Source organism: Flavobacterium sp. CLA17, assembly GCF_013112255.2.
Lineage (GTDB): Bacteria > Bacteroidota > Bacteroidia > Flavobacteriales > Flavobacteriaceae > Flavobacterium > Flavobacterium circumlabens.
Window position 1 is genome coordinate 3,683,230 of sequence record NZ_CP068294.1, and the last position, 57,671, is coordinate 3,740,900.

Annotated in this window: 49 protein-coding genes and 1 pseudogene (1 of these 50 running past the window's edge); 20 read left to right on the forward strand and 30 right to left on the reverse strand. The window is 35.5% G+C overall.

Features of this window, described 5'->3' with window-relative positions:
- The 3 genes from HAV12_RS15050 to HAV12_RS15060 all read left to right on the forward strand — a co-directional run.
- On the forward strand, positions 1-332 hold a 332-nt coding region (locus tag HAV12_RS15050; protein WP_205423322.1), incomplete at its 5' end, for a hypothetical protein.
- Positions 333-949: 617 nt separating this feature from the next.
- On the forward strand, positions 950-2,380 hold the full coding sequence (locus HAV12_RS15055) for a TolC family protein (protein WP_171570381.1): 1,431 nt from the start codon (positions 950-952) through the stop codon (positions 2,378-2,380).
- Position 2,381: 1 nt separating this feature from the next.
- Entirely contained in the window at positions 2,382-2,831 is a 450-nt protein-coding gene (locus tag HAV12_RS15060; RefSeq protein WP_205423323.1) for a GNAT family N-acetyltransferase, read from the forward strand.
- Between the two features lie 62 nt (positions 2,832-2,893).
- On the opposite strand, the gene HAV12_RS15065 is transcribed toward HAV12_RS15060, so the two are convergent.
- From HAV12_RS15065 to HAV12_RS15075, 3 genes are all read right to left on the reverse strand, one after another.
- A complete protein-coding gene (locus HAV12_RS15065; protein ID WP_171570383.1) occupies positions 2,894-3,541 on the reverse strand; it encodes a DUF5661 family protein in 648 nt (215 codons plus the stop codon).
- 144 nt (positions 3,542-3,685) lie between these two features.
- Positions 3,686-4,783, reverse strand: a complete 1,098-nt coding sequence (locus HAV12_RS15070) for a DNA topoisomerase IB (RefSeq protein WP_171570384.1) — start codon at positions 4,781-4,783, stop codon at positions 3,686-3,688.
- A 28-nt stretch (positions 4,784-4,811) separates the two neighbouring features.
- The gene (locus HAV12_RS15075) at positions 4,812-5,051 is read right to left on the reverse strand and encodes a Rho termination factor (protein WP_132033748.1); all 240 of its coding nucleotides are present in this window, start codon (positions 5,049-5,051) and stop codon (positions 4,812-4,814) included.
- A 288-nt stretch (positions 5,052-5,339) separates the two neighbouring features.
- On the opposite strand from HAV12_RS15075, the gene HAV12_RS15080 reads away from it, so the two are divergent.
- Positions 5,340-5,927, forward strand: coding sequence for a DUF4142 domain-containing protein (locus HAV12_RS15080; RefSeq protein WP_171570385.1), 588 nt, complete (start codon positions 5,340-5,342; stop codon positions 5,925-5,927).
- A gap of 253 nt (positions 5,928-6,180) precedes the next feature.
- Here HAV12_RS15080 and HAV12_RS15085 read toward each other — a convergent pair whose 3' ends face one another.
- Both HAV12_RS15085 and HAV12_RS15090 read right to left on the reverse strand, forming a co-directional pair.
- Positions 6,181-6,591, reverse strand: a complete 411-nt coding sequence (locus tag HAV12_RS15085; protein WP_132033744.1) for a cupin domain-containing protein — start codon at positions 6,589-6,591, stop codon at positions 6,181-6,183.
- Between the two features lie 260 nt (positions 6,592-6,851).
- Positions 6,852-7,724, reverse strand: a complete 873-nt coding sequence (locus HAV12_RS15090; protein ID WP_171570386.1) for an AraC family transcriptional regulator — start codon at positions 7,722-7,724, stop codon at positions 6,852-6,854.
- Between the two features lie 100 nt (positions 7,725-7,824).
- On the opposite strand from HAV12_RS15090, the gene HAV12_RS15095 reads away from it, so the two are divergent.
- From HAV12_RS15095 to HAV12_RS15105, 3 genes are all read left to right on the forward strand, one after another.
- Positions 7,825-8,412 carry a Crp/Fnr family transcriptional regulator gene (locus HAV12_RS15095; RefSeq protein ID WP_171570387.1) on the forward strand — a complete coding sequence of 196 codons (588 nt, stop codon included), beginning with the start codon at positions 7,825-7,827 and terminating at the stop codon, positions 8,410-8,412.
- Between the two features lie 101 nt (positions 8,413-8,513).
- Positions 8,514-8,684, forward strand: coding sequence for a hypothetical protein (locus HAV12_RS15100; RefSeq protein ID WP_171570388.1), 171 nt, complete (start codon positions 8,514-8,516; stop codon positions 8,682-8,684).
- 13 nt (positions 8,685-8,697) lie between these two features.
- A complete protein-coding gene (locus HAV12_RS15105; protein ID WP_171570389.1) occupies positions 8,698-9,696 on the forward strand; it encodes an MBL fold metallo-hydrolase in 999 nt (332 codons plus the stop codon).
- A gap of 103 nt (positions 9,697-9,799) precedes the next feature.
- Here HAV12_RS15105 and galA read toward each other — a convergent pair whose 3' ends face one another.
- The gene (galA, locus tag HAV12_RS15110; RefSeq protein WP_171570390.1) at positions 9,800-12,634 is read right to left on the reverse strand and encodes a beta-galactosidase GalA; all 2,835 of its coding nucleotides are present in this window, start codon (positions 12,632-12,634) and stop codon (positions 9,800-9,802) included.
- A gap of 218 nt (positions 12,635-12,852) precedes the next feature.
- On the opposite strand from galA, the gene HAV12_RS15115 reads away from it, so the two are divergent.
- On the forward strand, positions 12,853-13,230 hold the full coding sequence (locus tag HAV12_RS15115; protein WP_132033734.1) for a hypothetical protein: 378 nt from the start codon (positions 12,853-12,855) through the stop codon (positions 13,228-13,230).
- Positions 13,231-13,315: 85 nt separating this feature from the next.
- Here HAV12_RS15115 and HAV12_RS15120 read toward each other — a convergent pair whose 3' ends face one another.
- The gene (locus tag HAV12_RS15120) at positions 13,316-13,810 is read right to left on the reverse strand and encodes a TlpA disulfide reductase family protein (protein WP_171570391.1); all 495 of its coding nucleotides are present in this window, start codon (positions 13,808-13,810) and stop codon (positions 13,316-13,318) included.
- Between the two features lie 303 nt (positions 13,811-14,113).
- Between HAV12_RS15120 and HAV12_RS15125 the strand changes: the two genes are divergently transcribed.
- The gene (locus tag HAV12_RS15125) at positions 14,114-14,416 is read left to right on the forward strand and encodes a helix-turn-helix transcriptional regulator (protein ID WP_041518777.1); all 303 of its coding nucleotides are present in this window, start codon (positions 14,114-14,116) and stop codon (positions 14,414-14,416) included.
- A gap of 6 nt (positions 14,417-14,422) precedes the next feature.
- On the forward strand, positions 14,423-15,529 hold the full coding sequence (locus tag HAV12_RS15130) for an NADH:flavin oxidoreductase (RefSeq protein ID WP_171570392.1): 1,107 nt from the start codon (positions 14,423-14,425) through the stop codon (positions 15,527-15,529).
- A gap of 166 nt (positions 15,530-15,695) precedes the next feature.
- On the opposite strand, the gene HAV12_RS15135 is transcribed toward HAV12_RS15130, so the two are convergent.
- The 4 genes and pseudogenes from HAV12_RS15135 to HAV12_RS15150 form a co-directional block, all read right to left on the reverse strand.
- The gene (locus HAV12_RS15135) at positions 15,696-16,826 is read right to left on the reverse strand and encodes an acyltransferase (RefSeq protein ID WP_171570393.1); all 1,131 of its coding nucleotides are present in this window, start codon (positions 16,824-16,826) and stop codon (positions 15,696-15,698) included.
- Positions 16,827-17,083: 257 nt separating this feature from the next.
- Positions 17,084-17,731: pseudogene (locus HAV12_RS15140) on the reverse strand (DUF1349 domain-containing protein).
- A gap of 156 nt (positions 17,732-17,887) precedes the next feature.
- Positions 17,888-20,104 (reverse strand): glycoside hydrolase family 3 C-terminal domain-containing protein, encoded by a 2,217-nt coding sequence (locus HAV12_RS15145; protein ID WP_171570394.1) that lies wholly within the window; start codon positions 20,102-20,104, stop codon positions 17,888-17,890.
- Positions 20,105-20,311: 207 nt separating this feature from the next.
- A complete protein-coding gene (locus tag HAV12_RS15150) occupies positions 20,312-21,877 on the reverse strand; it encodes a DUF6377 domain-containing protein (RefSeq protein WP_240345172.1) in 1,566 nt (521 codons plus the stop codon).
- Between the two features lie 220 nt (positions 21,878-22,097).
- Here HAV12_RS15150 and HAV12_RS15155 point away from each other — a divergent pair, with 220 nt between their 5' ends.
- The gene (locus HAV12_RS15155; RefSeq protein ID WP_171570396.1) at positions 22,098-22,442 is read left to right on the forward strand and encodes a 5-carboxymethyl-2-hydroxymuconate Delta-isomerase; all 345 of its coding nucleotides are present in this window, start codon (positions 22,098-22,100) and stop codon (positions 22,440-22,442) included.
- A 77-nt stretch (positions 22,443-22,519) separates the two neighbouring features.
- Here HAV12_RS15155 and HAV12_RS15160 read toward each other — a convergent pair whose 3' ends face one another.
- Positions 22,520-24,970 carry a glycoside hydrolase family 3 N-terminal domain-containing protein gene (locus HAV12_RS15160; protein ID WP_171570397.1) on the reverse strand — a complete coding sequence of 817 codons (2,451 nt, stop codon included), beginning with the start codon at positions 24,968-24,970 and terminating at the stop codon, positions 22,520-22,522.
- 430 nt (positions 24,971-25,400) lie between these two features.
- Between HAV12_RS15160 and HAV12_RS15165 the strand changes: the two genes are divergently transcribed.
- The gene (locus HAV12_RS15165) at positions 25,401-26,147 is read left to right on the forward strand and encodes an NUDIX domain-containing protein (protein ID WP_171570398.1); all 747 of its coding nucleotides are present in this window, start codon (positions 25,401-25,403) and stop codon (positions 26,145-26,147) included.
- Positions 26,148-26,438: 291 nt separating this feature from the next.
- On the opposite strand, the gene HAV12_RS15170 is transcribed toward HAV12_RS15165, so the two are convergent.
- Positions 26,439-28,700, reverse strand: coding sequence for an acyl-CoA dehydrogenase (locus HAV12_RS15170; RefSeq protein WP_171570399.1), 2,262 nt, complete (start codon positions 28,698-28,700; stop codon positions 26,439-26,441).
- Positions 28,701-28,831: 131 nt separating this feature from the next.
- Entirely contained in the window at positions 28,832-29,746 is a 915-nt protein-coding gene (locus tag HAV12_RS15175; RefSeq protein WP_171570400.1) for an EamA family transporter, read from the reverse strand.
- 102 nt (positions 29,747-29,848) lie between these two features.
- Between HAV12_RS15175 and HAV12_RS15180 the strand changes: the two genes are divergently transcribed.
- Positions 29,849-31,267 carry a PLP-dependent aminotransferase family protein gene (locus HAV12_RS15180; RefSeq protein ID WP_171570401.1) on the forward strand — a complete coding sequence of 473 codons (1,419 nt, stop codon included), beginning with the start codon at positions 29,849-29,851 and terminating at the stop codon, positions 31,265-31,267.
- Positions 31,268-31,345: 78 nt separating this feature from the next.
- Here HAV12_RS15180 and HAV12_RS15185 read toward each other — a convergent pair whose 3' ends face one another.
- From HAV12_RS15185 to HAV12_RS15200, 4 genes are all read right to left on the reverse strand, one after another.
- Entirely contained in the window at positions 31,346-32,293 is a 948-nt protein-coding gene (locus HAV12_RS15185; RefSeq protein WP_171570402.1) for a bestrophin family protein, read from the reverse strand.
- Between the two features lie 46 nt (positions 32,294-32,339).
- Entirely contained in the window at positions 32,340-33,059 is a 720-nt protein-coding gene (locus HAV12_RS15190) for a hypothetical protein (RefSeq protein WP_171570403.1), read from the reverse strand.
- Positions 33,060-33,136: 77 nt separating this feature from the next.
- The gene (locus HAV12_RS15195) at positions 33,137-34,540 is read right to left on the reverse strand and encodes a HAMP domain-containing sensor histidine kinase (protein WP_171570404.1); all 1,404 of its coding nucleotides are present in this window, start codon (positions 34,538-34,540) and stop codon (positions 33,137-33,139) included.
- Between the two features lie 2 nt (positions 34,541-34,542).
- Positions 34,543-35,217 carry a response regulator transcription factor gene (locus HAV12_RS15200; RefSeq protein ID WP_171570405.1) on the reverse strand — a complete coding sequence of 225 codons (675 nt, stop codon included), beginning with the start codon at positions 35,215-35,217 and terminating at the stop codon, positions 34,543-34,545.
- Between the two features lie 238 nt (positions 35,218-35,455).
- Here HAV12_RS15200 and HAV12_RS15205 point away from each other — a divergent pair, with 238 nt between their 5' ends.
- Together HAV12_RS15205 and HAV12_RS15210 are read left to right on the forward strand one after the other, a co-directional pair.
- Positions 35,456-36,034 (forward strand): pentapeptide repeat-containing protein, encoded by a 579-nt coding sequence (locus tag HAV12_RS15205; RefSeq protein WP_171570406.1) that lies wholly within the window; start codon positions 35,456-35,458, stop codon positions 36,032-36,034.
- A gap of 52 nt (positions 36,035-36,086) precedes the next feature.
- Positions 36,087-36,314, forward strand: a complete 228-nt coding sequence (locus HAV12_RS15210; protein ID WP_205423324.1) for a hypothetical protein — start codon at positions 36,087-36,089, stop codon at positions 36,312-36,314.
- A 92-nt stretch (positions 36,315-36,406) separates the two neighbouring features.
- Here the strand turns inward: HAV12_RS15210 and HAV12_RS15215 are convergent, their stop codons facing one another.
- The 4 genes from HAV12_RS15215 to glyA all read right to left on the reverse strand — a co-directional run bounded on the left by HAV12_RS15215 (position 36,407) and on the right by glyA (position 40,206).
- Positions 36,407-36,904, reverse strand: a complete 498-nt coding sequence (locus HAV12_RS15215) for a GNAT family N-acetyltransferase (protein WP_171570407.1) — start codon at positions 36,902-36,904, stop codon at positions 36,407-36,409.
- 20 nt (positions 36,905-36,924) lie between these two features.
- On the reverse strand, positions 36,925-37,965 hold the full coding sequence (locus HAV12_RS15220) for a GMP reductase (protein ID WP_171570408.1): 1,041 nt from the start codon (positions 37,963-37,965) through the stop codon (positions 36,925-36,927).
- Positions 37,966-38,194: 229 nt separating this feature from the next.
- The gene (locus HAV12_RS15225; protein WP_171570409.1) at positions 38,195-38,788 is read right to left on the reverse strand and encodes a tRNA-(ms[2]io[6]A)-hydroxylase; all 594 of its coding nucleotides are present in this window, start codon (positions 38,786-38,788) and stop codon (positions 38,195-38,197) included.
- Between the two features lie 143 nt (positions 38,789-38,931).
- Positions 38,932-40,206, reverse strand: a complete 1,275-nt coding sequence (gene glyA / locus HAV12_RS15230) for a serine hydroxymethyltransferase (protein ID WP_171570410.1) — start codon at positions 40,204-40,206, stop codon at positions 38,932-38,934.
- A gap of 108 nt (positions 40,207-40,314) precedes the next feature.
- Here glyA and fahA point away from each other — a divergent pair, with 108 nt between their 5' ends.
- The gene (fahA, locus tag HAV12_RS15235; RefSeq protein ID WP_132033688.1) at positions 40,315-41,598 is read left to right on the forward strand and encodes a fumarylacetoacetase; all 1,284 of its coding nucleotides are present in this window, start codon (positions 40,315-40,317) and stop codon (positions 41,596-41,598) included.
- Positions 41,599-41,916: 318 nt separating this feature from the next.
- Here fahA and HAV12_RS15240 read toward each other — a convergent pair whose 3' ends face one another.
- The gene (locus tag HAV12_RS15240; RefSeq protein ID WP_171570411.1) at positions 41,917-42,957 is read right to left on the reverse strand and encodes an agmatine/peptidylarginine deiminase; all 1,041 of its coding nucleotides are present in this window, start codon (positions 42,955-42,957) and stop codon (positions 41,917-41,919) included.
- A gap of 186 nt (positions 42,958-43,143) precedes the next feature.
- Here HAV12_RS15240 and HAV12_RS22935 point away from each other — a divergent pair, with 186 nt between their 5' ends.
- The 3 genes from HAV12_RS22935 (at position 43,144) to HAV12_RS15250 (ending at position 46,159) form a co-directional block, all read left to right on the forward strand.
- Positions 43,144-43,602 (forward strand): hypothetical protein, encoded by a 459-nt coding sequence (locus HAV12_RS22935; RefSeq protein ID WP_240345173.1) that lies wholly within the window; start codon positions 43,144-43,146, stop codon positions 43,600-43,602.
- Positions 43,596-44,669, forward strand: coding sequence for a choice-of-anchor I family protein (locus HAV12_RS15245; RefSeq protein ID WP_240345174.1), 1,074 nt, complete (start codon positions 43,596-43,598; stop codon positions 44,667-44,669). The genes HAV12_RS22935 and HAV12_RS15245 overlap by 7 nt, the downstream gene beginning before the upstream one ends.
- Positions 44,670-44,893: 224 nt before the next feature.
- Complete coding sequence (locus HAV12_RS15250) at positions 44,894-46,159, forward strand: OmpA family protein (protein ID WP_171570412.1); 1,266 nt, start codon at positions 44,894-44,896, stop codon at positions 46,157-46,159.
- A gap of 73 nt (positions 46,160-46,232) precedes the next feature.
- Here the strand turns inward: HAV12_RS15250 and HAV12_RS15255 are convergent, their stop codons facing one another.
- The 5 genes from HAV12_RS15255 to clpB all read right to left on the reverse strand — a co-directional run bounded on the left by HAV12_RS15255 (position 46,233) and on the right by clpB (position 55,241).
- On the reverse strand, positions 46,233-47,120 hold the full coding sequence (locus HAV12_RS15255) for a carbon-nitrogen hydrolase (protein ID WP_171570413.1): 888 nt from the start codon (positions 47,118-47,120) through the stop codon (positions 46,233-46,235).
- Between the two features lie 82 nt (positions 47,121-47,202).
- Positions 47,203-50,472, reverse strand: a complete 3,270-nt coding sequence (locus HAV12_RS15260; protein WP_171570414.1) for a YCF48-related protein — start codon at positions 50,470-50,472, stop codon at positions 47,203-47,205.
- A 284-nt stretch (positions 50,473-50,756) separates the two neighbouring features.
- Complete coding sequence (locus HAV12_RS15265) at positions 50,757-51,170, reverse strand: hypothetical protein (protein ID WP_171570415.1); 414 nt, start codon at positions 51,168-51,170, stop codon at positions 50,757-50,759.
- A 188-nt stretch (positions 51,171-51,358) separates the two neighbouring features.
- A complete protein-coding gene (locus tag HAV12_RS15270) occupies positions 51,359-52,234 on the reverse strand; it encodes a DUF808 domain-containing protein (protein WP_171570416.1) in 876 nt (291 codons plus the stop codon).
- 406 nt (positions 52,235-52,640) lie between these two features.
- Positions 52,641-55,241 (reverse strand): ATP-dependent chaperone ClpB, encoded by a 2,601-nt coding sequence (gene clpB, locus HAV12_RS15275; RefSeq protein ID WP_171570417.1) that lies wholly within the window; start codon positions 55,239-55,241, stop codon positions 52,641-52,643.
- A gap of 210 nt (positions 55,242-55,451) precedes the next feature.
- On the opposite strand from clpB, the gene ytxJ reads away from it, so the two are divergent.
- Positions 55,452-55,841: a bacillithiol system redox-active protein YtxJ gene (ytxJ, locus tag HAV12_RS15280; RefSeq protein WP_171571703.1), complete on the forward strand. Its 390-nt coding sequence runs from the start codon at positions 55,452-55,454 to the stop codon at positions 55,839-55,841.
- Positions 55,842-56,035: 194 nt separating this feature from the next.
- Here ytxJ and HAV12_RS15285 read toward each other — a convergent pair whose 3' ends face one another.
- On the reverse strand, positions 56,036-57,181 hold the full coding sequence (locus HAV12_RS15285; protein ID WP_240345175.1) for a hypothetical protein: 1,146 nt from the start codon (positions 57,179-57,181) through the stop codon (positions 56,036-56,038).
- A 20-nt stretch (positions 57,182-57,201) separates the two neighbouring features.
- Positions 57,202-57,671 carry the 3' portion of a DUF2157 domain-containing protein gene (locus HAV12_RS15290; RefSeq protein ID WP_171570419.1) on the reverse strand. It continues 526 nt past the right edge of the window, so 470 of the gene's 996 nt are visible here — the last part of the coding sequence; its start codon lies off the right edge, out of view; the stop codon is at positions 57,202-57,204.

Sequence of the window (57,671 nt, forward strand, 5' to 3'; positions counted from 1 at the left end):
CAAAAAGATATGCCTATTCAGCAGTACGAAATTTTATAGGAGCTGTAATTTACATGTCCTCAGTAGTAATCTTTTCAGTTATTACCTGCATTTTTAAGTTGAAAATAGAATTCTTAAACAGACCAGTACTTTATGTTATCAGTGGTGTTTTTATATATTATTATCTGTTGCTCGCTAAGAAGTTTTTAAAACCGATATTTGATAACCTAGAACTTAAAGAAGAAAAGCCTCCAAAAGATCATTTTTTTGTAATTACACTTATTTTGGCTGGTTTATATGGTGGAGGAATGTATGTATTAGGAAGGGTGTTAACTATTTATTTGTGTGGGTAATATAAGAAGAAAAAACAATCTCATCATCGGATTGATTTATTATATAGACACAGACTATGAAATCAAAATTGCTTTTGTTTTACGAAAAATTACTTAACGATTATTTTTACAATCAGAATTATGATGAAGAAACAGCTAAAAGGTATGCATACATAGCGATTAGAAACATTATAGGAGCTAGTATTTTTATGTTCTGTATAGTTGTCTCTGTCATTTTTAAATGTATTTTGAACTTACATACTGATATAAAAGGAAATAGACCTGTGGCATATGTATTTATGGCAACATTCATATTCGCCTATCTTTCATTTACTAAGAAATTTTTAAAACCCATGTTTTCTACAATAGAACTAAAAAAAGACAAACCTGTCAGAAATTACTTTTTTTTGATTTGTATTATTTTATTTAGTCTGTTTTGCGGCGGAATGTTTGTTATTGCAAGATTACTAAATTTTTATTTGTGCAGATAAACAATCAAAAATATATGATTATCAATGATTTTGTATAAGGGGTTAAGTGATTTTTTAATCTGAAGCTACACTAATATTTACTAACTATTTTTAATGTTTGAAATTAAAAACAGGATAGCAATATCCTGTTTTTTTTAATGTCTGATTATGTTTAGAACAATTTTTACAAGTTCATTACTTTTAGTGAGTTTAAATGTATTTTCCCAAAAGACATTTCATGTTGATGATTTTATAAATAACTCAGAAAACTCACTAGAAAATTCAAAAAATGTCAAGAATATCAAAATTAATAAAAATGAGAATGACCTATTTAATAAAGGTTTTTTACCTGAAGTAAGCTTAAATTTTTCATTTCCCAGTTATAATCGTTCAATCACTGAGATTACACAGCCAGATGGTACTTATGCTTTTAAGGAATCTAATTCTGCTAATTCAAAAGTTAGTTTGTCGGTATCGCAAAAAATCCCGTTTACAGGAGGAAAACTAACCATTTCTAACTCGCTAAATCGATTGGATTTATTTGGAGACACCCAAAACTCAACCTCATACTCGGCATCTTGGCTGGGCTTTAACCTGTCTCAGCCATTGACATTTTTTAATGCCATGAAATGGGATAAAAAAATACAGGATGCAAAATTTGAATACAATACTATTATTGACATCAGAAATCGTATTGGCATTAAGAAAAAAGCAATCAAACATTATTTTGAATTACTCAGGATTAAAAATGAAGAAAGCCTGCTGGTAAAAAGAATTGAGGCAACCAATAAGTATAAAAAATATATCTTTAGACTTATCAAGGCAGGAAAAGCTATAGCATCCGATTCCATAGACGTTGAATTGAAATTACTCAATGAACAAAAAAATTTAAGGTTTCTGGATAAGTCAGAAATCTTAAAAATACAGAGTGTCAATACTTTTTTCAAAGAGGAGCTTTTTAATAAAACCGATTCAATGGCAATTCCAACCACCAATATTGCTCTAAAAGAACTGAATTTTTATATAAACAATTACCTTGATGTTTACAATATCGTTGAGAAAAACAATTTATTGAGTTATGAGAAAAATATAAAACAACTAGAAAGAAACAGGTTTTACGCCGCAACCTTATCTATAGGGGCTGGCTTTAATAATACATCAGATAAGTATACAACTGTTTTTCAGAATCCAAATGAGAGCCAAAACTTTTCCATCGCATTAAATTTTCCGGTTTTAGATTTTGGAAAAAAACGCATGGAGCTAGAGTTGACAAGAACTCAATATGATGTTGAGATATTGAATTTAGAACAAGAAAAAACTTTAAATATAGAGCGTATTTCACTTTTACATGAAGAAATAAATGATCTGCAATACAGTCTGGGACTTGAGAATTTAAGAACTAATCTTTTAAGAATAAAACTAAACAGAATGGAAATGTTACTGTATGCTCAAAAAATTTTGTTTCAGGATTATGCCGAAACAGAAGATTTATTTTTTAAATCTTTAAATGAAAAAACAAATCTTACCCAGAATATTTACAATAAATGCCTTGAGCTCGAAGAAACAACTTTAACCGAAATTATAAAAAATGAAAATTAGATTGGCCAAAACAAAAGATATTAGTCAAATCCTGCCTCTTTTTGCTGAACTGGATGCTAAGCATAGTCAAAAAAATAAAGATTTAAGAACTTCTATTCCTGAAGAACGTTATAAAAAAATATTCGGGGAAGTTTTCAAAACGGGCAGTACTTTACTTTTAATAGTTGCAGAAATAGAGGGGAAAATTATTGCATTTGCTTTAGGAAAATTACTAATTATCAAAGCCAATTTACTTTTAAAAGATCAGACGGTAGGAGAAATTCTTTATTTTACAGTAGACATTAATTTTAGGAGAAAAGGTATTGCGAGAGTTCTTATGGCTGATATCGAAGAAAGGCTTATAAATAAAGGTGCTGACAAACTGGAACTTCGTATATTCAGTTTTAATGATGAGCCGTTGCCCGAAAAAATTAACTACAAACCCAAATATACTGTTTATGAGAAATACTAAAATAATTTACGCAAAGACATTACCTAAATGGTCGCATTAAAACTGCGACCATTTATAAAAACCTAATCCCCGATTTTTTCCAAAGGAGGAATATCGTCCATTCTTTCTAAACGTTCTGCAAGACCTGATCTGGCTTCGTTTAGTTCCTGTTCGGCTTTGCCTAATTCTTTATACCATTCCTCTTTTCCTGTAGTGGAACTTTCGATTTTACGCATGATTTCATAAATTTCACCCTGTGCTTCCATTACGGCTAATCTTTTGTAATAGGTCAGGCTTTCGGTCATATGGGCAAGTGCGATCATGGCAGTCAGAAACGGATGATTGCTGGTTACATTGACATCCTTTATCCTTCCGTGTTCTAATTCCACTTTTAAGGCAAAAGCGAATTCTTCCATATTAAATCTTTCGTGTTTGCTATTCGGATTTAAATAGGCTTTAATGGCTTCGACATTGTTCATCGTTGACAGATCAACATCGGTTTCTATGTTTTTATTTAAATCGTTATAAACAACAGCTGCAATCGCTCTTGCTTCGTCAATTGTAGGATCGTTATCCGGATTTTCGAAATCCCGTACCGACCAGTCCCAATTATCGGGATGAACAGGTTTGATGTACTTTTCACAAAAATCGGTTACATCGTTTTTCAAACTTACCATTTCATCCTCTCTTTTGATATATACATCCTGATAAGCACCACTTTTAGTTCCCATAACTTTATAATTTTGTTTTAAATTAAAACGACACATTTACCAAAAAGATATATGTGCCGCTTTTTTTCTCCAATCTGAACTCCTTGTCATAGTATCAAAATTGCTGTTTTTTACACGTATTCTTTAACTCAATCCAATCAATTTTTAGCTCAATCCGTTTGAAAATTCGGGTTGAAAGCTTCCGATTAATTCAGAAAAAACAACTTCCGAACGTGAAAAATATTTTTGATTGCTTCTGTTTTTACGGACTTTATCAAAATATTCTTTGATCGAACCATCTTCATAACCGGCTACAATTAAAGGATGCACATAATAATTTCTACAGACGCTTCTTGTATTTCCCAGTGCTTCGGCGGTACTGTCAATAGCCGTCAGAATATTTTTTTTAATTTCTTTTTCTTCCTCAGTAATTCCGATATTCAGTAAATTTTCAAAAAATATCAGGGATGCTGCCCATGTTCTGAAATCTTTCGCACTAAAATGTTTACCCGATATTTCATGAAGATATTCATTTACCATATGACTGTCCAGGACTTTTCGTTCGCCATTTTCATCGTAGTATTTAAAAACTTCCCAACCTGGAATTTCTTCACATCGGCTGACCAATTTTATCAGTTGTTTATTTCTGGTGGTGATGGTATGCTGTTTTCCTTTTTTGCCGACAAACTCAAACCGAAGCGAATTACGATCAATATTGATATGTCGTTTTCTTAAAGTCGAAAGCCCATACGATTTGTTGTCTTTTGCGTATTTTTCGTTTCCAATTCTAATATGTGTTTCTTCCATCAGCCGAATAACAAGCGCAATGACTTTGTTCTTGTTCCATTCTTTTTGTTCCAAATCCAAATCGACCTGTCTTCTGATTTTAGGAAGGAACTTTCCGAATTCGGCTATTTTATAGAATTTCGTCTGATTCCGAACCAGGTTCCATTTGGAATGATATCTGTATTGTTTTCTGTTTTTATCATCTGTACCTACAGCCTGAAGATGCCCGTTGGATAAATCTGTAATCCTAACATTCTCCCAGGCAGGCGGAAGCACTAAGCTGTTAAAGCGTTTTAATTCACTTTTCCTTTTAACGCTTCTGCCATTCTTTTTATATACGAAACCCTCGCCTTCCCTACAACGTTGTATCGTAAGCGTGTGATCATTTACGTAAACTAAATCTAATTTTTCTAAAACTAATTGCGGTGCTTTTATTAATTGCTCCATTAGTTCTCCCCGGGCGATTTTAGCATTCATATGATTTCCTGAAATTTAATTTTGTATTCTAATTGTTGCGTAAGGATTTGATAAGGTTCTTTTTAGACATATAAGAACGACCCGGAATACCGACTTTTTTGGCTTGTTGGTACAATTCATCTTTTGTCCATTCTTCGTAAATTTTAGTTCTGCCGCCTCTTACTTCCGAATCAGGAGTATTGTCAATGCTGACTGATTTTTCCTCACTATTTCCTTTTTTTAAATGTGCTTGGTCTTGCTCCTCGTTTTTAATTACTGGATCTGGCATGATGATAAGTTTTAATGAATAATGATAATACGTATGGTAATTCAAAATTGATCATAAATCAAAACAATTGCGTTATACAATTTTTGAATAAATTTTCATAATTAACTATAAGTCAAACAGTTTATTAACAAGGTAGCTGTTTTGTGATTTTTCCGACTCCTTCATTATTAGATAAAAAAGCCAGAAAATGCTCCATATTTAAATCCTGTAACATTTTTCTAAAATGCTGTAAAATATTCCCTGGCCTTTCTGAATAATTTTACACTATAACATTTAAACCATAAAATCATGAAAAAGTTATTACTAGCAGGAAAAGTTATTTTAGGCGCCGGACTAATCATTATATTCCTAAATTCCTGCAAAAATGAAACTAAGCAAGAAGATCCAAAAGAGGTTGCTGAAGATATCAATGAAGCCAAATTTGACTCTATAGATGATAAAAAGGACGATTCTGAATTTTTGGTAGATATCGCTGAAGTGAATTTAGCCGAAATCGAAATCGGAAAACTGGCTCAGACAAAAAGCACTAATATAGAAGTGAAAAAATTTGGTAAAATGCTTGTTGATGAGCACACTAAATCTGCTTCAGAAGTGAGTGCTTTGGCTAAAGCAAAAAATTTCACCCTTCCAACTTCTCTAACTGAAGAAGGACAGGAAGAATACAATAAACTAAACGAAAAATCAGGTGTTGATTTTGACAAAAAATTTGCTGATATGATGATCGATGGTCACGAGAAAGCAATTGATAAGCTAAGAAAAGCCTCTGAAGATGCTAAAGATGAAGATGTAAAAGTTTGGGCCTCTAATAGTATTGCAGGTTTAACAGCACATTTAGAACATGCTAAATTGCTTAAGCAAAACTTAGATAAAAAATAGAATTGGTATTGGTATTTTTTTTTTGGGGAACCCCTAAGCAGTAAAATGTTTAGGGGTTTATTTTTTTTTTTAGAGGTTCTAAGTTGCTGAGGCGCTAAGGTTCTGAGGTTTTTTTCTCTTAGAGTCTTAGTGACTTAGAGCCTCGGTGCCTTACTAAATTGGTATTTGTTGTTTTTTAGATGCTAATGTTATGAGTTTTTTTCTCTTAGATTCTTAGTGACTTAGAACCTAAGTACCTTACTAAGCTAGCAACTTAGTACCTCTTCCCAAAACTATTGTACTCCTCTTCGGTTACGCTTTCCAGCCACGTGCCTTTACCTTTGTCTATTTCTGTGATGATGGCTATATGGGAAAATCGACTGAACGGTGTTGCCCCATACCAGTGTTCTACACCGGGCAATACGGTAAGTACCTGCCCTTTATGGATGAGTTTCATCCCTTTTCCTCTTTCCTGATAATAACCGATTCCGTCTGTCGCGATAAACAGCTGTAAACTGGAATTGATATGCCAGTTGCATCTCGAGCCCGGTTCAAAAACAACATCTTTGATCAGCGTATTTTCGGGATGAATATCGCTGGTCTGTTTTTTATAAGAAACATCGCCCGTCATAAACGAATTCGAAACTTTCCCTTCTTCAGTAACTGTGGTGTATTTTGTTGACATAAAGTTAGTTATTAATTGAATTTAGTTTTCTATTTAAAAATTTATTGAGTATTGCCGATTCGCTTTAAAATATGGTAAAGCTTTTATTTTTTTATTATCAGTACTGCAACTAAATCAGGCAAGAGTGTGCTTATGGAAGTATATATTTTTAGCCAGTAATAAATCTGATCAATAATTCTGTATTCTGAGTGCAAATTTACTACGGTAAATCCGATCAGAAATAATGAAAATCAAACAAAAAATTAAGAATTTGAAACAATTTACATTCGTAACGACTTCGGAATCGTTCCTGTAAGTCTTTTGAAGTAATTATTGAAATAACTCGGATATTCAAATCCAAGGGAATATCCAATGTCTGCGATACTCCAGTCTGTATGCTGCAACAGTGCTTTTGCTTCGCTGATAATTCTTTCCGTAATATGGGCTGTAGTAGATTTTCCGGTAATTTCTTTTACCGAACGATTCAGGTGATTGACGTGAACCGCCAGATTTTGCGCATAATCCTGCGGCGTTTTTAAGACAAGGGGCTGATTTTTAGTTTCAATTGGAAATTGTCTTTCTAAAAGCTCCAGAAATAAGGATGTAATTCTTGCAGAAGCATTTTTATGTTTAAAGAAATTTTCCGAAGGCTGCATTTTCATGGATTCATGAATAATCAGATTGATATAATTTCGGATTAAATCGTCCTTAAAAACATAATCGGTATCCTGCTCTACAATCATTTTCTGAAAAAGAGAAGTCAGAAACGTTTTTTGTTCCGCTGATAAATAAAAGATTGGCGTTCCGCTGATTTTAAACAACGGACATTCATGAAGGCTCTCCGAACGGTCATTGACTTTCAGAAATTCTTCGGTAAAAACACAGGCAAAACCATGATAAGACTCCGATATTACTTCCCAGGAATACGGAATGTGCGGATTTCCGAAAAACAAAATAGTTCCGTCAGTTTCAATACCTCTGTCTGCATACTGAATAATATTCTGACCTGTATTGATACAGATTTTATAAAAATCCCTGCGATTATAAGTCGGTATGGCGTTGCAGTCGTTTCCGGCTTCGTATACTTTAAAACCTTTTAGTTTTAAGTCAGAAGTATTAAAATCAATTGGTTCTGAAATAGTGTTCTCCTTCATGAAGCAAAGTTATGAAATTCAAACAAAAATTTACTCTCAAAATGTTAAAGAATAAAAACAGATCCTTCCTGTTGCATCAATAATCTTTTATCTTTGTGAAATGAAGGATTTACTACCCGTTATAGATTATATTTCCAGATATGTTGATCTGACTGATGATGAAAAAAATCATCTGGCTAGCTTTTTGAAAATTACAAAGGTCAAAAAAAGACAGTTTATCGTACAGCCGGGCTTTGTGTGCCAGCATAAAAGTTATGTCGTAAAAGGCGCTTTCAGAGGCTATCTGGTAGACAATGAAGGAAAAGAACATACGTTATCATTTGCCATAGAAGACTGGTGGATTTCCGATTACAGCAGCCTGATTTATCAGGAGCCTGCCACTTTATTTGTAGAAGCGCTGGAAGATTCCATCCTCATTCAGATTGCCTATGAAGACGAGCAAAGATTTCTGGAAGAAATTCCAAAACTGGAAAAATTTGAGCGCATCATTACCCAGCGTTCGTTAGCCTTTCAGCAAAAAAGGCTCTTGTCTAATTTTACAAAAACCGCCGAAGAGCGTTACGATGAGTTTATGAGCAAATATGCAGCCATTGCCAAGCGCGTTCCACAATACGCCCTGGCTTCGTATCTGGGTTTCAGTACAGAATACCTCAGCAAAATCCGAAACGGAAAAACATCAAAAAGTTAAACCAGTTCAACCTTATTTCCTAAACCAGTTCATTTTTATTTTTCTTATTCTGTCCCAGATTTGCATTGTCAATAAGGACAACTAATTTTAATATTATAAAAATGAAAAAGTCAATTTATGCCAACAATACAGAACGCTTTTCTTTATTGTTTTTCTTTCTACTGATTGCCGCAACTTTTACTGTGGTTGCACAGCACAAAAACGACAACCAGAAAGTCCAGGTATATCATATTCAAAATTATTTTTCAGAAGCTTATCTTATTAAAAGGTAATTCCGGGAAGTTAGTGCTAATTGAAACTGGTGTTCCAGTCGCAGGTTATCAGGATAGTCTGGTACATTCAATTCAAAAACTGGGCTTTAAACCGGAGAACATTTCTTTGGCCATTGTGACACACGGACACGGGGATCATGCCGGAAATGCCCGATTTTTACAACAGACCTTCAAAATTAAGATTGCAGGAAGCAAAGGCGATTTAGAAAAATTTACTTCCGGTAAAACGGAATTGCAAAAATCGGAAGATGTCAGCATCTGGGGAAACCGACTTCGCCCCTATTCTGATTTAAGTTATCTGCCATTTACTCCGGACATTGTTGTTGAAAATACGATTGATCTTAGCCAATATGGCGTAAATGGTAAAATCATTCCGATTAAAGGCGGACATACACCGGGTGATTTACTGGTTCTGATTGGTGAAAATCTTTTTGTCGGAGATGCCTTTTTAGGGACCTTCAAATCCCAGGGAGGGGGATTAGCTCCTGACGGTCATCATGTAAGAGAACACTTTTTTCACGAAAACAAACAATTGGCGGATGAGAATTTAAAAGTGATTGAAAAAATTGCTTTGGAAAATAAGGTAAAAACTATTTATCCTACACATAACGGACCGATTTCTACTTATGAATTAACGAAATACATTAAGGAGGAACCTTTATTAAAACTTTTATCCAAACAGGAAAACGATTTATTAAGTGCTGTTGTAAAAGGAAATTCTGATGTGACCAATCAATTTTTAGGAGCCAATTTCATATTACAAACCGCTGATCTTAAAGAATTAAACAAAAATGAATTTATCGAAAGTTATAGTACGCATCCGAAAACTAAAATAGAATCCTGGACTGCTGAAGATTTCAGGATTGTTTTTTCCAATGAAAATACAGCGGTACTTACTTACATTGAAGTCCTTAAATTGGAAGGTAAAGACGCCCAAAATGTTGCAGTAACCGAAACGTTTTTTAAAGAAAAAAACGGATGGAAACTGGGGTATAAGAAAGAGGTTAATTAGTCTCATTCCCAGGTCTCAGTCTTTGTCTAAGCTTAAAAAAATGGCTGTAAAAGTTTAAATTTTACAGCCATTTTTTGTTATTCAAATTGATGATAGCCTGTTATTATTTTTTGCTAAAGCTAATATTCAAAACTCCGGGCTTTAAATTCTTAGCGGAAGCTGAAATCACTACATCATTTCCACTGCCGTCGGTCTGGACAATGACCTGCGCATATCCGTTAAAAAGTTTTCGTTTCCACGGTTCGGATGGCGTTATGATCTGGATCAGTCCGGGATCGGTATTCATAACATCCCAGTCTTTTAATTTTTGAAGGGGTTTGGCAACAATGTGAATTGTATTTTTTCCCTGTCTTAAGATACCCGAATTTAAAATGTATTTATCAGGATCTTCCGCACTTGCGGCAACTCTGTTTCCGTTGACAAAAATGGTCGTCTCGAGTCCGATTTTTTTATAAAAGAAACTAACTGTATTTGTTATTGCATTATTTTTCAGCTCAAACTGACCGCGGTACGCATACGATGGAGCCTGATTTTTATAATCCCTGTCTTTAAAAGCTTCTTTCCAGCCTTCTTCCGTATTGGCTGATAATTGTTGCGAAGCGTCAGCTGTTGTTGCTTTTCTTTCCTGAAAATTAGTGATAGGAACCAACGTAATTTCATCCAGAAATTTATCTTTCTCTAATGATGTCGGATTACCATTCCCTACTCCAATGATCTTTCCTCCTTTTACTTCAAACTTAATTTCATCATTTACATTAGGCACATGCAGCCCCTTTTTGTCTGTCAGTTCTACTGTTACCACAGCGATATCGGCATTAGAAAGAATTTGTTTATCGGCAGTCAGCTTTATGTTTTCTTCTATTTCAGTTGTTTTCTGAACCTCAGTAAGTATTTTTTTTCCGTTTTTATAACCCACGGCTTCCAGAGTTCCCCGTTCGTATTTTACTTTCCATTCTAAATGTCCCAAACGTTCCATTTTCTTTTTTCCGAGGCTTTTTTTGTTTAGAAAAAGTTCGACTTCATCGCAATTAGAATAGGCCCAGACATCGATTTCCTTCCCTTCTCTCCCAGCCCAGTTCCAATGCGGTAAAAGATGCAAAACGGGTTCTTTTCCCCACCATGATTTCAGGTAATACACATTGTCTTTCGGAAAGCCGCAAACATCCATCATTCCGAAATAAGAAGTAACCGACGGCCATCCGTACGGAGTTGGTTCTCCACGGTAATCGAAACCAGTCCAGATAAACATTCCGGCAAGATAAGGGCGTTCTGCATAAAACTTCCAGCCTTCTTCGATACTGTAAAAAGACGGGCGCGGTTTTTTATCGTAAGCACTCTGATAATGTTTTGCATCATCTGTAACGTAAATGCCGCGCGTCGCAAAAGTAGAACCTTCCTCTGTTCCCATTCCGGGCTGTTTTCTGAATTCATTTCGGTGTGCATCAATATCTCCGTTTCCAATATAGTTGTAGCCCATGATTTCAACAACCGATGAAATTCCGCTTTTAAAACCACTGCTGATTCCAACCGTTACAGGTCTTGTAGGATCTATACTTTTTGCAAAACCCTGCATGACATTTGTAATACGTTCGCCTGTGCTGTTTCCTTCAATATTCCATTCTTCATTTCCAACCGACCAGCAAAAAATACTCGGATGATTGCGATCTCTTTCGATCATTCTTTTTAAATCATTTAGATGATACTCATTAATTCCCATCAGTCGCGTTTCATCAATGACCAGCATTCCCAGTTTGTCGCAGGCTTCCAGTAATTCCGGAGTGGGCGGATTATGAGAGCAGCGATAGGCGTTTGAACCCATTTCCCTGAGTTTCTGAATTCGAAAATACTGCAATTCATCCGGCAGAGCCGTTCCTACGCCTGCATGATCCTGATGATTATTGGTACCCTGAAGTTTAATATTTTTACCATTCAGAAAGAACCCTTTTTCAGCATCAAATTTTATCGTTCTTATTCCGAAAGAAGTTTCATAATGGTCCAGAATCTTATCGTCTAGCCTGATCTGAGTTACCAGACGATATAAATGGGGTGAATCAATATCCCATAATAACGGATTCTTCACTGTTAATTTTGAAGTATATTTTGCTGTTTTATAAAAATCAGGTGCGATCGGATTTTCAGAAACAGTTGCGATTTGATTTCCTGAAGCATCCAGGATATTTTGGACGATTTCAAGCTGCCCCTTATAATTTCCTTTGTTTTCAATGGTAACTTCTGCCTTGACTTCCGCTGTATCATTTTTAATTTCAGAGGTGACATACGTTCCATTTTGGATGACATGCAGCGGATTTGTTTTTTGAAGATACACATGTCTGTAAATTCCCCCACCTTCATAAAACCATCCTTCTTCCATCGAAGCATCGGCACGGACGACAATTGTGTTTTCACCTCCATACTTAATATATGCCGTAACATCATATTCAAAACCATTGTATCCGCTTTCTTCTGTTCCCAGGAAATGCCCATTAAACCAAACTTTGGAATTCCTGAAAACACCATCAAATCTTAAGGAAATAATACGTCCGAGATCTGATTGTGGAATCTCTATTTTTTTTCGGTACCAGCCGATGCTCTTTTCAGGGAAACCTTTTCCGGCTGCTTTAAATCCGTGGCTGAAACTTGCTTTTTCACTAAAAGACTGTTCCACCACCCAATCATGCGGAAGGTCTAGTTTCCTCCAGGCGCGGTCATCAAAGCCCGGTGCAGCTGGTCCGTCGCCAAATCCTGTTTTTGCTAAATAGGAAAAATAACCTGTCGCGTGTCCGAAATCCTTTTCTGTATCAGACAAATGACCAAAAGAAAAACTCCAGCCTTTATCAATCAAAATCAAGTCCCTTTCTGATTTATTTTGCCCGAAAGAATTAAACGAGAATAAAAAAACAAGGTAAAGAAGAATTCCGTGAGGAGAAATAGTTTTCATAAATATAAAAATTAACAGAATTGTTTTGCAAACAGCGATAAAAATATTCTTTTTAAACCGATTAAAATAATAGTATTTAATCAAAAGGTAATCTTTTATATTATTTGCCTCTGTAAATTAGGCCTTAAAAATTTAGAATCATTCTATCAGCGCTTCTTTACCAAATCTTGTTCTTTTAACTTAATTTTACTTATTAAATTAAAAAAACCATACGTATCATGAGTGTTATAAAAGATGAAAACACACTTCATAGCACCCTTAAAAGCATTGACGAGAAGATTAACAGTCTTAACGATCAGAAAATAGTTGCTTTTTTTGAGTCGCTTGGCTTAACCGAGAGAGAAGATATTCCTAAAGATTTCCTGAAATGGGAAACCATACTTATTATAGTTCCGAATCGTCATGTTTCTAATGAAATAAAACCTTATAAGTACTCTATTTCAAGACTTTTTTTTGTTACTAATCCCTATGCACATGAAATTCATCTGTTTGATTTTCTGGAATGGAAAAATATTACCCGCAGCAAAACGCAATTTCAAATTAGGGAAATGCTGAAAACGAGTTTTGGGGGAGTCAGGAAAAATTCAACTGAATAAAAAGTAAAAATCCAAAAATCAAATTCCAAATTCCAATCTGACAGTAAGGTTGGAATTTGGAATTTTTTTATTGAAATTTCCAAAATTATTGTGGCGTGAGCAAACTTTTGACCATTTCATTCAATGCATTTCCGTGAATGTTTTTCGCTACAATAATTCCGTTTTTATCGATAAGGAAATTTAAAGGTACCGATTGCAGCATATAATCCCCAACAACGGGAGATTTCCAATATTTTAAATCGCTAACTTGTGTCCACGGCAATTTTTGTTTCGCAATTGCAGCTAACCAAAGTGGTTTTTTGGTATCCATTGAAATACTGTAAATCGTAAATTTATCCGGATAAGTATTGTACAGTTTTATCAATTTCGGTTGTTCCTTAATACTCGGTCCGCACCACGATGCCCAAAAATCTACCAGTACCAATTCTCCTCTTAAAGAAGAAAGCAGAACGTTATTTCCTTTCGTATCCGGAAGATCGATTTCCGGAGCAATATCTCCTACTTCAGTGCCTACAACCTGAGCGTTGCTGGTCAGTAAATTAAAAAATGCAAAAGCTAAAACAAAGTAGATTTTTTTCATAAGTAATTGAGTTTATTTATTGGGGCTTTTTGATCTCGCAAAGTCGCAGAGTTTTATAGTATAGCCACAGATTAAAGAATTAAAGGATTTTAAATCTTCTTAAATCCCTGTAATCTGCGTGAAACAATGGAAAAACAACTTTGTCCCTTTGCATCTTTGCATCTTTGTCCCTTTGCATGATTAATCCGGAAACAAATATAAATACTTCTTTCAATATTTCCTTAATCAATTCCCCTATCTTAAAATTTTGCCAAATATTTTTCTTTAAATTGGTATATCGGGAAAAGTCGATATATTTGCGGCATGGAAAATATAGAAATCTTTAAAGCATTATCTAATAAGTCCAGATTACAAATGCTGGAATGGCTGAAAGAACCTGAAATCAACTTTCCGGATCAGCTCCAGCACGCAGGATTTGAACACGGAGTTTGTGTTGGGCAAATACAGGCCAAAGCCGGCTTAACGCAATCAACAGTATCTGAATACCTGTCTATTTTACAACGCGCCGGATTTATAGAATCTAAACGCGTCGGACAATGGACTTACTATAAACGCAACGAAGGTGCCTTTGAAGCACTCAGTAAATTAATTCAATCTAATTTGTAAATTACTATGAGTACAAACAACCTGTTTTCGCCATTTAACTTAAAAACGTTAAATCTTAAAAATAGAATCGTAATGGCGCCAATGACGCGCTCTTTTTCTCCAAACGGAATTCCAACGGATGAAGTAGCTGCTTACTACCAAAAAAGAGCAGAAGGTGAAGTTGGTTTAATATTATCCGAAGGAACTGTTATCGACAGACCTTCCTCTTCAAACGATGCTAATGTCCCTCATTTTCATGGAGATTTAGCCTTAAACGGATGGAAAAAAGTGATTGATGAAGTTCATGTTGCCGGTGGACAAATGGGTCCTCAAATCTGGCATATGGGAATTATGGATAACCACCATTCCGGATGGGTACCGCCTGTTCCTTTTGAAGGTCCTTCCGGATTAAACCGACCTGATTTCAGAAACGGTATTGCCATGTCTGAAAAAGATATTGAAGATACAATTCTTGCTTTTGGTAAAGCTGCCGCTGATGCTAAAAGATTAGGTTTTGATACCATCGAAATTCACGGGGCACACGGGTATTTGATTGACCAGTTCTTTAGAGCTGAAACGAATTTACGTACGGATATTTATGGTGGAAAAACATTGCCGGAACGTAACCGTTTTGCGATTGAAGTAGTTAAGGAAGTCAGAAAACAAGTAGGTCCTGATTTTGCCGTTATTATGCGCTTTTCTCAATTCAAACCTTCTGATTATAATTATAAGCTGGCCAAGAATCCACAGGAATTAGAAGCCTGGCTTACTCCGCTTGTGGATGCGGGTGTCGATATTTTACACTGTTCTCAACGTCGTTTCTGGGAACCGGAATTCGAAAATTCTGATCTGAACTTTGCAGGCTGGGCTAAAAAAGTAACCGGAGCACCAACCATTACGGTAGGTTCTGTTGGTCTTTCCGGAGATTTCTTCGGTGCTTTTGCAGGTGAAAGTTCTGAACCAACTTCTCTTGAAGAATTAAACAGACGTTTCAACAGAGGTGATTTTGATTTGGTTGCCGTTGGAAGACCTCTTTTATCGGATCCGAACTGGGTTGCCAAAATCAAAGCCGGTAAAACAGATGAACTAAAAGGATTTAGTAAAGAAGCTTTAGGGGCATTGGTTTTAGAGTAAATCTTTTAAAAAGGTTCTAAGTTACAGAGGTTCAGAGGGGCTAAGGTTTTCTCTGATTGACTAAATAGAAAAGGGATGAAATTTTTAAAGTTTCATCCCTTTTTTTGTTTGTTAGGTTGGTTCAGAGGTCCAAAGGATCAAAGGTTTTCCCTCTGCGCCTCTGAACCTATGCCTCTTTGAGCCTTTTCTGAAACCTTTTCTGAAGCCAGTTACGAACTGGTTCATCATATAATTTCAAGCATAAATAAGCTATTATTACACTGGCAATCAAAACCCCGATTCCTGGCAGATATCCGTCCTGTATCGAAACTTTATTGTCTACCACCCAGGCGGTGTACCAGTAAATAAGAGGATAATGCGTAATGTAAATCGGATATGAAATAGCACCTAAAACTTTACAGATTTTTAAGGAGAATGGATTCTTTATTTCTCCTCCTGCCCCAATAGCAACGATTAAGGGAAACAATACAATAATACAAAGCGATTCGTAGATCCCATTCATCCATAAACTGCTTTCATCTCCAAATCTTGGCAGGGCCAGAATTACCGTGATCATCAAGCTGCAGATCCAAAAAGCGCCTTTTATATGAATAAGTTTTCCAAGACGGGAAAGCAATATTCCGGCAAAAAACGGATATAACAAACGGATAAAACCAACATTCAGCTGCTCCAGGTTTAAGGACCAGCCGCCGATTACATCCCCTTTTGGTCCAAAAACGGTATAATTAATTACCATTCCTGCAAATAGTAAAACAAAAACAGCAAGTACTTTATTTGAAAATTTACGAAAAATCAGCGCGTACAGGATATTAGCGATATATTCAAAAAAAAGCGACCACGCCGGACCATTTAAAGGATGCATTTCTCCCCAGCCCCTAATTTCCATTGAAGGTGGAATTGGAAGTAAAGTAAACCCGATAATCATGGTTAGGATTACTTTCCAAACTTCCATTCCGGCAATCATCGGAAATAAAATATCCGAAGCCTGAAAATAATAGAGTAAGGCTCCAATGATCATTCCCATAATCACCATGGGCTGCAAACGGATTAATCGTCTCTTGTAAAATTCCCATTGGGTCATTTTTCCCCAGCGGTCATCATACGCGTAAGCGACTACAAATCCGGACAAAAGAAAAAAGAAATCAACAGCCAGATAGCCGTGATTGATAATTTGTACAAAACGGTTTCCTCCTGAAAAGGCTTCAAAAATGTGAAAAGCAACTACTAAAATCGCTGCTACTCCACGTAAACCGTCCAGAATTTCATAATGCTTTTTTGGTTTTATATCAATATTCATTGGTTAGAAGTTATGGGTTATGAGTTATGAGTTATGAGTTGTGAGTTGTGAGTTAAAACACTTTACAACTTATAATTCATAAAATATATTTTGGTAGTTTAATGTTTTTTTCACCGCAAAGTCCGCTAGGTTTTACGCAAAGCACACAAAGTTTGTTGCGTTTTAAACACGGTTATCTTATTGTCTAATTATCTAGTTACATTTACTCTCAATTTACTGAAAACTGCCACTGAGAACTGAGAACTGCAGACCTGACTTTACTGGTGATTTTTAAGCCATTCTGCTCTGCGCTGATCCGGTAAATGCGTTACTTTGAAATTTTCAAATTTAGCTTCAAAACCTTTTCCATCCGGGGATGCGGCCATTAAACCTACCATAACAGGCGTATTATCCTGCAATGGTGCATTTCTGGCCAGGATATAATTTTTATCATCATAAGAAAAGAAAACTTCAACAGCATCTAATCGTCACACTACTTTTATCCATACAAAAGGCGGTGCTTTGTCTAAAGTTGTAACACTCCAATCGCTTTTGTCATGCGTTACAACGGTGCTGATATTGAATTTTCCATCTACAAATTCAACTCCGGTTTTGATGTAATTTTTTTCATCCACACGAATCATCAGTCCCATTTGGTCAAAACGGGCTTTATAATCTGCTGTTAATTTTACTTTTGCCTCGAATTCTCCACCGTAACTGGCATAATAAAACGGAGCATCATCAACGGTGAAGCCGTAGTGCGAAATACGCCAGTAATCGCTGTTTGCCGTAACATTCATAAGCAATGCATTGTTTTTAATTTCCCATTTTTCAGGTTCATTAAACCATTGCATTTTATTCAGGCTTTGTGCGCAAACATTCTGAAATAAAAAGAACGCGGCTGTAAATATTAGTATTCGTTTCATTTATGTTTTTATTAAAATTTATTTGAGATGCAAAACTTTTCATAGCTACTTTTTCGCAGCTACTTTTTACATTTAATTTCTGTTTTATAAAAATTAAAGCTGCAAGTTTTACCATTGCAGCTTTACAAACCAACCAAGTTTAGAAATTTAATGAAATTATTGAAGTGAGAAACCCACTTTAGATTTTATGTCAACAGCCGAAGCACCAATTAAAGCTTCGAAAGCTCCCGGTTCTGCAACCCAGTCGTGTTTTTTATCATCGAAAAAGCTTAAAGCTGTTTTGTCTACTGTAAAAGTAATTGTCTTTTCTTCTCCCGCTTTAAGCGAAACTTTCTCAAAACCTTTTAATTCTTTTATTGGACGAGGCAAAGAAGATTTTAAATCACTGATATAAAGCTGAACTACTTCCGCTCCTTCTCTGTTTCCTGTATTTTTTACTTTTACAGAAAACGTAATTTGATCTCCGGCAGCCATTTGCTTTTTATCCGCCGTTACTTTTCCGTACTCAAAAGTGGTGTAGCTTAAACCATGTCCAAAAGCGAATAATGGTTTTGCTTTTTGTTTGTCAGCCCAACGGTATCCGACAAAAATGCTTTCTTTATACGTTACTTCTTCTCCACCGGGGAATTCTCCCAAGGCATGCGCTCCGTTATCCGTTAATTTTACAGGAAAAGTAAAGGTCAGTTTTCCGGATGGATTCACATCTCCAACCAAAACAGCAGCCAAAGCATTTCCTGCCTCAGTACCTAAAAACCATCCCTGAACAATTCCGGGAACTTCTTTTACCCACGGCATTGCCACGGCATTTCCTGAAATGTTTACAAAAACTACATTTTTATTGACTTTAACTAACTCCGAAATTAATTCATCCTGACCATACGAAAGTTCTAATCCTTTTCGATCGTGACCTTCATCATCCTGATTTGGAGCTTTATTCAAACCTCCTATAAAAAGGACAATATCAGCGTCTTTTGCTACTTTTAAAGCTTCAGCAGTTAATTCAGCCGGAGAACGTTTTTCTTCTAAACTTACTTTGGCAACAACTCCGTTATAATTACTTGTCGGATCTCCAACGTAACCGCGGGCATAGACAATTTCAGCCTGATTTCCGATTCTTTTCTTTAATCCTTCCAGTGGCGTAATTTCGTATCTGGCTTTTAACGAAGAACTTCCTCCACCAACGGTCATCATTTTGATCGCATTTTCTCCAATAACTGCAATTTTCTTAGTTTTAGAAAGATTGATTGGCAGGATATTATTGTTGTTTTGCAATAAGACAATTCCTTCTTCGGCAATTTTTAAACCTGCATCGGCATGTTCTTTTGTTCCGAAAGATCCGAATGGTCGTTCTTTATTCATGGTCGTTAAAAATGACAAGCGTAAAATACGACGTACTTTATCGTCCAGTTCTTTAGTTCCCACTTCTCCTTTAGCAATCATGGTTGAATATGGTTTTGCTAAATAATAGTTGTCATAAGCGTTGCTGGTTCCCCAGGTAAGTCCGTTAGTCCAGGAACCGAATTCCATATCCAGACCATTATGAATGGCTTGTTTGGTATCATGAACTCCTCCCCAATCTGAGATTACAACTCCTTTGAAACCCCATTCTCCACGAAGAATATCATTCAGTAAAAACTCATTATGACAGCAGTGCTGCCCTTTGTATTTGTTGTAAGATCCCATTATGGCCCACGCATCACCTTCCTGAACGGCTGCTTTAAAAGCAGGTAAATAAATTTCGTACAACGCACGGTCATCCACAATTACGTTTACACTATTACGGTTCGTTTCCTGATTGTTTAAGGCAAAATGTTTTACACAGGCAGCTACTCCATTAGACTGAACTCCTTTAATATAAGGAACCACCATTTTTGAAGTCAGGAAAGGATCTTCTCCCATATATTCGAAGTTACGACCGTTTAGCGGCGTTCTGTAAATATTTACTCCGGGGCCTAACAGTACATTTTTATTACGAAAACGTGCTTCTTCTCCTATTGATTTACCGTATAGTGACGATAATTCCTTGTCCCATGTTGCAGCAAGTGCCGTCAATGCAGGGAATGCGATACAGGAATCATTTGTCCATCCTGCCTGTTCCCATTCGTCCCATAAAACTTCCGTACGAATTCCGTGTGGTCCATCTGTCATCCAGTTTTCAGGAATTCCCAAACGCGGAACACCCGGTGAACTAAATTTAGATTGTGCATGAATCATGGCAATCTTTTCATCAATGGTCATTTTCGAAAGCGCATCTTCTACGCGCTCATTGATTGTTTTTTTATCATCCAGATAAACAGGAACTTTATTTTGTGCATTCAATCCGAATGAACTTAATAAAACTAAAACAACAACTGTTTTAAGGTTTTTAAACATAACTATTAATTTATTAAAGCATTTATTTTTGGCGGTGTACTCTAGTAGTCAAAAGTACCTTATAATAATATTGTAAAGCTAAAACGTTATAGTACACGTTACATTTTTAAACGAAAAAAAGTAGTGATTTAAAAAATCAAAATATTTAAAATCAAAGACTTAACAAAATTTAAATGTAGAAAAAAGTAGTGGTTTTAAAATAAATCGTTATACTTTCAAGGATATTAAACCTATTTTAATGACCATTTCCTCGAAATCATTTCGCGAAACTGCGGCTTTATTTCGGGCTCTTGTACGGTAATTATAAATAGTGCTTAGAGAGTAACGCAAAAAGGCAGCAATTTTCACACTGTCGGTAATCCCAAGTCGGATCAGTGCAAAAATTCTAAGTTCTGTATTGAGTAATTCTCCCTGCTTTAAAACGATCTGTTCTTCTTTTATGAGCAAGTCATTAAAATCTTTGACGAATGTCGGATAAAGATTCAGAAAGATAATGTCAAAGTTTTTATACAATTCCTCCAGTTCATTATCAACCAAGGTTGTTGATTTCAGCATTTTATAAATTTCATCAAATTGTTTGGCTGTAGCCTTTTTATTCAAAATGATGCGGTAATTTTCTAATTTATTAATGTAAGCCGAACAAAGGCTGAAGAAATGCGCAATGTATTCTTCTTTGATATGATTGGATTCTGACAATTGCGCGTTACGTTCCTGCAACTGACTGTTGGTTTCGGTAATATCTTTGTTTAATTCGGCTAATTTCTGGCTCGTTTCATAAAGTTCCCCACGAATTCGGGATACTTTTTTCATTTGCTTGTACACATAAATAACCGCTACAATCAGAAATAAGGAAAGTAAACTGATGCATAAAAGATAAAGCTGTAATTCTGTTTTTCTTTTTGCTTCTTTCTCTAAATATACGGTATTGATGATTGAATATACTTCTGACATCAAAAGGGTACGAAACTGTACATTGCAATAAAGTGCATCCTCAATAGCGGATTGCGTCAGCTTATATGCCATATCTACATCGCCTATTTCATAAAAAACCAACGCCAGTTCCTGAAGCGATGCATTGTCTTTTATAGCATTTTTGATATCCGCAATAGAAGAAAGCGCATAATATTTTTTTCTTAATTCTAATTGATGCGTTGTTTCATAAATACTGCCAAAAAGATAGGTAATCATTGCATATTGCGAATCTTCTTCTTTGGTATTTTTCAATAAAACTGTTAATTGCTTTTCGGCAACAGCAAACTTTTTGTCAAAAATATTTTTCTGAATCTGAGTAATTTTAAAATTCAGTGATTCCGGATGGAGAACGCTTAGCAAAGAATCTCGGTATTTGCCTATTTGCTCAATGTATTTTTTGCTGGTGCTATTGGCATTATAATGCTCAAAAAACTCCCGGTAAACCACGTAATAGTTGGGCAGCAACGACTGGCTTAATGTTTTTTTATTGATGCTTTTAAGAATAGCCTCGGATTCGCGATATTTTCCTGATGAAGAATACAGATTGGCTAGTTGCAATGCTGCCAAATCTGATAAATCTTTATTTTGAAGTGCTGCTGCAAGTATCACATTCTTCTTAACATAAAAAATAGCCGAATCGGAATTGAATTTCTGATATTCGTTATATAACGTTTTATTGTAATTGTATTCCTGTTCTTTGGTAAACGCGTCGGACTTGATTTTCTTGAAGTTCAGAATTCGTTCTTCTTTTAACTTAACATAGTATTGTTTATTTCTCAAAGCATCATTCAGCTTACTCAAAATAGTAGCTGTACTATCCGATGCACAAACAGGGAAGCAAAAAAGAAGGGTTAAAACAAAAAGAAAATAATTTTTCAAACTAATAAAAGATAAAACAGAATTACAAATATAAGAAAGTGATGGTATAAAAATGATTTATAAAAACCCATTTCCGTCAAATCCGGATAATGTTTGCTAATTTTGTCTCAATGAAATTCTCTACACACTAAACTACATGCAGATGCCACATTTTATCATTGATTGTTCTGAAAACGTAATCCGGTTAAAATCTGCCGACGAAATAATGCAGGAAGTTTATAATTCAGCTTTAGCAACGGGACTTTTTGTGGAATCTGAAATAAAAGTCCGTATCAATCCTTTTGCTTTTTATAATAATGGAAATACGCTGGATGATTTTATTCATGTTTTCGGATATATTATGGAAGGCCGGAATGACGATCAAAAAAGAAATCTTTCCAAAGTAATTGTAACTAAATTAGCTTCGATTCTTCCGGAAGTTCCGGTGATTTCGATCAATATTCAGGATTTCGAAAAATCAAATTATTTTAATAAGGCAATGGTATAAAAAAATCGTTCCGTTTATAAATTCATACGAAACTTATAAACGGAACTATACTTTTCAAAATTAAAATCGTCGATAAATTACGGTTTCAATTCTGTGAATTTGTTGTCTAATTCAAAAGCTTTCTTTACTTTTTCCACCGTAATTTCATTTGCTACGGTGAACTCAGCTGTTTGTTTGATGTTTAAAGAAGAGGCTCCCACCAAAACTTTATACGTTCCGGCTTCGGCAATCCACGCACTTTTATTTTCTAAAAATGATGCTAAATCTTTTGGCGATAGTGCAAAAGTCAGGGTTTGGCTTTCCTCTGGTTTTAATTCTTTGGTTTTGCCAAAAGCTTTCAATTCTTCTTTTGGTTTGTCAATAGATTTAGACGGAGCAGCAAGATAGACCTGAACAACTTCTTTTCCGGATGTTTTTCCGGTATTTTTGACTGTAACTGAAACTGTCAGTTTATCTTTAAAAACCGGAGCGTTTACTTTCACATTCGAATAATCAAAAGTCGTATACGAATTTCCATAGCCGAATTCATACGATGGTTTTATGTTAAAAGTACTGAAATAACGATAGCCCACATACACTCCCTCTTCATAAGTCACTTCTTTTGGATTATCGACAGGAATTCCCGGAAAGTTTTTGGCTGAAGGCGTATCCGCATATTTTACAGGAAATGTCATGGTCAGTTTTCCGGACGGATTGATCTTCCCGGAAACGACATCCGCAACCGAATGTCCGCCTTCCTGCCCTGGCTGCCACGCTAATAAAATAGCATCTGCTTTATCTTTCCACGATGCTGTTTCGATTACTCCGCCGATATTTAGAATCACCACTACTTTTTTTCCTTTTGCATGAAAAGCAGTTGAGATTTTATCCAGCATTTCAAGTTCTTCTGTGGCCAGATTAAAGTCATTATCAACAACTCTGTCGTTAAACTCTCCAGAGTTTCTTCCCAAAGTCACGAATGCAATTTCAGAACTTGCCGCTTTTTTAGCAATAAAAGCATCATCCAATTTCAATTCAGGAAGTCTTTCAGGCAAAGCCATAACTCCTTTTTCTTTTCTTCTTTCCTTTTCAGCAAGTACTTCTTTATCAGCGTATGGTTTATACAAATCAACTAATTCCTTATCTAATTTGTAACCTGCAGCATTTAAACCTTCTAAAAGGGAAACCGTGTGTTTGTTATTTACGCTACCGCTTCCGGTTCCGCCTGTAATCCACGCATAAGACGTAACGCCAAATACAGCAACTTCTTTTTGTTTGTCGGCAAAAGGTAATGCACTATTGGTGTTTTTAAGCAAAACTATTCCCTCAGCCGCTGCATTTCTGGTTACCTCGGCATTTTTTGTTAAATTAGGTTTATCGCTGTATTTGTATTTTGCAAAAGTTGGGGTGCGGAAAATATATTCTAAAATTCTTTTTGTATTTGTATTTGCCACTTCCTGAGAAAGTTTTCCTGAATTTAAGGCTTCTAATAATGCCTTTTTCTGTACCGGAATTCCTGGCATCAAAAGATCATTTCCGGCAATCATTTGTTTTACTACTTCAGAATTTGAACCATCTCTAATACTTTCAAATCCCGGAAAACCGCCAAACCAGTCTGTCATTACAATACCCTTAAAACCCCATTCGTTTCTTAAAACTTCAGTCAGTAAATCTTTTCTGGCAGAAGTATATTCGCCGTTAAGTTTATTGTAAGATGACATTACAGTCCACGGCTGCGATTCTTTCACTGTGATTTCAAAACCTTTTAAGTACAATTCTCGAATCGCTCTTTCAGATACATGCGCATTAATTGTTAAACGGTTGGTTTCTTCATTATTAACTGCAAAGTGTTTAATCGAAGTTCCCACGCCCTGCGACTGAATTCCGTTTACGATTGCTGCTGCCGTTTTTCCTGAAATCAGGGGATCTTCAGAATAATATTCGAAGTTTCTCCCGTTTAAAGGATTTCGGTGGATGTTTAAAGCTGGTGCCAATAAAACGTCAACACCATATTCTTTTACCTCATTACCCATTGCTTTTCCAACTTCTTCCAAAAGCGCTTTATTCCAGGTCGAAGCCAAAGCCGTTCCAACCGGAAATGCCGTTGCATAATAGGTTTTTGTATCATTATCTCTGGTTGGCTGAATTCTTAAACCCGCTGGGCCATCGGCAACAACTGTGGCTGGAATTCCGAAACGCTCAAAAGCAGCAGTTCCGCCGGCAGCTCCCGGAACCAACCCTTTTTTAGAATCTCCAATAGGACCCGTAAGTACTTCTATTCCCGGCATTCCGGTTCCGATAAGCAGTTCTGCCTTTTCTGCATTGGTCATTTCTTTTATAATCGCGTCAATTCTTGTATTTACAGAAAGTCGGGTATCTTCCCACGGGTCTAATTTTCCGTTTTTATTGAAATCTTTAAACGTAAAACCTTTAATGGTAATTAACGGCGGTTCATTTATATCATCCGTCACTGTATTAAAGGATAAGTTTGAAAGTACCAATGCGGTCAAAAGTGATACTCTCGCTGTTTTTATAATTTTGTGTTTCATGCTGTAGAGATTAGTTCATTAGTTTAAAAATCCTTGTAATTTCTGCTGTTTTTCCAATCAGTTTATTAATTGTGAAATTTCATTGCTTCCTTATGAAGCAATATTAATTACAATTTCTCATATCAGCAAATAAATACCGTATAATTTTCATTATCAAATTAATAGCATTTAAAAATGAAAAGAAAAGAAAAAATAAAATCTATAACCGATTTATCAAAATGAAGTGCAAAAACAGCTATTTCGTTTGCGTAAAATATTGAAATTAGCCGAAAAATTAATTTTACTTTAAAAAAACAGTAAACGAAAAGACAGTGAAATAACAAATTTGAAAATCAAATATTTTTTTATGCGAAGAATAAATTGTCAGAAAAATTTTAAATAATTTGACTTGTTCCATTCAAAAAACTAAATTTGGAAATACTTCTGCCAAATGGAATTTAAAAGAATACTTGAACAGCAATCCGAAGAGTCCTGGAATAAATATATTCCGACGCTTTCTATTGACTGCGTTATTTTCAGTTTTCACGAAACGACGCTTCAGGTGTTGCTGCTTAAAATGAAAGATCAGTTCAGCTGGGGACTTCCCGGCGGGTATGTCGGTAAAGAAGAGAATGTAGATGATGCCGCAATACGCATCCTGAAAGACAGAACCGGAACTGAAAATATCTACTTGCAGCAATTTTATACTTTTGGAAATTTAAAACGTTCTGAAAGTGCTTTTGAGGGATATGCTGATACACTTTGGAATAAACAGCGCTTTGTTTCGATCGGGTATTATGCTTTGGCCGAATACACCAATGTGAAATTAATTATCGATCACTATTCTACTGCCTGTGAATGGAAATCTATTGCCGAATTGCCCGAATTTATGATGGACCACAGAACTATTTTCGAAAGGGCTTTACTTACGCTTCGGGAACAATTAAACAATCATCCGATAGGTTATAACCTTCTTCCTGAGAAATTTACCATGCCGGAACTGCAAAAATTATATGAAGCCATTTTAGGCAAGAAATTAAACCGGGGAAATTTTTACAGAAAAATTCTGCGTTACGATATCCTCACAAAATTAGACGAATCGAGAAAAGGAGGCGCGCACAAAGCACCTGATTTGTATAGTTTCGATCTTGAAAAATACAATGCTGCCTTAAAAGAAGGTTTGAAAGGAAACTGGTAATAGGAATTATTTACCATGTAAGTGATGTAAGTTCATTAAAGTTTTTTATTTCACGCAGATTTGGCAGATTGAGCAGATTTTTCTCATTTGTGTCATTTTGTGTCATTTCTGACGAAGGAGAAATCACACTAGAAACTACGCAAACAAAGTCACCAATCTTTGTCGAATTACGAGTCTGATTTCTCCTTCGTCGAAATGACAAACTTTGGGCTAAAAAAAACTCTGTCAAAGTTTAAAACCTTGACAGAGCTCTTAAAAAAGTCTATTTTCTTTACTCTTTACTCTATATTCTTAATTAACTGCAATAGGTGCTGCCAGGCAACTTTCCGGAATATCAAAGGCATTAACCAATGATACGGCATCGGGACGAATATCCCAGCAAAGCTGATTGACCATTTTACGAATAGCTTTGGTTTTTACCGCTTCCATATAACCGTCTTCGAGATACCAGCCTTTGTTTTTTTCGATCTGGGCAAGTGCATACAGCTGATTCAGTTTTATTAATATTGCTTTTGAGTTTTCGTCTTCAACCGCTTTTATGGCTTCCTGAAACTGCTCTAAAACAATACGTTCCAGATAAGCCTGCCCTACATCTATCATTTGGTGCTGCACGACATTAAAAGCATCATAAGCTTCCAGACCTTCGTCAATCAGTTTTTTGATACGTCTTGCTGCCGATGCCAGAATTGTTTTTTCCCTGTGAACGAATGCCTGCAGATGAAACTGATCGTCCAATAAATGTTCGTCATCTGTTCTGCGGGTGGCTATTGGATTTTTCTCAGCAATAGCGGTTTTTGCATTTTCATAGACATAATTAATAATGCCCAAAGATCCCATTTCGCCAAAGGACTTTCTAAATTCAGACAAGCGGTTTTTAGCAACGAGTTGCATCAGAACGGTATTGTCACCTTCAAAAGTGGTGTATATTTCGGTATCGTTTTTTAGGGCATCAATTCGGTTTTCAGACAAATATCCTTTTCCTCCGATAGCTTCCCGGCATTCCTGCAAAATATCTCTGGTACTCCAGGTCGAATAGGATTTCATTCCGGCCGCCAAAGCTTCAATTTCCTGCATTTCCGATTCGGTTCTGTTCAGAAAACGGTTCGTTAGGTATTGCAAGGCAAAATGTACCGCGTAGGTTTTTGCTAAATGCGGCAATAATCTTCGTTGGTGCATTCGATAATTTAAAATCGGCACTTCAGAACCTCCTTCAGGACCAAATTGTCTGCGCTGATTGCTGTAGCGAATGGCAATTGTAAGTCCTGATTTAGCAGCGGCCAAAGCCGAACGCGGAATTCCGATTCGTCCTCCAACCAAAGTGCCCAACATCGTAAAAAAACGTCTGTTATCACTCGGAATCGGACTTTCGAATTCTCCTTTATCGTTGACGGAAGCAAAACGATCCAGCATGTTTTCTTTTGGAATCTCAACCTGGTCAAAACTAATTGTTCCGTTATCAACGCCGTTTAATCCCATTTTATGACCGCAGTCGCCAATGGTAACTCCTGATAAAGTATTGCCGTTTGTATCGCGCAAAGGCACCACAAAAGCGTTTACGCCGTAATCATGACCATCAATAATCAGTTTGGCGAAAACAGTTGCCATTTGTCCATGAACCGCTGCGTTACCGATATATTCTTTTTGTGCATTTTTATTGGGCGTATGTATCGTAAAAGTCTGATTTCCGTGACTATAAGTCGCCGTAGTCTCCAGCCCTTTTACATTGGAACCATGATGTGTTTCAGTCATGGCAAAACAGCCGGGAAGCTTCAATGATCCAATATCTTTTAAATATTTTGCGTAATGTTTCTCTGTTCCTAACGACTGAACACTCATTCCCCAGAGTCCGAACTGGACTCCGAATTTGATTACCAGGCTTAAATCGTGGTAACTCAGGGTTTCCATAATAGCAAAATAATCGGCTATGTTTTCTCCTCCTCCATGCTGCTTTGGATAAGCCATGTTTCCGAGATTTTCATCGGCCAGGATTTTACACCATTTGTATACCGTCTCGCGATATACATTAATATCTGTTGAAGTTTCATAAGCGAACTCCGATCTAGAAATGACCGATTTTACCTTTTTAATAATTGAAGCTTCTTTTCCGTCTAAAATTTCGGTGATTTTTTGAATGTCAAAATTACTGTTGGTTTGGGAACTGGCCGTAAAGGACTCCGCTTTTGTTTTGAAATTCTGAATGACTTCTTCACCTAAAACGCCCAGATCATTTTCGAGTTTTGTAAAATCAGCTTCTAATGTTGAAATATCCAGATGAGTATCCGAAAGAGCCACTGCTATATCAAATACAGATTTTATAGATGATTTATCTTTAATGCTTTTCTCTATATCCAGTTTCCAATCTGCGAGTTCATTTCGGGAAGGAGGATTTGAAATATCAACTTTAGAAAGCAAATATTGCTGTTCTTCAGGCGAAAGTAAAGTAAGGGAACGAATAAATTCCTGTAAAGTCGAAAACTCTTTCTGTGTCAGAAGATCATCGGACCACACCAGATAAAATAAAGGTATAAAGGCTTGTAGTTTCGTATTTTTCATAAAATAATATTGTGCTTTTGTGGAAATTAAATTTCAACTGTCTTTCGATAAAACAAAAAAAACAGAAATGAAAAATAATCATTCCTGTTTTAATATGCTGTTAAGATTGTGGTAATTTTACTTTTTCGAAATTATGTATTTTTAGTCACCGGCAAATATTTCGCTCTCAAGGCAAAAAGATGATGGGAGTTAAATACCAAAACTGCAATGAAAATAATACCATATGCCAGAACCTGTAAGCTGTTAATCTGCTCATTAAAAACAAAAGCGGCCAGCGCAAAAGCAATCATCGGATTAATATTTAAAAGCATTCCGACAGTAGAAGAATTAAGTCCTGAAAGCGCGTATAAATTCAAAAACAACGGAAAAATAGTAAACAGTATGGCAATGGTTTCAATACAGAAATAAAACTTAAATTCTGTTGGTACCGGACCACTGTAAACCGGATAAAAAGGCAGCAAAACCAATCCGGCCAAAGTAATGTGAAACGTAAGGATGATAAATTTATCAAACCCTTTATTGACACGCTGGCTTACTAAATAGGATGCATAGGTTAACCCAATTATAATACTGAAAAACATATCCATAATATTAGCGTAGGACAACAATAAGCAGCCTGAAACACTAAGCCCAACGGAAATCCATTGTGTTTTTGACAATTTTTCATGCAACAGAAAATAGGCCAGAAGCGTGGTTAAAATTGGACATACCAGATACGCTAATGATGTTGCTTTTACACTGACATGATTCATTACATAAATAAATGTAAACCAGTTTGCCATTAGAAAAAAGCTGCCTCCGAAATTTAATAATAGTGTTTTTCTTTTTTCTGCTTTTGATAAGGCTTTAAAAGTCGCGATTGTTTCTGTGATGCTTTTTCTCCTAAAAGTAAAAGCAATCAATAACATGAGTATACTGCAGCTAAAAACGCGGTTGAACAAAATATCCAACGAAGGGTATTCATGAATAGGTTTTAGCACCAGGCTAAAAAATCCCCAAATGGTGTAAGAGGTAATCGCTGCTAAATAATATTTTGTTGTTTTCACGGGGTTTGTTTTTGGTTAATTTTTCTGATTAAGCAAATTTCATAAAAATAATACAGCAATACAGATACAGTTTTTGTAAATTGCACCATAACAGTTTCTTTTATGAAAAATTCCAATTACTTATATCTTCAGTTTGCAGACCGAATTGAAAAGCAGATAAAATCGGGTGTTCTGAATGTTGGAGACAAGCTGCCCTCGATTCGGGAAGTCTGTTCTGAAACCGGTTACAGCATGAGCACTGTCAGTAAGGCATATTACGAAGTCGAAAGCCGTTCTCTGATCGAATCAAGGCCTCAGTCGGGTTATTATGTGAGTAATACTTCTGCAAGAGTAATCGCTGAACCCAGTTCAAGCAGTCCGGTTTTAAAATGCCTGAATATTGACCGGGAGGATTTAATCGATCAGGTTTACGGCAATATGACCGATAAAAATATAACGATGCTTTCTTTGGGTTTTCCTTCGAATGAACTTCTTCCTATTGCAAAATTAAACAAAGGAATGATTCAGGCGATGCGTTCCTTGCCCAATAGCGGAACGAGTTATGAAGAAGTACAGGGCAATCCGAATCTGAGGCGCGAAATCGCCAGATGGTCTTTTACCTGGGGCGGGTCGCTTACCGAAGAGGATATTATTACAACACCGGGCTGTACAAGTGCGATCTCGCATTGTTTAATGACGCTAACTAAACCGGGAGACACCATTATTATTGAAAGTCCGGTTTATTTTGGCCTGCTGCAATTGTCAAAATCATTGGGCTTGTATATTATGGAATTACCAACCAATATGACCACAGGAATAGAATTAGATGCTGTAAAAAAAGCCATTTCGACCAAAAAAGTAAAAGCCTGTGTGCTCATGAGTAATTTCAGCAATCCTTCCGGAAGCATGATGCCTGTGGAGCATAAAAAAGAGATTGTCCGATTAATGGAATTTTATAATGTTCCCTTAATCGAGGACGATATTCATGGTGATTTGTATTTTGGCTCCAGCCGGCCAACCAATTGCAAAACCTATGACGAAAGCGGAATTGTGCTTTGCTGCAGTTCAGTATCCAAAACACTGGCTCCGGGTTATCGCGTAGGATGGGTTTCGCCGGGGAAATTTAAAAAGGAAATCCTGAGAAATAAAATTTATCATACGCTCTCCTCTCCTACCATCACACATGAAGTTGTGGGTGATTTTCTTAAAAACGGACGCTATGAGAATCATCTCCGAAAAATTCGTCAGATCCTGAATCATAATTGCAATAATTACATCAACACGGTTCTGGAATCATTTCCGACAGGAACAAAAGTGAGTCAGCCACAGGGGGGATTTTTTCTTTGGGTAGAACTGGATAAAAAAATAGATACCGCCGATTTTTACCATCTGGCAATGAAACATCATATCAGCATTGCTCCGGGAAGGATTTTCTCTTTTCAGGATCAGTTTTCCAATTGCATGCGCCTGAGTTTTGGCCTGCCCTGGACCAATGAATTGCGACAATCCATACAAACGCTGGGCAAACTGCTCTCGTTATAAATAAAAAAAACAGGCAGCAAAAAAACAATAAACAGCGCTGCCTGTCTGGAAATAACAATTAAGTGACCAAAAAATTAATTATAAAACAAAGTAAGCGTCGTTTTCCGCTTTTTTCGATTCCGGTTTAAGATCAAATTCTTTTATGATATCAAATTCGCTTTGATATTCATTCAGCATCTGCATTAAATTCTTTTCGATTGTATTGGCAATAGCGGTAACCGGAGTATCTGTAGGTCTGTTCTCGAAAGGATCCTGCAAGTGAATAGCCATTTTTTCAATTAAGAAAAAAGTACCTCCAATAATTGTAATTAATGGAATTGCAAACCAGCTCAGTAAACTAATCAATCCGAAAGGCAATAACAGAATAAATAAACATAATGTCATTCTGATGTACATACTGTAGGTCGTTGGGAAAATCGTATTTTTAATACGTTCACATTTCCCCATTGCATCACACAATCTTGTCAAAGTATTGTCTATTTCTACTTGTTGATACGTATTGAATCTCTTCTCTTTTCTGGCAATTCTAAGATCTCTTGCGTGTAATAACAAGATAGCGTTTGGAATGTTCTGATGATTTTTTATAAAGCTTAACTCTTCTTCACTTATCAGGTTTCTGAGCGGTTTTATAGCATCTTTATTTCGTAATGCCTGTCCTAAACTATAACACCATGCAATCTGTCTTTTGGTAAAATTCTCCTTGAATTCATTTGCCTCAACAGAAAAATCCGGGTCTTTATAGAATGTCAGTACTTGTCTTACCAGCGTTCTGGATTCGTTTACAATAGCACCCCAGATAATTCGGGCTTCCCACCATCTGTCATACGCCTGGTTTGATTTAAAGGCCAGTAATAAGGATATAATAGTACCAACCATTGTCGGAATAGCAATTGGAATATCAATAGAAACATTGATAAAATAATGATGGAAAATTTCAAACAAAATTGTGTAAGCCATCACAAGCCCTAATTCTACTTTAATTTTTCCGAGAACGTACCTCATTGGAATTCTTTTCTTTAATAACATATTTTGGGTTTTAAATTAAACTTATGTGTTTTTTGAAATTGGCTATTTAGACCATTTCATAAAGTGACAACACCGGAAGTCCAAGTTTATCGTTTACGTTTTCTTTTTTAGATTTTTTGAATTTGATTTTTTCACCTTTGCGTGTTTCCACCAGCAAATCAATGTCGTACTTTGAAATGGCTTCCGATAGATAAGGTGCAAATTGTTCGTAGTTCTCATCAAAATTGGCCGTTTGACTTACAATTTCATAAGAGAAATTCTGGCTCAGAAACTGCTGAACATCTTTGACATGCATGTTCGCATTACTGTTTTCGATATAAAGTGCTTTGTTGAAATCTTCTTTGACAGCTTCTGTTCCTAAATGTAAAATAGGACATCTTTGGTTTCCGGCTAGTTTTACCAGATATTGGTGAATACGTTTTGTTTCTTGTTTATAAGAATGCGTCAGAATGACCAGCTTCACATCAAAAGCATCAATAATTCCTTTGAAAACCGGTGATGAAAGTCCGTATTGGTTGTGAACTTTTATTTTGCAGTTGGCAGAATGTTCAATAATATAGCGGCAGGTTTCCAGGACTTCTTCCTGGCTTGAGGTAAGGCCAACTCTCATTTCACGCAAAAACTGGGAAGATGAAAAAGAGTCGGGAGCATCTGAAGTCATCATTAAAACGATTTCACAATTGGTGTTTTTCGCCTGATTTACAGCTGATTTAACAGCGCTGATCGTATCTTCTTTTAAAGTGGTGGGTATAAGGAAATTTTTCATAAGTATACTTGTTTAGTTTATACCTACAAAATAACTCCCTGCAAATTAGAAGGGTCTTAAGTTAAAATTAGAATTTTCTAAGATTCAACATTAGATTTTTTAATTTTGATTTTTCCGGTCTTGTCTTTCTTAAAAATAATGGTGACGATAGTACCTTTGTTTTGTTCGGATTGTACCTGTATTTCCCCACCATGCATGCGGATAATTTTAGAAGCCAGAGGAAGTCCTAAACCGTAGCCGATATATTTGGCTGCAATTTTCCCTCTGAAAAAAGGTTCATATAAGTGTGGAATATCTTCCGGCGGAATTCCGATTCCGATATCGTTTATGGCAATTTTAATCCAGTCACTAGTAGCGGAAAGCGACACAAAAACTTCATTATTATCGGAGTATTTCACTCCATTGGTAATAATATTATTGATGGCCAGCTCTAAAAGAGGCTTGTTACACGGAATCAATAATAAATTAGAATCTTTAGGCGCAAAATTAAGTTTAATGCTCACGCGGTTATCCGGGAAAATTTTATCCAGATCTGATTTTACATCCATCAATAATTCATCAATTCGGGCAATATCGAGAACCTGCTTTTTTCCGTCATAACCCGTTTGGGTCAGTTTGAGCAAACTTTCGGTCAGATTTCCTAATCTTGATGCCTGACTGTAAATATTTTCGAGAGACTGAATATATTCCGGCACTTCTCTTTCTTTCAGAAGCATGATCTCAGACTCTGCAATAATTGTCGTAATGGGTGTTTTTAACTCATGGGAAGCATTATTAATAAAGTTTGCCTGTATCTCAAAAGAGGTTTCCAAACGGTCCAGCATATCATTAAAAGTGGCTGTAAGATCTGAGATTTCATCTGAGTTTTTGACTTCAGGCAATCTGTTATGCAGGTTTGAGGCACTAATTCTATTGACTTCTCTCGTAATTCTTGCTACCGGATTTATGACCCGTTTTGCCAGAAAACGACCTAAAAAGAAGGCCAGAAATACAAAAGCAATACCGCCAAAGAGCATGATTTTTACAATATAAATGGTTGTCGTGGTTCCCTTTCTGTCCCTCGCACCAACAATCACAATATATTTTTGATGGTTTTCTGTAAAGACCTGTCCTAAGTAATATTTATTGTCAATTTCAAAAAAGTCTCTTCCGGTTTTTAAGACGTTGGTATAAAATTTATTCGGTAAATTCAGGTTTGTATTATAATCAAAACTGTTTGCACTGTTTATTTTAAGCACAAATTCTTCTTCTTCGATAAGTTCTTCCAGGCCATTTTTTTTAAGATTGCTGTAATATTTGATCTTTTCAGGATCTTTCTGAAAATGAATTGACGCTACAATTTTGGCTCTGTCTTCTAATCGTTTTAAGAAGTAATATCGGTTATTTTCCCGAAACAAAACAAAAACGACAATACACAATAATAGTGTACTAAAAGTAGAAAGCGCTACATAAGTAACCGTAATTTTTTTTCTTATATCCATAATTAAGGCTGTATCACATAACCTAAACCTTTCATCGTGTGAATAAGCTTGGTTGCAAAAGGTTTATCTATTTTTTTTCTTAAATAATTGATGTAAACATCGACAACATTGGTGTTCATATCAAAATTTATATCCCAGACGTTATCTAAAATCTGATCTCTGGATACAATTCTGCCACTATTTTTGGCTAAATAATAGAGTAACTTAAATTCTTTGGCGGTTAAAACAATAGGTTCTCCGTCTCTTTTTACAGTTTTGGCCCTTCCGTTTATTTCTAAATCACTAATGACGATGGTATCTATTTTTTCCGTATCCTGATTGGCTCTTCTGTTTAAGGCATTTACCCTTGCATCGAGTTCTCCAAATTTAAAAGGTTTTACCAAATAATCATCGGCTCCGGCATTCAGTCCTGTTACAATATTTTCTGAAGTTCCAAGTGCTGTTAAAAGCAAAACGGGAACAAAATTTTTACTGGCCCGTAATCTCCTGCAAATTTCAATTCCGTTGATATCGGGTAACATTACATCTAAAATTACAACATCGAACGAATAATTATGAATCATTTCCAAAGCTGTTCTGCCATCAAGGGCAACACTTACTTCATTATTATTTTCAGCAAATCCTTTACGTAAAATGGATAAAAGATTGGGTTCGTCTTCGACTATAAGTAATTTCATATTGATATATGTATATACAACAAAAATAACAATTGAGTTCAGAATACAAATCACAATAATTTATTATTATGAATTTATTATGACTAAAAGTACTTTAAAATTTAAATATTAAATTATTCACAGTTAAATTCTTATAAATTCATTTACATTTTAAAAATAACAAGCCAAAACGTATCCAATAACAACGTAATTATTATCTTTTCACTCTCAAATAACGATTAAAAAGCATTGAAAAGCATTGAAAAAACAATCCGAATATTTCCTTGATAAAGAATACAATACCATTACTTATGGCAGAGACGATGCCAATTTCAAGGACTTTGAATGTTGTGTTTTCAATAACTGCAACTTCTCAGCCTGCACCTTTTTAGCCGTTACCTTTATCGATTGTGTTTTTAATGATTGTATTTTCAATGAAGCCAAAATCAATTACGTCGCTTTCCGAACAGCCACTTTTAACCGTTGTGAAATTAAGGAAGTGAATTTTGCCATGTGCGACAAACTGATCTTTGAAGTCCATTTTTACGAGTGCATTTTAGACTTTTCGAAGTTTTATACTCTAAAAATAAAAGGAACAACTTTTACGAATTGCAGTTTGATTGCGGTAGATTTTATGGCCACAGATCTGACAAGCGTACTTTTTGATAATTGTGATTTATACCGCTCTGAATTCGATAAAGCGATCGCGAATAAAGCCGATTTTAAAACCAGCTACAATTACACCATTGATCCATCGAAAACTAAATTAAAGAAAGCTGTTTTTGCTTTGAAAGAAATTAAAGGACTGCTATTTAAACATGATATTATTGTGAGTTAATGAGAATAAAAGTGTCTTTTATTCTCATTTAATCGAAAACGCTGTGAACTTTGTGAGATATAACTTTAAACTATTTAGATTTAATGCAAAATGCCCGCAAAGGCTCAAAGAAGCCAAGTTAAAAAAAGTAAGTACAAACTTTGCGATTTTGCGACTTTGCGAGATTATTCCAAAAAATCTTATTTCGTGGAATCAGATTTATGAAAGATATAATAATCTGATCCAGTCCGGAGAAACGATTACCAAACAGATTAACGAGGAATATGATCTGAAAGAATAACCGAACATCACATTAAACAAAAAAAGACCTGATTTCAATTTTTATATGAATTCAGGTCTTTTATTTAATGCTGTAAATTATTTTTTAAATACTTACAATTGCTTCTGCATCGCATAATCTTCCATCAAATAACCGTTTCCAATGTCGATGTTTACTTCCTCAATAACCTCAAAACCTATTTTTTGATAAAAACCTAAAGCCGAATTAAATCGGTTTACATTTAAGGATAGTGCTGTTGATTTATTTTCTAAAGCTAATTTTTCAATTTCTTCAATTACTTTTTTCCCAATTCCTTTGCCTTGTGTTTCCGGCAAAAGATATATTTTATGAATTCTCGTGGTAGATTCCCCTTTGTACTGATGTTCAATTCCGATAAAACCTAAATTAGTTTGTTTATCTGCAATCAGATAAAACAGCTGCTCTTTGTTATGAAAATGAGCCGTTAGTGCTTCATCCGAATAAATCATATTCAGCATATAATTCAATTGCTCTTTCGATAAAATCTCGCCGTAAGTAATAGGCCAGGTAATATTTGCTATTTCCTGAATTACTTTTATATCCTTTAAACCCGCTTCTGAAATTGTAATCATATCTATTCTAAAAAGTATTTTTAATTATTGAAAATCTGATTTTCCTGTTCACTTACCCTTATAAAAGTGGTTCGTTTTGTTAATTCTTTCAGTCGTGAAGCACCTACGTAAGTACAGGTACTTCGCAAACCGCCTAAAATATCTAAAATGGTGCTTATAACTTTTCCTTTATACGGAACCTGAACTGTTTTTCCTTCGCTTGCCCTGTATTCTGCCACGCCACCGACATGTTTGTCCATTGCTGTTGTGGAACTCATTCCGTAAAACTGTTTGAATTTGTTACCGTTAATTTCGATTAATTCTCCTCCACTTTCGGTATGTCCGGCTAACATTCCGCCCAACATTACAAAATCGGATCCTGCGCCAAAAGCTTTAGCCACATCGCCGGGAGTACTGCAGCCGCCATCACTTATAATGTGCCCGCCTAAACCATGAGCTGCATCAGCACATTCTATAATGGCTGAAAGCTGCGGATAACCAACTCCTGTTTTTACACGTGTGGTACAAACAGAGCCCGGGCCAATTCCGACTTTTACAATATCTGCTCCGGCCAATAATAGTTCCTCAACCATTTCGCCGGTTACAACGTTCCCGGCAATAATAACTTTGTCCGGATATTGTTTACGGGTTTGTTTCAGAAACTGAACAAAATGCTCCGAATAACCATTGGCAACATCAATACAAATAAATTTCAGCAACGGATTTGCCGTTATAATCTGACCGATTTTTTCAAAATCTTCTTTACCTGTTCCGGTGCTTATGGCAATATAATCGTAGAAATCCGGTGTTACCTTTTTAAGGAAAATATTCCACTCTTCCAATGAATAATGTTTGTGAATTGCCGTAAAAAGTTTTTCTTTGGCCAAAACTTCCGCCATTTCGAAAGTACCGACAGTATCCATATTGGCAGCCATAATCGGAATTCCCGTCCAGTTTGTAGTGCTGTGTAAAAATTTAAAATTCTGTTCTAAAGAGACTTCAGATCTGCTTTTGAGCGTTGATCTTTTTGGTCGGATCATTACATCTTTAAATCCTAATTTTAAATCACTTTCTATTCTCATGGTTTTCAATTTTCGTTACTTTCAAATGTAAGGAATTTTAGAGTGCTGATTTTAGATTTTAGATTATAAAACTTTTCGATTATCTGAACGCGGGTTACACGGATTCGCTAAAGCGAAAACGCGGATTTAACACGGATTTTTTGTTTCGCAGAGATTACAAAGTTTTCTAATTGGAACGCGTTTCGACTTCGCTCAACGTGACAAACGTGAAAACTGAGACTCAAAAAAACTACCCGTGAATAGTCTCTCCTTTTCCGTAGTTGGTAATAATAGATTCTTCAAATGCCAGCCATTCTCTCCATCGTTTTTCAACGTCAATGCCGACTCCGTATTTTCTGGCGTAGGTGATGAAAGTAGTGTAATGTCCTGCTTCACTTTCCATTAAATCCCGGTAAAAAACAGCCAGTTCTTCGTCCTGAATATTCTCCGATAAGACTTTAAAACGTTCGCAGCTTCTGGCTTCGATCATGGCAGAAAACAAGAGTCTTTCTACCAGGCCGGAAACACGGCTTCCGTCGCCGCTTTTTTTCATGTACTGATACAATTCGTTTACATAATCGTCTTTGCGCTCTCGTCCTAATTTTAGTCCTCTTTTGATGATAATATTATGAACCTGCTCAAAATGATCGATTTCTTCTTTGGCCAAAGCCAATAAATCTTTTACCAAGTCCTGATGTTCAGAGTTATTGGTAATAATCGTAATCGCGTTTGTTGCTGCTTTTTGCTCGCACCAGGCGTGATCTGTTAAGATCTCTTCTATGTTTTTCTCAACAATATTAACCCATCTCGGATCTGTTGGCAATTGTAATCTTAATACGCCCATAGTCTTTTGTTTGTTTTGTTTCAAGTTTCAAGTTTTCTTTGTTTCAGGTTCTTTTAGGAACGAAAAAAGTTTAAAGTTTTGCATAACGTTTTTATACGCGTCACAAAACTTTAAACTTGAAACTTTAAACCTGAAACTTTTTATTAGTAAACGAAAATCGGTCTTTCGCTCATCATTTCATTTACTTCATTGGCTACTTCTTCGATAACTGCTTCATTGGTGTGATCCGTAAGAACTTTATCTATTAAGGCTACGATAGTTTCCATATCTTCTTCTACTAAACCACGAGTGGTGATTGCAGCTGTTCCAACGCGGATTCCTGAAGTTACAAATGGTGATTTATCATCAAATGGAACCATATTTTTATTTACTGTAATTTCTGCTTTTACTAATGCATTCTCCGCTTCTTTACCAGAAATATTTTTATTTCTTAAGTCAATAAGCATCATATGGTTATCAGTTCCGCCAGAGATAATGTTATATCCTCTTTTTACAAAAGCATCTGCCATAGCATTTGCATTTTTCTGCAATTGCATTGCATAAGTAAAGAACTCATCTTTTAGCGCTTCACCAAAAGCAACCGCTTTAGCAGCTATGATGTGCATTAAAGGTCCACCTTGATTTCCGGGAAAAACGGCTAAATCTAATAAAGAAGACATCATTCTGATTTCTCCTTTTGGCGTTTTTAATCCTTGTGGGTTTTCGAAATCTTTCCCCATTAAGATCAAACCTCCACGAGGTCCGCGTAATGTTTTGTGTGTTGTTGTAGAAACAATATGACAATGTGGAATTGGATCGTTCATTAATCCTTTTGCAATAAGACCTGCAGGGTGAGAAATATCTGCAAACAAAATTGCTCCTACGCTGTCAGCAATTACTCTGAAACGCTCAAAATCCATATCACGGGAATAAGCCGAAGCTCCTGCGATGATTAATTTTGGCTGTTCTTTAGTCGCAATTTCCTGAATTTTATCATAATCCAAACGACCTGTTTCAGCATCTACGCCGTAAAAAACCGGTTTGTATAAACGACCTGAAAAGTTTACCGGAGAACCGTGAGTCAGGTGACCACCGTGAGATAAATCGAAACCTAAGATAGTATCACCAGGATTTAAACAAGCATGGTAAACTGCTGTATTTGCCTGAGAACCTGAGTGAGGCTGTACGTTTGCATATTCAGCACCAAATAATTCTTTAGCTCTGTCAATCGCAATTTGCTCAATAACGTCAACTACTTCGCAACCGCCGTAGTATCTTTTGCCGGGATATCCCTCAGCATATTTATTCGTTAAAACAGAACCAGCTGCTTCCATTACTTCATCACTTACAAAATTCTCAGAAGCGATAAGTTCTAGTCCGTGAATTTGTCTGTCTTGTTCCTCTAGTATAAGGTCAAAAATTTGTTCGTCGCGTTGCATTTTTTCGTTTTTCGTTAATTTCCTGCAAAAATACAAAAAAACGTTTGTCAAACTGTTAGATTATGATATATTTGACATACAATTTTTCAACAAATAATTAACATTCACATGCCAATAACCGCCAACGATACCAAAAGAAAATCATGGTTAGAAGTACCAGAAAATAGTGACTTCCCTATTCAGAATATTCCTTTCGGTGTATTTCTTACTAAAGAAAATGTCGTTACAGTAGGAACACGAATTGGCGATTACGCTATAGATTTAGGAGCTTTACAACAATTAAATTATTTCGCAGGAATAGATTTAACGGATGATATGTTCATGCAGGACACGCTTAATGATTTTATTTCCGATGGAAAAAAAACATGGCGTCTGGTCCGAAATCGTATCGCTGATATTTTCGACGCAACCAATCCACAACTTAGAGATTCAACAAAAGACCGCGATATTGTTATTTTCAAAATCGAAGATGTTGAAATGCAACTACCCGTTTTAATTGGTGATTATACTGATTTTTACTCGAGTAAAGAGCACGCAACGAACGTTGGGAAAATGTTCCGAGATCCGGAAAATGCCTTATTGCCCAACTGGTTACACATTCCGGTAGGCTATCACGGAAGAAGTTCTACTATCGTTCCGTCGGGAATTCCGGTGCATCGACCAATGGGACAAACTTTGCCTGCGGGTGAAAAATATCCGGTTTTTGGTCCGTCCCGTTTAGTAGATTTTGAACTGGAAACTGCTTTCATTACAACCGACGTCAATATAATGGGAGAAAATATCCCAACTTACGAAGCCGAAGATTATATTTTCGGAATGGTTTTACTGAATGACTGGAGTGCGCGCGATATCCAGAAATGGGAATATGTGCCTCTTGGACCCTTCTTAGCCAAAAACTTCGCTACCTCAATTTCTCCATGGATTGTGACTATGGATGCTTTGGAACCTTTCAGAACTAAAGGTCCTAAACAAGATCCGTCACCGCTTCCTTATTTACAGACTAAGGGTAAAAAAGCTTTTGACATTCATTTAGAAGTTTCAATAAAACCTGAAAATCAGGAAGAAACGATTGTTTCTAAATCGAATTTCAAATATTTATACTGGTCTATGAGTCAGCAATTAGCGCATCATACTTCAAACGGTTGTCGTATTAATTCCGGTGATATGATGGGTTCCGGAACTATTTCAGGCCCAACTCCCGACAGTTTTGGTTCGATGTTAGAACTGACCTGGGGAGGACAAAATCCGTTAAAATTAAAAGACGGCAGCGAACGCAAGTTTATCGAAGATAATGATACCGTTATTATCAGAGGTTTCTGCGAAAGCAATGAAGTACGTATTGGTTTTGGAGAAGTGGCAAGTCAATTGTTACCTCCTTTTATCAGACAATGAAGAGAAAATAAATTATCTTAACAGATTTAAAAAATATAAAACCTTGGTTGTCGCCAAGGTTTTTTTATGCCTGTAAAATATACGTTTGTTTTGTTTTACATCACGCAAAGGCGCTAAGTCGCAAAGTTTATAATTTAAAAGCCATTAAATAATCGTGCTTTTTGTCATTTCGACGTAAGGAGAAATCGTACTCGTTAATCGACAAAGATTGACGACATTCAGTATGGACCTTCTAGTGCGATTTCTCCTTACATCGAAATGACACAAAATGAGAAAAAAACTTTGCGCTGCGACTTTGCGTGATTAAATTTTTACCAGCTAAGCAGGAATCTGCTGGCTTAAACAGTGTAATGTTCCGAATCCCCAGATAAAATCGATACAGCTTATTCCGATTACTTCTCTGTCAGGGAAACATTCTGACAGTATATTCAACGCCACACGATCGTTGCTGTCATTGAATGTTGGTACTAAAACACAGTTGTTCAGAATTAAGAAATTAGCGTAGCTTGCCGGTAATCTCAACTCTTCAAAATCTACACGTTTTGGCATTGGCAAAGCGACAATCACCGGAGATTTTCCGTTTTCTAACTTCGCATTCTGCAAACGTTTCAAATTGTCCTGCAACGGTTTGTAGTTGGAATCGTTTTTATCGGTTTCAACAATTGTGACAATGGTATCCTCATTTACAAAACGGCATAAATCATCGATATGTCCGTGTGTATCATCACCTTCTATTCCATCTCCAAGCCAAATGACATTGGTAACACCTAAATATTCCTTAAATACTGCTTCGTAATCTTCTTTGGTAAAACCCGCATTTCTAACCTGAATGGTAGGATGCATCAAACATTCTTCAGAAGTTAGTAAGGTTCCTTTTCCGTTTACATCAATGGCTCCGCCTTCCACAATTACCGGTTTTCCCTTGTACATTACTTGTGTTAACGGAACATCAATAAAATCAGCGACTTTTCCTGGAACAAATTTATCCAGCTGATAGTTTTTATATTTTGCCCAGCCATTAAAGTTGAAATTTAACGCTTCTCTTTTGGATCCGTTTTTTACGATAATCGGTCCGGAATCGCGCATCCAGCTTCTGTTAGTTTTATGAATAATAAAAGAAACGTTCGCACTATTTACACGAGCCCGTTCTAACATTTCGGCTACTTTTTCCTTTAATTTTTCATCGGCTACAACCAAAAAAACTGTTTCAAAAGTGGCTACTTTTTTAATAAATTCCACAAAAGCCCACTGAACGGCATCATATTTACCAGGCCAGTCGTTACCATTATGCGGAAAACACAATACAATTCCTTGTTGTTTCTCCCATTCTGCGGGGAATCTTCTATTATTTGTTGACATACAGCGTTTCTAAATTTGAAAGTGCACAAAGATAATGATTCGTAAGGATTATAAAACAACTCAACGAAAATCAAATTGGAATTCGATACAAAACCTGATAAAAATTAAGTTAAAGATTAAATAATACAGCCTTAATATAAGGACGCGTTCTGCTATTTACATTTGGCAAAACTAAAAACCAACACAATGAAAAAACTAAGTATCTCATTATTAACGGCTTTATTTATAATGGCAAGTTGTAATAACGATGAAAATTCAAACAACGAAGAACCAGAAGTTGTTGTAAATGAAAATCCGGCATCTTTTAAGGAAATCGGAAGTATTACTATTGGCGGAGAAGCTGCAGCTGAAATTTCAGCTTATGATGAAAAAACAAAAAAACTTTTTACAGTAAATAATAGCGGAACAAATCAGATTGATGTAATTGATTTAACGGATCCTACAAAACCAACCAAAATTGGTAAAATAGATCTGACTGCTTATGAAGGAGCTTCTAACAGTGTTGCTGTTTATGATGGAAAATTAGCAGTTGCCTTAGAATCAACTGTAAACAAACAAGGAAATGGAAAAGTAGTTGTTTTTAATACTACGGATTACAGCGTAATCAAACAAATTACGGTTGGTGCTTTGCCGGGGATATGGTAACTTTTTCACCTGATGGAAAATTTATCGTGACTGCTAACGAAGGGGAACCGAATACCGATTATTCACAAGATCCAAACGGAACTATTTCTATCATTGAAGTAGCCAACAATTATGCAGTTACCACTTTAGATTTCAGTTCTTTCAGCACTCAGGCAGCAGCTTTGAAAAAAGAAGGTTTCAGAATTTCAACCTTTGCTAAAAGTTTTGCTCAGGATATTGAACCTGAATACGTAACGATTTCAGATGATTCTAAAACAGCCTGGATAACGCTACAGGAAAATAATGGTGTTGCAAAAGTAGACTTGGCTTCAAAAACCATTACCGCTATTTATCCTTTAGGTCTTAAAGATTACAATACTGCCGAAAATGCAATTGACGTAAGTGATAAAGATGACAAAATTGCTTTTAACCCATGGAAGGTAAAAGGAATGTTTATGCCGGATGCGATTAGCCATTTTTCTGCTAATAGTGTACCTTATTTTGTTACAGCAAACGAAGGAGATGCAAGAGAATATACTGCCTATTCAGACATTAAAAGAATGAAAGACATGAAATTAGATGCGACCATTTTTCCTGATGCAGCTACTTTGAAATTGGAAACTAACTTAGGAAGATTAAATCTTGTTGCCGATATGGGAGATACTGACGGTGATGGAGATTTGGACGAAATGGTAAGTTTTGGCGCACGTTCTTTCTCTATATGGAATGGAAATACAGGAAAAATAGTTTATGACAGCAAAAATGATGTCGACAAAAAGACCAATGAATTAGGGACTTATGATGATAAACGCAGCGACGATAAAGGTTCAGAACCGGAAGCGGTGGTAGTTGCCAAAATGGGCAGCCAAAATATTTTATTCGTAGGTTTAGAAAGATCTGATGCTTTTATGACTTATGATGTGACTAATCCTGCTTCGCCACAATATTTACAAACGGTAAAAACAGGTGATGCTCCTGAAGGTTTACTTTTTATTCCAGCTTCTAAAAGTCCAACAAAAAGAAGCTTGGTAATCGTAAGCAGTGAAGGTGACGGAACGATTAAAATTTTCCAGGCAGATTTGAAATAATTTGATCATCTCGAAATAGTAAAAGGGGCAAAACATTGATTTTGTCCCTTTTCTTTTGGCCAAAATTTAGATTATTTTAACAATTTTGCAGTGATATTGGCCAATATGTGGAAATTATATAAGATTTAGCAAAAAGTAGTGGAACAGAATTTCCAAATTGATGGTCTAAGTTTGTCCTAAGCTTAATAAAAGCTTAACAAATTCAAATTAAATAATTAGATATCATGAAAAAGACATTAGCTTCCGTATCATTTTTAGTACTATCATTTGCAGCAAGTGCGCAAAATATGGCAACGACAGCTGCTCAGCCTTCAGTTGACAAACCTGCATATGACAGATGGTCTATCGAATTGAATGGCGGTGTAAACAAACCAACCAGAGCATTAACACCGGGTTACTCTACTGCAACGTTAAATCCTTTCCACGCTGATTTAGGTGTGAGATATATGTTTAACCCTAAATTTGGTGCGAAACTTGATTTTGGATATGATCAGTTTCAGGAACGTGACGATACTCCTGCATTCGAAAGCAGAGCGATCAGAGCCAGTTTGCAGGGGGTTGTAAATATTGGAAGAGCATTAAATTTTGAAACCTGGACCAATACCATCGGTATATTGGCACATGGTGGATTTGGTGTTACGCAATTAACTTCAGATAACGGTTTTGACGGAGAAGATTATATGGGTCATGGAATCCTTGGTCTTACAGGACAAATCAGATTAAGCAACAGTATTGCCCTAACCGGAGATTTAACAGGTATCGTTAACGGAAGACAAAATCACAATTTTGACGGAATGGGTCAGACGACTACAGGTTCATTCGATGGTGTGTTACTAAATGCTTCTGTTGGTTTGACTTTTTACTTAGGTAAAAATGAAAAACATGCTGACTGGTTTTCTGAAGAAAACGAAAGATTAAATAAATTAGAAGACAGAGTTACAACAATCGAAACTAATCTTATTGATACTGACAAAGATGGTGTTGCTGATTTGTATGATTTAGAGCCAAATACGGTTTCAGGAGTTGCTGTTAATACGAAAGGACAATCTATTGATACCAATCAAAACGGTGTACCGGATGAATTGGAAAGTTATTTAGAGAAAACTTACGTTCAAAAAGGCGGAGAAACAGCAACAAACAATACGGTTGAAGAATTAATTAACGGAGGATATGTAAATGTTTATTTCGATTTTAACTCTTCTAAACCAACAAACGCTTCTTTATCAGGTGTGGATTTCTTAGTGAAATATTTGAAAAACAATCCTGGTAAATCTGCAGATATCATTGGATATTCAGATGAAATCGGAAGCTCAGATTACAACAGTGAATTATCCAGAAAAAGAGCTGAAGCTGTGAAAAACGTAGCTATAAACGCTGGAATTGATGCTTCAAGACTGAATGTAATTGCAAACGGTGAAGATACTTCTGTGAATAAAAATTCTAAAGAAGCCCGTCAAATCGTGAGAAGAGTTACTTTTAAGGTAAAATAAATTTCTCCTTATAAACTAAAAAAGCCGTTTCAAATTATTGAAACGGCTTTTTTTATGTAATAAAGTCAATTAATTAATCAATTGCTCTTTTGGTAATATCTCCAAATGCATCAATTCTTCTGTCCCTGAAAAATGGCCAGTTCTGACGTACATTCTCCTGTAAATCCAAGTCTACTTCGGCGATTAGAATTTCTTCCTGATCGTGAGAGGCCTGAGCCAGAATTTCACCCTGAGGCCCTGCTATAAAAGAAGCTCCCCAAAACTGAATTCCATCTGTCCCTTCGAGATATTGTTCTAAACCAATTCTGTTGGCAGCTGCAACGAAAACTCCGTTGGCAACAGCATGACCTTTCATAACATTCATCCAGGCACCATATTGGTTTTCACCATACTGCTCTTTTTCCTTTGGATGCCATCCTATCGCTGTTGGATAAAATAATACTTCAGCTCCCTTCAGCGCTGTAATACGTGCTGCTTCCGGATACCATTGATCCCAGCAGATTAATGTACCAACAGTTCCTTTTTTGGTTTTAATGGCCTGAAAGCCCAGATCTCCGGGTGTAAAATAGAATTTTTCGTAGAAATGCGGATCATCCGGAATATGCATTTTACGGTATAAACCTGCTTCTGTTCCGTCAGTATCAATAATATAGGCACTGTTATGGTAAATTCCGGCCATTCTTTTTTCGAAGAAAGGAACAATAATAACTACTCCCAATTCTTTTGCCAGTTCACTAAAAGCAATAAACGAAGTACTGTAAAGCGGTTCTGCTAAGGCAAAATTATCCACATCTTCACTTTGACAGAAATAATGGCTGCTATATAATTCGGGAAGTAAAATAACTTCAGCCCCTTTATTGACTGCATCTTTTACCCAGCTGATACATTTTTTCAGATTATTTTCGGCTACGTCATTCAGATTTAACTGAATAACGGCTATTTTATATTTTCTTTTCGGCATGACATAAAATTTAGAGTGCAAAAATAGTAATTTTTAGAGGGATTTATAAAATCTAATTTAGATTATCTTATCTAACTGTGTTTTATTTAAGAACTACCTTTTTATTAATTACTAAATTATCATCTGTTCTTATTTTAATATAATATATGCCTGTAGATTTTCCAGAAAGATCAATTTTTTGCAGATTCCCAGATTTTACATTATGGTCATAGTTAAACATTTTTCCTAATTCATCAACAACAATAATTGAAATAACATTTTTATTATTTGGCAAATCAATATTTACATCTCCATTAGTTGGATTAGGATATAAAAATACATTATTGTTTAAATTAGGGGTTTCAACTCCTAAAGATTGAGTAGTAAACGACATTATATCTGAATACAAAATATTATTATTATTTGCATCAATACCTTTAATTCTATAATAGTATTTTTCCCCTTTTAAAGGATTATCTAAATCAGCACTAAATGTATACGTACTATTCCCGTACGCATAATTAGGATTGGTTTTAAGTGTTGATCCTAAACTTTCAGTTGTGCCATATTCAAATTCAATATTAGTTACATATCCTCCAATAGAATTTACGTATCCTGTTAATTTAATTGAGCTTATATTTTCGATTACGTTTCCTGCCTTTAGAAGTATCTTTTTAGAAGTATTAAAAACTCCTTCCCGACTATAAATTATATTTCCTCCGGTGAGCGCTTTTAATCTATAGGAGTATATTTTATCAGGATCTAAATTAGCTAACAATGCTGATACATATCCTGAAGAACCAGCTGAAACCAAATCTATATTTGCAGCAATAGTATTTTCATAATTTAAAACTCCGTACTCAAAAACGATATTGCTTATATCCTTACTATTTGTAATTACATAAGCTGATAATGTTACATCATTATTTACTACAGATGGATAATATAAGTTTATTTCATATTCTGATAGGGTGACAAAAGAACTGATTTGACTATAAATTTCCTTTCCTTCATACTTTGCCTTAAGCCTTACGTAATAAATAGTTTTAGATTTTAAATCAGATAAAGTTCCGGCTATATTTTCAGTTGTATTTCCTTTGACAATTATACTATTATTGAGAATATCATATTTTGAAAAATTTTGCTCAGAACTATATTGATATTCAACATCAGTAATATCATATTTATAAGATGTTATGCTTCCAATAATTTCTGCTTGATTTGAAGAAACATTATTGATGGTATTTATTGTTATCAAATAATCTTCCTTTGTGTTAAAAATTTTCAGGTCACTATAGTAAGATACGTTATCACGAGTTGCTACAATTCTATAATAGTAGGTTGAATCAGGATCGAGATCTGATACTGGCAAAGAAAAATCTATTGATGTATCAGGATTTATTGTATTTGTCGAAATATCCTGTTTATGTATTACAGCAGAATTAAAATATTCAAGACGGGCGTTATCAAAATAATCTTTATTTACACTTACACTTCCAGATAAAACTGCAGTACGGCTAAGAATATTTTCGGCCGGATTTAATTGCAAATTGAATGGTTCAAAATCTACTTCACTTTTTAATATTTTACCATATTCTCCAGATAAATAAATATCTTTCCCAACAATTGTAATACTATTGCTGGTAAATCCTGATGGTAAATCATATATATTTTTCCAGCTGTTACCACCATTTTCAGTTTTATACAATTTACCATCTTCATCAAAAAGATATCCGACATTTTTAGAATAAAACTTAATATAGGTATAATATTCATAAGGAATGGTAAGCTTTTTCCAATCTATTCCTCCATTTTTTGTTTTTAAAATCAAACCGTTAGAACCTGCTATATAACCATTATCTTTATCCAGAAAATCTATTGATTTTATGTCTTCCTCAGCTGTAAATACAACAGTCCAATTAGTTCCTCCGTCAATTGTTTTATAGATTTTCTTATCATAATAGTTATGTGCATAACCAATATTTTCATCTAAAAATTGGATTTTAATAAAACTAGAACTTGAAAGTTGTACCCAATTTTTTCCTCCATCTGTTGTTTTTAATACTTTTGGCTGATTATATCCTCCGGAAATCACAACTGTGTTTTCATCAAAAAGGGATAACGAATTAGCTCCTTCATCAATTATTCTAAATCCATCATTTAATGCATTCCATGTAACTCCTCCGTCTAATGTTTTTAAAACATGACCTCCATATGTACCTCCAGAAACAGCATAACCTAAATTTTCATTCAAAAATTTGAATGTAGCTATATAAGAATATCTATCATAATCTATTGAACCCACACTATTCCAGCTTTTACCTGAATCTGTTGTTTTAAAAAATGAATTTCCCGATTGAGCAAAACCTGTTTCATTTGTTAAAAATTGTAAGTTGTTAATATCGTTGTAAGTTGGAGAATTTTGAGTCCACGTTTTACCACCGTCTGTTGTTTTAATAATTCTGCCTCTGGCACCGGTAGCAAATCCTATGTTATCATCTACAAAGTGAATCCCGTAAATACTAGTATTATATATACGTCCAATTTGAAATCCTGCCCAATCCCATGTAAGACCGCCATCTATTGTTTTAAAAATTACTCCGTGATCTCCTGCTGCATAACCAACATTTTCATTTAAAAACGAAAATGTATATATAGCATCAGAAATTACGGGGATTTCTGTCCAGGTTTCTCCACCATCTTTTGTTTTATAAAGATCATGATGTTCACGGGTTGCAAAACCAACATTCTGATTGATAAAATAAACGGTAAAAAAATTAGACGGAGTACTATTAGAAGTCATGGTTGAATACCAATTAACTCCGCCATCAACTGTTTTAAGCATTGTTCCGTTATTGCATGCTGCGAGTCCAATTAGCGATGTCGTAAAAAAAGTTTTATTAACGGTTACATTGGGGATATTTAAACTTATCCAGGTACTACCTCCATCTAGTGATTTAATAATACTATTTGAACTTGAAATAATGATTGTTGTTTCATTAATGATAGTTACACTGTTAAAATTAGCTACAAATCCTGTATTTACTTGTGTCCATGAAGTACCGGAATCAAGTGATTTTAATATATAGCCATCTTTACCTACAATATAACCTAAATTATTATAAAATTTCAAATCATTACCGCTATTAATATTTTGCTTCTTTTTCCAGCTTATACCAGAATCGACAGTCTCTAATATTTCATTATCGTTTAAGATATATCCGGTACTTTGAGATATAAATTTAATTTCCTTACCAGTTTTATAAGAAGGGGTAGGATTTAATAATTTCCAATTATTTTGAGAAATTATATTTGAAGTAAAACAAAAAAATGAGAAAAATGCAATTATGCAATAGTGTAAAGGTTTTATCATAGAGATTAAGGGTTTGAAATATATCGCAAAAATAAACAATTAACATAACCAAAACTATTTTTAAATTAACCTATTATTTCATACAAATAAATCAACTTTAAACTTATAATATAATAATTTATCATGAATGAGTACAATTTTAATTAGATCAGAAAAATTGATGTAATTAAAACATCTTACAAATAAAAACACCAATCTGAGACTGGTGTTTAATTGAAAATAATGATGAAATTATTTAATAGAACTTAACTAATTAGCTTTCGTTTTTAAAGGACTAAAGTGAATTAATCAATAACCACTTTCTGAATTATAAATTCAGTTTCTGATTTTTTGAATTTGATTTCGAAAGTTCCTTTTTCTGCCGATTTAAATTTATAAACTGCTTTTTTAGGGGTCGGAACCTGTTGCGTACAAACCTCAGGATATTTTACTTCTACCTGTAAACCTTTTACGGTACCAATGGTTGCTTCTGTAAATTTGTTAAACTCTCCACAAGAGTTGTCCGGTAAAAAAGTAACCTCATAACTAAGTTCTGTGTTTACTTTTCCGGTTGCCGGTCCTTTTACTTCAGTTGCCAGAGCATTTTTTACAGTTACAGTTACTGGATCTGGTGTTTTGTCATCATCACTATCACAGGATGCAAATACTGTTAACGAGAATAATACTAATAAAACTGATTTTAATCTAAACTTTTTCATAATAAATATTTGTTTGTTATTTTATTATGAAGAGGGGAATACATTCATAAGGTTGCTTACAGAAAATGTTAAATAACGAAAACAAAACAGTAAACAACTGGTTACCAAATTTTTATTCTTCAAAAAAAAGTATAAAAAAAACACCAGCTTAGCAGCTGATGTCCTGATATTGTCTGAATATGATTTTATTAATGTGCTTTCTTTCCGAAAAGTTTTTTGAAAAGATTTACAATTCCCAAAACTATAAATCCGGCTACCAGTCCAATTATAAATTCTTTTAAAATGGAAGGCAATTGCGGTAATAAATGATGCAAAAATTCAATATTATGAACAAACAATCCTCCGGATACTAAAAGTAAAGCAATTGTACCGATGACAGTTAAAAGTTTAATAACCTTTGGAAGTGCCTGTACCAGAACGTTTCCTATCGTTTTTAAAATGCTTTTTTCTTTTTTACTGTGCTGAATCATTTTAAAACCCACTTCATCCATTCTGACGATTAAAGCGACAATACCATAAACACCAATGGTTGCAATCAGCGCAACGATTGAAACTACTGCAATCTGTGATGAAATAGGTTTATCAATTACGGTTCCTAAAGCAATGATTACTATTTCTACCGACAGAATAAAGTCGGTCACAATAGCTGATTTTATTTTATCTTTTTCGATAGCCAGAATTTCTTCCTCTGTGAGTGTTTCTTCAGTTATTCCTTCTGAAGCGTGTTCGTGGGGAAATATAAATTCGTAAATTTTTTCTGCACCTTCATATGCCAGGAAAAGACCTCCAAGCACTAAAATAACAATGATTGCAATGGGAAAAAAGGCACTTAAAAGAAACGCAATTGGCAGGATAATGATTTTGTTAAGAAGTGACCCTTTGCTAATTGCCCACAAAACGGGAAGTTCCCTTGAAGAAGCAAATCCTGAAGCTTTTTCGGCATTAACGGCTAAATCATCACCCAAAATACCCGCAGTTTTCTTTGCTGCTACTTTGCTCATTACGGCAACATCATCCATGATTGCTGCGATATCATCTAATAGTACGAAAAAACCTGATGCCATTATATTTTTTTATTTTATGAATTACGTAATTAACTGGATTTCAGAACCTAATTTAATTAACGTTATTTATTTTTTACGTACGCGAATCTACTACTTTTTTATCAATTTTTTTCCTAAAAAATTAGCTGCACTGTCCTAATAGCAACCAGATAATTACAAAGACAAAGATAGTACCGAAGCATCCTCCTCCTAATTTTTTCGCACCGTAACCTGCTATTAATCCTCTAAAAATATTGTTCATGATTTTTTGTTTTAAGTTATTCGTAAATTTCTGTACTTAATTTTTAATTTGATTTATATTACTTTTCAAAAAAGTTTCATTATTCACGGATTTCAAACTTTAAAAAAAAAGCACCAGCCTTTCAGCTGATGCTTCCCCAATTTAATAATTAACTAAACAAAATCATTAAACTTTATGGGTCTGGTTTCTGAAAACCAGTTTTCCGTCGAAAGCATCAATTAAAATAATACTATCGGTTGTAATAGTGTTGGACAGAATTTCTTTCGACAACTGATTCAATACCTCTCTCTGGATAACACGTTTTACCGGCCTTGCCCCAAATTGAGTATCATAACCTTTGTCTGACAGATATTTAATTGCTTCGGGAGTGGCATCCATCGCAATACCTTGTAAGGCCAGCATTTTGGTTACACTCTTAAGTTGTAAGCTCACAATTCTTGAAATATTTTCTATCGTTAAAGGTGTAAACAATACAATTTCATCGATACGATTTATAAATTCGGGACGTACAGTTTGTTTCAGTAAACCTAAAACTTCCACTTTTGCAGCTTCTGTAGCGGCTTCGATTCCGCCTTTCCTATTATCGAATTTCTCCTGAATAATCTGACTTCCCATATTGGAAGTCATAATGATAATGGCATTTTTAAAATCAGCCAGACGCCCTTTATTATCGGTTAGTCGGCCTTCATCTAAAACCTGCAATAAAATATTGAAGGTATCCGGATGTGCTTTTTCGATCTCGTCCAGCAAAATCACGGAATAGGGTTTTCTCCGTACCGCTTCTGTCAATTGCCCTCCTTCATCGTAACCCACATATCCCGGAGGCGCTCCTACCAAACGACTCACACTATGACGTTCCTGGTATTCGCTCATATCAATACGGGTCATGGCGTTTTCATCGTCAAATAGATATTCCGCCAAAGCTTTTGCAAGCTCTGTTTTCCCCACTCCGGTAGTTCCTAAAAACAAGAATGTCCCAACAGGTTTTTTCATATCCTGCAAACCGGCACGGCTTCTGCGTACAGCATCACTTACGGCTTCAATCGCTTCTTCCTGACCTACCACTCGTTTGTGTAATTCATCTTCCAGATGCAACAGCTTTTCTCTTTCGGTCTGAAGCATTTTCATTACCGGAATACCGGTCCATTTTGCGACTACTTCAGCAATATCTTCGCGGGTTACTTCTTCTTTTATCAAAGAATTACCGGATTGGTATTCCTGCAATTGTTTTACTAAAACATCCAGACGTTCTTGTGCTTCCTTGATTTTTCCGTAACGGATTTCAGCTACTTTTCCGTAATCTCCTTCACGTTCCGCACGTTCTGCTTCATGCTTGAAATCTTCTATTTCTAATTTTACAGCCTGAACCCCATCTACGACATCTTTTTCAGATTTCCATTTGGTGTAGATTTCATTTCGTTCCTCTTTCAGGTTGGCAAGATCCATTCTTAAAATCTTAAGCTTGCTCTCTTCTTTTTCGCGTTTTATGGCTTCAATTTCGATTTCAAGCTGCATGATTTTACGATCCAACACATCTAGTTCTTCCGGTTTTGAATTGATTTCCATGCGTAATTTGGAAGCCGCTTCATCCATTAAATCAATCGCTTTGTCCGGTAGGAAACGATTGGTAATATAACGCTGTGAAAGTTCTACAGCTGCGATAATAGCTTCGTCTTTTATCTGAACTTTATGATGTGTTTCGTACTTTTCCTTGATACCGCGCAAAATTGAAATCGCGCTTTCGGTATCCGGTTCATCGATTAAAATCTTTTGAAAACGACGCTCTAAAGCTTTGTCTTTTTCAAAATATTTCTGGTATTCATCTAAGGTTGTTGCTCCAATTGCTCTCAATTCTCCACGAGCCAAAGCCGGTTTTAAAATGTTAGCGGCATCCATCGCGCCTTCTCCCCCGCCCGCGCCAACCAGCGTGTGAATCTCATCGATAAATAAAACAATATCACCTTCTGCGGCAGTCACTTCTTTTACTACCGATTTTAATCTTTCTTCAAATTCTCCTTTGTATTTGGCGCCGGCAATCAATGCCCCCATATCCAGAGAGAAAACAATTTTGTCTTTCAGGTTTTCAGGCACATCGCCATCCACAATTCTATGCGCCAGACCTTCTGCTATGGCTGTTTTACCCACTCCGGGCTCCCCTACTAACATTGGATTGTTTTTGGTTCTGCGGGTCAGGATCTGTAACACGCGTCGGATTTCTTCATCACGGCCGATAACGGGATCCAGTTTTCCGGTACGTGCTAATTCGTTCAGGTTTTTAGCGTATTTATTTAAGGAATTATAATTTTCCTCCGCGGATGCCGAAGTCACTCTTTCTCCTTTTCTAAGTTCCTCTATAGTTGCTTTTAATGCTTTTCCGGTAACTCCCTGATCTTTTAAAATCTGGGACACTTTACTTTTTGAATCAAAAATTGCCAAAATTAAATGCTCGATCGAAACATATTCATCGTTCATTTTCTGGGCAATGATTTCAGCTTCATTCAATGCTTTGTTTGCGTCTCTTGAAAGCACAATATCTCCCCCTGAAACTTTAGGAAAACTTTGAATGGTTGAATCTAAAATCTGTAGAAACAAGGGTACGTTTACATTGAGTTTTTTCAAAATAAAGGGCGCCACATTTTCGTCCACTTCAAAAATAGCCTTCAAAATGTGTTCGTTTTCGATTTGCTGTTGCCCGTATCGTTGCGCCAACTGCTGTGACAGCTGAATGGCTTCCTGAGATTTAGTTGTAAATTTATTTATGTTCATGATTGGTATGATTTAGGTTTCTTATTTTAATTCTAAAAATTCGATATCATCAAAATTTGATTTTATTGCATCAAAATTTAATTTTAAATGATATAACTTTGCTACTATCTATTCAAATTATAGTCCACAGTAAAAATACAGACATAATGGCGTTAAAAATTGAGAATTAACCAATAATAAATGCCAAAAAGTCATAAAAACAGTCAAAATATGAGTTTTTTAAATTCAATCTTCGGAGATTCAGAAAAATCTGATTCACAAAAAAGCAAAATAAACTGGATTCCTCTTACAAATTTAACACAGTTAGAAGATATACAAACCCTTTCTAATGTTAAGCCTGTTGTAATTTTTAAACACAGTACAAGATGCAGCATTAGCCGTATGGCTTTGAAACAATTTGAAAGAGAGTACGATCTGGAGGAAACAGTTGATGCTTTCTTTTTGGATTTAATTGAACACCGTGATGTGTCTAATGAAATCGCCAACCGATTTAACGTCTATCATGAATCACCACAATTGATTTTAATAAAAAACGGAAAAGCCGTTTATGATGTTTCCCACAGTGATATTGATGCTGAAGCTTTGAAAGCTAAAGTTTAGGAAAGGTGGGGGAAGTTATGAGTTATTAGTCATGAGTTAGGAGTACGAAATAGAAATAGAAACAAAAAAAGTAAAACCCTGAATTTTGCAGTTCAGGGTTTTACTTTTTTTGTAGTTTAGGATTTATGGTTTATAGTTTATGGTTCAATTCTAACTTATAACTTATAGCTCATACTCTTAACTCCTGAAAAAAATCAAAAATTCCCTTCAGATCCTCCTCCGCTAAAACCTCCTCCTCCAAATTCCATTGGGGATTCCGGTGATTTCACTTCTGGTTTCATTCCAAATGTTGAAGCGATAAGTAGTGCTTCGGCATTTAAAAAGGCATTTGAATTGGCGATTCTGTCCGGTTTAAATGTTAATCCGGTTTCTTTGTGTTTTAATTTTCTGATGGATAAAAATGCTATGGCAAATAAAACCAAACCTCCGAGTGTTAATGCAACTTCTATTGGCAGAACCGAATAATAAAATCGAAAGCTGTAAAATGAAAAAGCAATCGCGGCAAAACTAATCCACAGCATGATCCTGTCTTTGTTTTTTAAAGCAAAAAACAAGTATAAAACCGGAATACCAAATGTAAATATCCAAAAGAAAAATGCAAACGGAATTTCAGGACTTACTTCATAATAAGTATCGGCCAGACTTGCTGAAAATTCCCGAACCACTAAGTAATTTCCCGAAAAAAACAGCAGGATTAAACTCATACTTTTTATTAAAACAATTCCATTATAATAGAATGGTTCTTCGATTTTAGTTATAAGTCTTCGGCAAAAGTAATACGTTCCTATGCCGTAGAACATCATAAAGAAGGGTAAAATTGCCTGTCCTGCTTCCAGAAAATCAAATATAGCATATCCTAATGTTGCCGTAAAGGCGAGGTAAAAAACCAATGCGGAGAGCAAATGTACATAACGCAAATACGCTATAATGGAAGCGATTGTCACAGCAATTGTAATGGCCAATATATTATCACCATCTGTCGAAACTCCCACAGCAAAACCAATATTCAACTGCAAACCTAAGATGAAAGCATCATCAAGGCCGTGATTGTGATAATCCTGTTTGGTGAGAATTTCAGATCCCACAACACCGATTATTGCAAACAGATAGGGAAATATTTTCCAGCTCTCATCCATTCCCGAAAGACCCAAAAGGGAAACCACACCACACAAAGACGAATACAAAAAGGAACCTAACAAAAAGAAACCGATACGTACCAGAATATTATTATGACTGTTAAGCACAGGAAGTTCTTTTTTTATAAAGTTAAGCTGCTCTTTTCCTATAAAGCCTGCGTTTTTTAATGAATCTGCTTCATCAATTAAAGCTGAATTTTTCAACTTACTCTTATTTAATAGTATCATTCGGCGATTTCTTTATTGAAGTTCTTAATTAATTTGATAAACAGAATTATGGAACCAATGAAATAGGCAGGGATAACCATAACAAATAAGACCCAAATATCTGAAAAGTCTATATTTTCGAAAATTCTGAAAATAAAGATATTTATTCCGATGTAAGCATAGATAATCATAAAAACAAATAAGGAAATTGCCTTTACTTCATAGCTGACTTTATAAAAATAAAAACTGGATCCGGCCAGAATAATAGAAAAAGCAAACCAAATTCCCTTATGTTCGTTAACCAAATTGCTGATGGAAGCGATACTGATCATGTGCAGGGCAAATGTCAGGTAGATGAGATTAAAGTGCGTCTTGAGCTGGATTTTTGAACTATAAATTGTCCATAGTATTAATAAACCTCCTAATATGACGGCAGAATAACTTAAATCCTGATGTGAATAGAAATCGTTTTTAAACAAATCTTGCG

Bases quoted from the DNA above. Each gene is read 5' to 3' on its own strand.
- HAV12_RS15135 (WP_171570393.1), bottom strand. From the start codon at position 16,826: ATGAATATTGATATAAAACCAAAAAAGCATTATGAAATTCTGGACGGT.
- galA (WP_171570390.1), bottom strand. From the start codon at position 12,634: ATGAAAACTATTTCTCCTCACGGAATTCTTCTTTACCTTGTTTTTTTA.
- HAV12_RS15225 (WP_171570409.1), bottom strand. From the start codon at position 38,788: ATGGGCGTATTAAGATTACAATTGCCAACAGATCCGAGATGGGTTAAT.
- HAV12_RS15215 (WP_171570407.1), bottom strand. From the start codon at position 36,904: ATGATTACAATTTCAGAAGCGGGTTTAAAGGATATAAAAGTAATTCAG.
- HAV12_RS15270 (WP_171570416.1), bottom strand. From the start codon at position 52,234: ATGGCATCAGGTTTTTTCGTACTATTAGATGATATCGCAGCAATCATG.
- HAV12_RS15090 (WP_171570386.1), bottom strand. From the start codon at position 7,724: ATGAAGGAGAACACTATTTCAGAACCAATTGATTTTAATACTTCTGAC.
- HAV12_RS15165 (WP_171570398.1), top strand. From the start codon at position 25,401: ATGGAATTTAAAAGAATACTTGAACAGCAATCCGAAGAGTCCTGGAAT.
- HAV12_RS15155 (WP_171570396.1), top strand. From the start codon at position 22,098: ATGCCACATTTTATCATTGATTGTTCTGAAAACGTAATCCGGTTAAAA.
- HAV12_RS15120 (WP_171570391.1), bottom strand. From the start codon at position 13,810: ATGAAAAAAATCTACTTTGTTTTAGCTTTTGCATTTTTTAATTTACTG.
- HAV12_RS15115 (WP_132033734.1), top strand. From the start codon at position 12,853: ATGAGTGTTATAAAAGATGAAAACACACTTCATAGCACCCTTAAAAGC.
- HAV12_RS15075 (WP_132033748.1), bottom strand. From the start codon at position 5,051: ATGCCAGATCCAGTAATTAAAAACGAGGAGCAAGACCAAGCACATTTA.
- HAV12_RS15195 (WP_171570404.1), bottom strand. From the start codon at position 34,540: ATGGATATAAGAAAAAAAATTACGGTTACTTATGTAGCGCTTTCTACT.
- HAV12_RS15185 (WP_171570402.1), bottom strand. From the start codon at position 32,293: ATGTTATTAAAGAAAAGAATTCCAATGAGGTACGTTCTCGGAAAAATT.
- HAV12_RS15145 (WP_171570394.1), bottom strand. From the start codon at position 20,104: ATGTTTAAAAACCTTAAAACAGTTGTTGTTTTAGTTTTATTAAGTTCA.
- HAV12_RS15255 (WP_171570413.1), bottom strand. From the start codon at position 47,120: ATGCCGAAAAGAAAATATAAAATAGCCGTTATTCAGTTAAATCTGAAT.
- HAV12_RS22935 (WP_240345173.1), top strand. From the start codon at position 43,144: ATGAAAAAACTAAGTATCTCATTATTAACGGCTTTATTTATAATGGCA.
- ytxJ (WP_171571703.1), top strand. From the start codon at position 55,452: ATGAGTTTTTTAAATTCAATCTTCGGAGATTCAGAAAAATCTGATTCA.
- HAV12_RS15125 (WP_041518777.1), top strand. From the start codon at position 14,114: ATGGAAAATATAGAAATCTTTAAAGCATTATCTAATAAGTCCAGATTA.
- HAV12_RS15180 (WP_171570401.1), top strand. From the start codon at position 29,849: ATGAAAAATTCCAATTACTTATATCTTCAGTTTGCAGACCGAATTGAA.
- HAV12_RS15245 (WP_240345174.1), top strand. From the start codon at position 43,596: ATGGTAACTTTTTCACCTGATGGAAAATTTATCGTGACTGCTAACGAA.
- HAV12_RS15070 (WP_171570384.1), bottom strand. From the start codon at position 4,783: ATGAATGCTAAAATCGCCCGGGGAGAACTAATGGAGCAATTAATAAAA.
- HAV12_RS15170 (WP_171570399.1), bottom strand. From the start codon at position 28,700: ATGAAAAATACGAAACTACAAGCCTTTATACCTTTATTTTATCTGGTG.
- HAV12_RS15240 (WP_171570411.1), bottom strand. From the start codon at position 42,957: ATGTCAACAAATAATAGAAGATTCCCCGCAGAATGGGAGAAACAACAA.
- HAV12_RS15055 (WP_171570381.1), top strand. From the start codon at position 950: ATGTTTAGAACAATTTTTACAAGTTCATTACTTTTAGTGAGTTTAAAT.
- clpB (WP_171570417.1), bottom strand. From the start codon at position 55,241: ATGAACATAAATAAATTTACAACTAAATCTCAGGAAGCCATTCAGCTG.
- HAV12_RS15265 (WP_171570415.1), bottom strand. From the start codon at position 51,170: ATGAAAAAGTTTAGATTAAAATCAGTTTTATTAGTATTATTCTCGTTA.
- HAV12_RS15100 (WP_171570388.1), top strand. From the start codon at position 8,514: ATGAAAAAGTCAATTTATGCCAACAATACAGAACGCTTTTCTTTATTG.
- HAV12_RS15220 (WP_171570408.1), bottom strand. From the start codon at position 37,965: ATGAGAATAGAAAGTGATTTAAAATTAGGATTTAAAGATGTAATGATC.
- HAV12_RS15095 (WP_171570387.1), top strand. From the start codon at position 7,825: ATGAAGGATTTACTACCCGTTATAGATTATATTTCCAGATATGTTGAT.
- HAV12_RS15250 (WP_171570412.1), top strand. From the start codon at position 44,894: ATGAAAAAGACATTAGCTTCCGTATCATTTTTAGTACTATCATTTGCA.
- HAV12_RS15065 (WP_171570383.1), bottom strand. From the start codon at position 3,541: ATGGGAACTAAAAGTGGTGCTTATCAGGATGTATATATCAAAAGAGAG.
- HAV12_RS15085 (WP_132033744.1), bottom strand. From the start codon at position 6,591: ATGTCAACAAAATACACCACAGTTACTGAAGAAGGGAAAGTTTCGAAT.
- HAV12_RS15200 (WP_171570405.1), bottom strand. From the start codon at position 35,217: ATGAAATTACTTATAGTCGAAGACGAACCCAATCTTTTATCCATTTTA.
- HAV12_RS15160 (WP_171570397.1), bottom strand. From the start codon at position 24,970: ATGAAACACAAAATTATAAAAACAGCGAGAGTATCACTTTTGACCGCA.
- glyA (WP_171570410.1), bottom strand. From the start codon at position 40,206: ATGCAACGCGACGAACAAATTTTTGACCTTATACTAGAGGAACAAGAC.
- fahA (WP_132033688.1), top strand. From the start codon at position 40,315: ATGCCAATAACCGCCAACGATACCAAAAGAAAATCATGGTTAGAAGTA.
- HAV12_RS15190 (WP_171570403.1), bottom strand. From the start codon at position 33,059: ATGAAAAATTTCCTTATACCCACCACTTTAAAAGAAGATACGATCAGC.
- HAV12_RS15130 (WP_171570392.1), top strand. From the start codon at position 14,423: ATGAGTACAAACAACCTGTTTTCGCCATTTAACTTAAAAACGTTAAAT.
- HAV12_RS15080 (WP_171570385.1), top strand. From the start codon at position 5,340: ATGAAAAAGTTATTACTAGCAGGAAAAGTTATTTTAGGCGCCGGACTA.
- HAV12_RS15260 (WP_171570414.1), bottom strand. From the start codon at position 50,472: ATGATAAAACCTTTACACTATTGCATAATTGCATTTTTCTCATTTTTT.